This is a genomic window from Cupriavidus sp. 05T313, from assembly GCF_056396665.1.
On record NZ_JBFTLX010000169.1, the window covers coordinates 1 to 51796 of the forward strand.

Annotated in this window: 40 protein-coding genes and 1 pseudogene; 13 read left to right on the forward strand and 28 right to left on the reverse strand. The window is 62.0% G+C overall.

Going from position 1 to position 51796, the window contains the following annotated elements:
* The 4 genes from AC1DKD_RS28520 to AC1DKD_RS28535 all read left to right on the forward strand — a co-directional run.
* Positions 1 to 7411, forward strand: a 7411-nt coding sequence (locus AC1DKD_RS28520) for an SDR family NAD(P)-dependent oxidoreductase (protein WP_477143982.1), incomplete at its 5' end; no start/stop codon positions are given.
* A complete protein-coding gene (locus AC1DKD_RS28525; RefSeq protein ID WP_477111249.1) occupies positions 7408 to 8304 on the forward strand; it encodes a UDP-3-O-acyl N-acetylglycosamine deacetylase in 897 nt (298 codons plus the stop codon). The genes AC1DKD_RS28520 and AC1DKD_RS28525, both read left to right, overlap by 4 nt.
* A 17-nt stretch (positions 8305 to 8321) precedes the next feature.
* A complete protein-coding gene (locus AC1DKD_RS28530; protein WP_477111250.1) occupies positions 8322 to 9650 on the forward strand; it encodes an aminotransferase class I/II-fold pyridoxal phosphate-dependent enzyme in 1329 nt (442 codons plus the stop codon).
* Positions 9647 to 10327 (forward strand): N-acetyltransferase family protein, encoded by a 681-nt coding sequence (locus tag AC1DKD_RS28535; protein WP_477111251.1) that lies wholly within the window; start codon positions 9647 to 9649, stop codon positions 10325 to 10327. The genes AC1DKD_RS28530 and AC1DKD_RS28535 overlap by 4 nt, the downstream gene beginning before the upstream one ends.
* 18 nt (positions 10328 to 10345) lie before the next feature.
* Here AC1DKD_RS28535 and waaA read toward each other — a convergent pair whose 3' ends face one another.
* From waaA to AC1DKD_RS28550, 3 genes are read right to left on the reverse strand one after another with little or no spacing between them, the layout of a single operon-like run.
* Positions 10346 to 11665 carry a lipid IV(A) 3-deoxy-D-manno-octulosonic acid transferase gene (gene waaA, locus AC1DKD_RS28540; RefSeq protein WP_477143983.1) on the reverse strand — a complete coding sequence of 440 codons (1320 nt, stop codon included), beginning with the start codon at positions 11663 to 11665 and terminating at the stop codon, positions 10346 to 10348.
* The gene (waaC, locus tag AC1DKD_RS28545) at positions 11665 to 12705 is read right to left on the reverse strand and encodes a lipopolysaccharide heptosyltransferase I (RefSeq protein WP_441624901.1); all 1041 of its coding nucleotides are present in this window, start codon (positions 12703 to 12705) and stop codon (positions 11665 to 11667) included. Before waaC ends, waaA begins: the two co-directional genes overlap by 1 nt.
* Positions 12706 to 12754: 49 nt before the next feature.
* Positions 12755 to 13876, reverse strand: coding sequence for a phosphomannomutase/phosphoglucomutase (locus AC1DKD_RS28550; protein ID WP_477143984.1), 1122 nt, complete (start codon positions 13874 to 13876; stop codon positions 12755 to 12757).
* A 421-nt stretch (positions 13877 to 14297) separates the two neighbouring features.
* Between AC1DKD_RS28550 and AC1DKD_RS28555 the strand changes: the two genes are divergently transcribed.
* From AC1DKD_RS28555 to AC1DKD_RS28590, 8 genes and pseudogenes are all read left to right on the forward strand, one after another.
* Positions 14298 to 15464: a glycosyltransferase family 4 protein gene (locus AC1DKD_RS28555; RefSeq protein ID WP_477111254.1), complete on the forward strand. Its 1167-nt coding sequence runs from the start codon at positions 14298 to 14300 to the stop codon at positions 15462 to 15464.
* Entirely contained in the window at positions 15461 to 16777 is a 1317-nt protein-coding gene (locus AC1DKD_RS28560) for an exopolysaccharide biosynthesis polyprenyl glycosylphosphotransferase (protein WP_477111255.1), read from the forward strand. The genes AC1DKD_RS28555 and AC1DKD_RS28560 overlap by 4 nt, the downstream gene beginning before the upstream one ends.
* A gap of 35 nt (positions 16778 to 16812) precedes the next feature.
* Entirely contained in the window at positions 16813 to 17937 is a 1125-nt protein-coding gene (locus AC1DKD_RS28565) for a glycosyltransferase (RefSeq protein ID WP_477111256.1), read from the forward strand.
* Positions 17937 to 19196: a lipopolysaccharide biosynthesis protein gene (locus AC1DKD_RS28570; RefSeq protein ID WP_477111257.1), complete on the forward strand. Its 1260-nt coding sequence runs from the start codon at positions 17937 to 17939 to the stop codon at positions 19194 to 19196. Before AC1DKD_RS28565 ends, AC1DKD_RS28570 begins: the two co-directional genes overlap by 1 nt.
* The gene (locus AC1DKD_RS28575; RefSeq protein ID WP_477111258.1) at positions 19193 to 20296 is read left to right on the forward strand and encodes a glycosyltransferase family 4 protein; all 1104 of its coding nucleotides are present in this window, start codon (positions 19193 to 19195) and stop codon (positions 20294 to 20296) included. The genes AC1DKD_RS28570 and AC1DKD_RS28575 overlap by 4 nt, the downstream gene beginning before the upstream one ends.
* A 128-nt stretch (positions 20297 to 20424) precedes the next feature.
* A pseudogene (locus AC1DKD_RS28580) lies at positions 20425 to 21433 on the forward strand (IS110 family RNA-guided transposase).
* An 854-nt stretch (positions 21434 to 22287) separates the two neighbouring features.
* Positions 22288 to 22722, forward strand: coding sequence for a hypothetical protein (locus tag AC1DKD_RS28585; RefSeq protein ID WP_477111259.1), 435 nt, complete (start codon positions 22288 to 22290; stop codon positions 22720 to 22722).
* Positions 22723 to 23311: 589 nt separating this feature from the next.
* The gene (locus AC1DKD_RS28590; protein WP_477111260.1) at positions 23312 to 24136 is read left to right on the forward strand and encodes a class I SAM-dependent methyltransferase; all 825 of its coding nucleotides are present in this window, start codon (positions 23312 to 23314) and stop codon (positions 24134 to 24136) included.
* A 69-nt stretch (positions 24137 to 24205) separates the two neighbouring features.
* On the opposite strand, the gene AC1DKD_RS28595 is transcribed toward AC1DKD_RS28590, so the two are convergent.
* The 19 genes from AC1DKD_RS28595 to rfbB form a co-directional block, all read right to left on the reverse strand.
* Entirely contained in the window at positions 24206 to 25171 is a 966-nt protein-coding gene (locus tag AC1DKD_RS28595; RefSeq protein ID WP_477111261.1) for a glycosyltransferase family 2 protein, read from the reverse strand.
* 3 nt (positions 25172 to 25174) lie between these two features.
* The gene (locus tag AC1DKD_RS28600) at positions 25175 to 25513 is read right to left on the reverse strand and encodes a hypothetical protein (protein WP_477111262.1); all 339 of its coding nucleotides are present in this window, start codon (positions 25511 to 25513) and stop codon (positions 25175 to 25177) included.
* 110 nt (positions 25514 to 25623) lie between these two features.
* A complete protein-coding gene (locus AC1DKD_RS28605) occupies positions 25624 to 27651 on the reverse strand; it encodes a hypothetical protein (protein ID WP_477111263.1) in 2028 nt (675 codons plus the stop codon).
* Positions 27652 to 27875: 224 nt separating this feature from the next.
* Positions 27876 to 28409, reverse strand: coding sequence for a PIG-L deacetylase family protein (locus AC1DKD_RS28610; protein ID WP_477143985.1), 534 nt, complete (start codon positions 28407 to 28409; stop codon positions 27876 to 27878).
* Positions 28410 to 28428: 19 nt separating this feature from the next.
* On the reverse strand, positions 28429 to 29289 hold the full coding sequence (locus AC1DKD_RS28615; RefSeq protein ID WP_477111265.1) for a GNAT family N-acetyltransferase: 861 nt from the start codon (positions 29287 to 29289) through the stop codon (positions 28429 to 28431).
* A 2-nt stretch (positions 29290 to 29291) separates the two neighbouring features.
* Positions 29292 to 30317 (reverse strand): glycosyltransferase family 2 protein, encoded by a 1026-nt coding sequence (locus AC1DKD_RS28620; protein WP_477111266.1) that lies wholly within the window; start codon positions 30315 to 30317, stop codon positions 29292 to 29294.
* 28 nt (positions 30318 to 30345) lie between these two features.
* Complete coding sequence (locus AC1DKD_RS28625) at positions 30346 to 30729, reverse strand: GtrA family protein (protein ID WP_477111267.1); 384 nt, start codon at positions 30727 to 30729, stop codon at positions 30346 to 30348.
* A gap of 133 nt (positions 30730 to 30862) precedes the next feature.
* Positions 30863 to 31951: an MraY family glycosyltransferase gene (locus tag AC1DKD_RS28630; RefSeq protein WP_477111268.1), complete on the reverse strand. Its 1089-nt coding sequence runs from the start codon at positions 31949 to 31951 to the stop codon at positions 30863 to 30865.
* Positions 31952 to 31957: 6 nt separating this feature from the next.
* Complete coding sequence (locus AC1DKD_RS28635) at positions 31958 to 32728, reverse strand: glycosyltransferase family protein (protein WP_477111269.1); 771 nt, start codon at positions 32726 to 32728, stop codon at positions 31958 to 31960.
* The gene (locus AC1DKD_RS28640; RefSeq protein ID WP_477111270.1) at positions 32725 to 33870 is read right to left on the reverse strand and encodes a glycosyltransferase family protein; all 1146 of its coding nucleotides are present in this window, start codon (positions 33868 to 33870) and stop codon (positions 32725 to 32727) included. Before AC1DKD_RS28640 ends, AC1DKD_RS28635 begins: the two co-directional genes overlap by 4 nt.
* Positions 33867 to 34967: a non-hydrolyzing UDP-N-acetylglucosamine 2-epimerase gene (gene wecB, locus AC1DKD_RS28645; RefSeq protein ID WP_477111271.1), complete on the reverse strand. Its 1101-nt coding sequence runs from the start codon at positions 34965 to 34967 to the stop codon at positions 33867 to 33869. Before wecB ends, AC1DKD_RS28640 begins: the two co-directional genes overlap by 4 nt.
* Before the next feature lie 37 nt (positions 34968 to 35004).
* Positions 35005 to 37245 (reverse strand): hypothetical protein, encoded by a 2241-nt coding sequence (locus tag AC1DKD_RS28650; protein ID WP_477143986.1) that lies wholly within the window; start codon positions 37243 to 37245, stop codon positions 35005 to 35007.
* Between the two features lie 256 nt (positions 37246 to 37501).
* Positions 37502 to 40540: a glycosyltransferase gene (locus AC1DKD_RS28655; protein WP_477143987.1), complete on the reverse strand. Its 3039-nt coding sequence runs from the start codon at positions 40538 to 40540 to the stop codon at positions 37502 to 37504.
* Positions 40540 to 41511 (reverse strand): ABC transporter ATP-binding protein, encoded by a 972-nt coding sequence (locus AC1DKD_RS28660; protein ID WP_477143988.1) that lies wholly within the window; start codon positions 41509 to 41511, stop codon positions 40540 to 40542. The genes AC1DKD_RS28655 and AC1DKD_RS28660 overlap by 1 nt, the downstream gene beginning before the upstream one ends.
* Positions 41512 to 41660: 149 nt before the next feature.
* A complete protein-coding gene (locus AC1DKD_RS28665) occupies positions 41661 to 42455 on the reverse strand; it encodes an ABC transporter permease (protein WP_477111299.1) in 795 nt (264 codons plus the stop codon).
* Between the two features lie 32 nt (positions 42456 to 42487).
* Positions 42488 to 43039 (reverse strand): dTDP-4-dehydrorhamnose 3,5-epimerase, encoded by a 552-nt coding sequence (gene rfbC / locus AC1DKD_RS28670; RefSeq protein WP_477111275.1) that lies wholly within the window; start codon positions 43037 to 43039, stop codon positions 42488 to 42490.
* A gap of 8 nt (positions 43040 to 43047) precedes the next feature.
* A complete protein-coding gene (gene rfbA, locus AC1DKD_RS28675; protein ID WP_477111276.1) occupies positions 43048 to 43926 on the reverse strand; it encodes a glucose-1-phosphate thymidylyltransferase RfbA in 879 nt (292 codons plus the stop codon).
* A 10-nt stretch (positions 43927 to 43936) separates the two neighbouring features.
* A complete protein-coding gene (gene rfbD / locus AC1DKD_RS28680; protein ID WP_477111277.1) occupies positions 43937 to 44854 on the reverse strand; it encodes a dTDP-4-dehydrorhamnose reductase in 918 nt (305 codons plus the stop codon).
* Positions 44844 to 45908 carry a dTDP-glucose 4,6-dehydratase gene (gene rfbB, locus AC1DKD_RS28685; RefSeq protein ID WP_477111300.1) on the reverse strand — a complete coding sequence of 355 codons (1065 nt, stop codon included), beginning with the start codon at positions 45906 to 45908 and terminating at the stop codon, positions 44844 to 44846. The genes rfbD and rfbB overlap by 11 nt, the downstream gene beginning before the upstream one ends.
* A gap of 245 nt (positions 45909 to 46153) precedes the next feature.
* On the opposite strand from rfbB, the gene AC1DKD_RS28690 reads away from it, so the two are divergent.
* Positions 46154 to 46996 (forward strand): symmetrical bis(5'-nucleosyl)-tetraphosphatase, encoded by an 843-nt coding sequence (locus AC1DKD_RS28690; protein ID WP_477143991.1) that lies wholly within the window; start codon positions 46154 to 46156, stop codon positions 46994 to 46996.
* Positions 46997 to 47020: 24 nt separating this feature from the next.
* On the opposite strand, the gene AC1DKD_RS28695 is transcribed toward AC1DKD_RS28690, so the two are convergent.
* The 6 genes from AC1DKD_RS28695 to AC1DKD_RS28720 form a co-directional block, all read right to left on the reverse strand.
* Positions 47021 to 47869, reverse strand: coding sequence for a lysophospholipid acyltransferase family protein (locus tag AC1DKD_RS28695; RefSeq protein WP_477111279.1), 849 nt, complete (start codon positions 47867 to 47869; stop codon positions 47021 to 47023).
* Positions 47870 to 47933: 64 nt separating this feature from the next.
* The gene (locus AC1DKD_RS28700) at positions 47934 to 49208 is read right to left on the reverse strand and encodes a dihydroorotase (RefSeq protein WP_035863798.1); all 1275 of its coding nucleotides are present in this window, start codon (positions 49206 to 49208) and stop codon (positions 47934 to 47936) included.
* 86 nt (positions 49209 to 49294) lie between these two features.
* Positions 49295 to 50266, reverse strand: coding sequence for an aspartate carbamoyltransferase catalytic subunit (locus AC1DKD_RS28705; RefSeq protein WP_477143989.1), 972 nt, complete (start codon positions 50264 to 50266; stop codon positions 49295 to 49297).
* A 101-nt stretch (positions 50267 to 50367) separates the two neighbouring features.
* Positions 50368 to 50895 carry a bifunctional pyr operon transcriptional regulator/uracil phosphoribosyltransferase PyrR gene (pyrR, locus tag AC1DKD_RS28710; protein WP_441624969.1) on the reverse strand — a complete coding sequence of 176 codons (528 nt, stop codon included), beginning with the start codon at positions 50893 to 50895 and terminating at the stop codon, positions 50368 to 50370.
* Complete coding sequence (gene ruvX / locus AC1DKD_RS28715) at positions 50892 to 51329, reverse strand: Holliday junction resolvase RuvX (protein WP_441624971.1); 438 nt, start codon at positions 51327 to 51329, stop codon at positions 50892 to 50894. The genes pyrR and ruvX overlap by 4 nt, the downstream gene beginning before the upstream one ends.
* A partial coding sequence (locus tag AC1DKD_RS28720) for a YqgE/AlgH family protein (RefSeq protein WP_477143990.1) occupies positions 51322 to 51796 on the reverse strand: 475 nt, incomplete at its 5' end. The genes AC1DKD_RS28720 and ruvX, both read right to left, overlap by 8 nt.

Genomic DNA, 51796 nt, shown 5'->3' on the forward strand with positions numbered 1-51796 from the left:
CTATACGTTCTCTGCCGGCGTGCTTGGCGACATTGCGGGCTTCGATGCCGATTTCTTCGGCATTTCGCCGCGCGAGGCCAGGCAAATGGACCCGCAGCAACGCTTGCTGCTGGAACTCGCCTGGGAAGCGTTCGAGAATGCCGGCCAGCGGCCTGCCGAGATGGCGGGCACTAATTGCGCCGTCTTTATCGGCGTGGCTAGCAAAGACTACGGCGATCGCAGCGTGGATGACCTGAGCGTAGCCGACGCCTACTCCGCGACCGGCAATACGCTGAGCATCGCTTCGAACCGGATTTCCTACCTGTTCGACCTGCGCGGCCCCAGCATGTCGATCGATACGGCATGCTCGTCGTCGCTGGTCGCACTGCACCAGGCCTGCAATGCCATTCATGCTGGCGAAGCCGATTCGGCGCTGGCCGGTGGCGTCAACCTGCTGCTGCACCCATTCCCGTTCGTCAGTTTCGCGAAGGCGTCGATGCTGTCGCCCACCGGGCGCTGCCTGGCTTTCGATGCTGCCGGCGACGGCTATGTGCGTTCCGAGGGCGGTGCCCTGGTGCTGCTCAAGCCACTCGACAAGGCTCAGGCCGATGGCGATACCGTCCATGCGGTCATCGTCTCGTCCGGCGTGAACTCGGATGGGCACTCGCAAGGCGGCATCAATGTGCCTGGCGCGGCCACGCAAGCCGCGTTGCTTGAGGATGTCTATGCCCGTGCGGGCGTCGATCCGCTGGATATCGCCTATGTGGAGGCGCACGGCACCGGCACTGCGGTGGGCGACCCCATCGAAGCGCGTGCCTTGACGGATGTGCTCGGCAAACGCCGCGCACCGGACCAGCCCTTGCTGATCGGCTCGGCCAAGACCAATGTCGGTCACCTTGAGACTGCTTCCGGCATGGCCGGGCTGCTGAAGGCGGTGCTGTGCCTGAAGCACAAGGCAGTGCCGCCTACGGTCCATTTCAAGAACCCGAACCCGAATATCGACTTTGCCGGCGGCGGCTTGCGCGTGGTCGACCAGTATCTGCCGCTCGACACGGGCGGCAAGCCGCTGCTGATGGGCGTGAATTCCTTCGGCTTTGGCGGTACCAACGCCCACGTGCTGCTGGGCGAGGCCGAAACCCGGCACGACGCCGTGGCGAAGGCGGCGCCCGCGGCGGCACCTTCGGCCCTGGTCTTTAGCGCGCGCAGCCCCGATGCGCTGTGCGCCCTGGCGGGCCAGTATCACGCGCGCCTGGAGGCTGGCGCGTCGTGGGAGGCGCTGGCCAGCGCTGCCGCGCGCAAGCGCCAATGGCTGAACCACCGGGCAGTAATCACGCCCGCCAGCCAGGAGGCGGGCATGGCATCGCTAGACCTGCTGGCACGCGGCGAGAGCGCGCCGGGCGTCACCACCGGCGAAGTGCCGACCGGCGCGGAGAGCAAGCTTGCGCTGGTCTTCTCCGGCAATGGTTCACAGTGGGCGGGCATGGGCCAGCGGATGCTGGTCGAGGATGCCGTTTTCCGCGAAACCATGGACGAAATCGATGTCCTGTGGCAAGCGGATGGCAGCGACTCGCTGGCCGGCGTGATGCGCGCAGGCGCCACGGCCACCTGGCTCGAAGGTACGGAGAACGCGCAGCCTTTGCTGTTTGCGCTACAAGTTGGCGTGGTGCGCTCGCTGCAGGCACGCGGCTTGCGATACGACGCATGCTTTGGCCACAGCGTGGGCGAAGTGGCTGCGGCCTGGGCGTCCGGTGCGCTGACGCTGGCGCAAGCCGTGCATGTGATCAAGGAGCGCAGCCGTGCGCAGGCCACGACGGCGGGCACCGGCAAGATGGCTGCAGTCGGCGTTAGCGCGGAAGCCGCGCAACAAGTCATCGACCGCCTCGGACTTGGCGAGGAGCTGGAGGTGGCGGGCATCAACAGCCCCGAAGCCGTCACCGTGGCCGGTTCGCCCCAGGCCATTGCCACCATGCTGGAGCATCTGGCCGACAGTGGAAAGTTCTTCCAGGCGTTGGATCTCGACTACGCATTCCATAGCAAGTGCATGGATCCGATCCGCGATCCGGTGCTGACGAAACTGGCCGACCTGCAGCCGCAGGAGGCGCACACGCCATTCATTTCGACGGTAGCTGGCGCGCAACTGCCCGGCACGGCGCTCGACGCGCAATACTGGTGGCGCAATATCCGCGAACCAGTTCAATTCGAGGCGGCCGCGCGCCACCTGGTGGATGCGGGCGTGCGCGTTTTCCTTGAGATCGGCCCGCACTCGATCTTGCGCAACTATATTGTACAAACCCTCGGGCACGCCAAGGCGAGCGGCCACGCCCTGCCCACGCTCAAGCGCAATCACGACAGCGCCGCTCAGTTGCAGCACGCGTTCTGCGCAGCGCTGGCGCAAGGCGCCAGCCTCGATGCGGACAAGGCTTATCCCCCAGCCGATCCGGACCTGGTGCTACCGACCTATCCGTGGCAGCGCAGCCGGCACTGGCTCGCCCCCACCGCCGAGGGCTATGACCTGGTCAACCGGCGCCGCGAACACCCGCTGCTGGGCTACCGCCTGAAAGACAGCGCCGTGGCCTGGGAAAACCAGGTCGACCCGGTCAAGCTGCCGCTGCTGGCCGACCACGTAGTGGATGGCGATGTCATCTTCCCCGGCGCTGGCTATGCGGAAATGGCGCTGGCCGCCGCGGGCCTGCATTTCGGCACCGAGTCCTCTGCCGTGGAGAACCTGGAGATTCGCTCGCCCGTGGTGTTCCAGCCGCAGCAGGGCAAGCTGTTCCGTTTTACCGTGGATGCACGCACGGGCGGCTTCGTCATCGAGACCCGCCCGCGCATGAGCACCGATCCGTGGACCATCGGCGTGGTTGGGCGGCTGCTGCCCGGCGGCCCTGCCTCGGTACCCAGCGAAGCCCTCGATGCCGGGGAACTGGCGGCGCTTGAGACCGCATATGCGATCAATGGCGATCAGCTTTACAGCAAGGCTGCCGAGATCGGGCTGAACTTCGGCCCTGCATTCAAGTGGGTGAAGTCCGTGCGGATTGCCGGCGATACGGCAATCGCGGAACTAGCGCAGCCTGATGTGCTGCAAGGCGCGCTGTCTGCCTATGCGATGCACCCTGCCGCCATCGACGGCGGATTCCATCCGTTGCTCGCCTTGATGGGCGCGGCGGCGAACGAGGAAGACGTGGCAGCCGACGCCGCCTATGTGCCGGTACAGATGGGCCGTATCGACTACTACGGCGGAGGGGAGCGCGTGCGCCGCGTGGTGGCGCGCATCGAGCGCCGCAGCCCGCATTCGCTGGTGGCGTCCTTTACTTACCTGGATGAGTTCGACCAGATCATCATGCGCGTGGGCGCATGCCGCTTCCGGCGGGTCGACCTGCAAGCGCGGCGCCAGGTGACGCCGAGCCGCTTCGCGTTTGTCGCCGAAGCCAGGCCCTATGCCGCCAACCTCAGCGCGGCCGCCCTGCCCTCGCCTGAGACGCTGATCGCGTCGGCCACCGCCGCGTTGGTGGCGCACGAAGACGCTGCCCACCGCCGCACCCACCTGACCGAGGTCATGCCGCTGCTCGACGTGCTGGCGGCGGCTTATGCCTTGCGCGCGGTCGAGGCGCTGGAAGTGCTGGGGCAACCGCAGCTGCCGGCAAGCGCCAATCCGGCGTTGTTCGAGCGGCTGGTCGGCATGCTGTTGGAAGACGGCGTGCTGGGCATGCGCGACGGTCTACTGGTGCGCGGCGACGAGACGCTGCCTGCCATTGAGGATCTCTGGCGCAGCCTGGTCTCCGCCTCGCCGGGCCATGTCGCTGAACTCACACTGCTGGCGCATTGCGGCGCCGCGCTGCCGGCGTTGCTCGGCGGCAAGCTCAGCCCCCAGGCCGTGCTGCCGAACGGGCGCAGCAGCCTGGTGGACCACCTCTACGAGGCCTCGCCCACCTGGAACCACGTCAACGGGCTGGCCAGCGCCTGCCTGGACAGCGCGGTCGCGGCGTGGAACGAGCAACGCCCCTTGCGCGTGCTCGAAGTGATCGCCCCCGGCACCAACCTGTTCCAGCCGTTTGGCTCGCATCTGCAATCGCGCTGCGACTATGCCATTGCCGGCAGTGCGGAACAGCTTGGCGCGTTCGATGCGACCGAGCATCCGCTGATCCGCACCGTCCAGATCGAATTGGGCGAAGCGCCCACGCTCGCGGCCGAACCCGGGCGCTCCGGCAAATATGACGTCCTGATCATCAACAACCTGCTGCGCGCAAGCGCGCATCCGGAGCGGCTGATCCAGGCCGCTCGCGAATGGATGACGCCCGGCGCGCTGCTGATCGTCGCCGAGAGCCAGCCGAGCCGCTTCACGGACATCGTATTCGGGCTGTCTGCCGAATGGTGGAAGCTGGGCCGCGGGGAACTGCTACCGGCCAATGCCATCGCAGCATTGCTGCAGGAACATGGTTTCGACGTCCCTGCCCGGCACACGGAAGCGGAACTGGAGATCGAAGGCACGCCGGCGTTCCTGGTCGCGCGCCGCGGCATGGATGCCGCCGCCGCAAGCCAGCCGGAAGCACCGGCGGCCAGCTGGCTGCTGGTAAATCCGGCTGCGCACGGCCGGCTGATGGCCGCCGTGGCCGATACGTTGCAGGGACACGCCCCGCATGGCGAGGTCGCCGTGCTCGATTCGGTGCAGGCGCTGCTCGCCCACCCGTCCCTCACTGCCGCGCCCATGTCGTGCCACGTGGTCTTCCTCGCGGCCGACATCGACGGCCTGGACGTGGAGGCCAGCGGCACCGACATGATGCATGCGCAGCAGAGCACCTCGATTGCGCTGGCGCAACTGGTGCGCGGGCTCGCCAACGCGGCTTCGCCGGTGCGCCTGTGGGTAGTGAGCCGTGGTGGTGCGCCGCTGGCAGTTCCCGGCGCGCAGCCATCCGCCTTCAGGCCGGAGCAGGCGACGCTATGGGGGCTTGGCCGCGTCCTGATGAACGAGTACGCCGAGCTGTCCAGCCACCTGATCGATATCGATCCCGCCTGCGAGCGACCGGCGTCCCGGCTGGTTCACGAACTGCTGTCGGACGAACGCGAGGAAGAAGTGCTGCTCACGCGCACGGGTCGTTTCGTGCCGCGCATGCTGCCGGCCTCGACCGTCGAGCTGCGCGAGCAAGGCGCCGGCTCGGACCGGCAAAGTCAGCACAGTGTGCTCGCCTTCGCGTCGCCGGGTTCGCTGCGCCACCTGCAATGGTTCTCCCTGGCCGACCGCGAGCTTGACGCGGACGAGGTGGAGATCGAACCCGCCGCGACCGGCCTCAATTTCCGTGACGTGATGTACGCCATGGGCTTGCTATCCGACGAGGCTGTGGAGAACGGCTTTGCAGGACCGACCATCGGCATGGAGCTCTCGGGCCGCATAACGCGCGTCGGCAAGGATGTGCAGGGCTTCCAGCCGGGCGACGCCGTGCTGGGCTTCGCACCGGCCTGCTTCGCCAGCCGCGTGCGCACGCGCTCTGGCGCCGTGGCGCTCAAACCCGAACGGCTGAGCTTCGAGGAAGCCGCGACGATCCCCACCACGTTCTTCACGGCGTTCTACGCGCTGTGCGAGCTAGCGCGGCTGCGCAAGGGCGAGCGGGTATTGGTACACGGCGCTGCGGGCGGCGTCGGTATTGCGGCCATCCAGTTGGCCCGCCATCTTGGCGCGGAAGTGTTCGCCACCGCGAGCACCAACGAGAAGCGCGAGTTTGTGCGGCTGCTGGGTGCCGACCATGTGTTCGATTCGCGCAGCCTGGCGTTCGCCGACGACATCCTGCATTGCACCGGCGGCCAGGGCGTGGACATTGTGCTCAATTCGCTGGCCGGCGAAGCGATGGTGCGCAGCATCGATGTGCTGCGCCCGTTCGGCCGCTTCCTGGAACTGGGCAAGCGCGACTTCTACGAGAACAGCCGGATCGGCCTGCGCCCCTTCCGTAACAACATCAGCTATTTCGGCATCGATGCGGACCAGCTGATGCATGCGCAGCCGGGGCTGACCGCTCGCATCTTCGCCGAGGTCATGGAGCTGCTGGCCAGCGGCGCGCTCGATCCGCTGCCGTATCGCACGTTCCCCGCGCATCGCGTGGAAGAAGCCTTCCGCTACATGCAGCAGGCACGCCAGATCGGCAAAATCGTGATCACCTTCCCGACCGGCGCCCCGGCACCGCAAATCCCGAAGCCGACGCATTTGGCGCTGGACCCGCGAGCGGCCTACCTGGTGGCGGGCGGCACGGGCGGCCTTGGCTTTGCCACGGCGCGCTGGCTGGTGGCAAAGGGTGCCCGGCACGTGGTGCTGGCGAGCCGCGGCGGCGCCTTGTCCGAAGAGCTCGCCGTGCAGGCACAGCAGTGGCATGAGGAATTGGGCGTCGTCGTCACCGTGAATTCGTGCGACCTGACGGATGGCGCTGCCGTTGCCGCGCTGGTGGAGCAGATCGAACGCAGCGGAACCCCGCTCAAGGGCGTGGTGCATTCGGCCATGACCATCGCCGACGGCCTTATCGCCAATCTCGACGACGAACGCTTCGGCAGCGTGCTGGCACCCAAGGTGGCTGGCGCGTGGAACCTGCATCGCGCCACGCAAGGGCGCGCGCTGGACTTCTTCGTCGTCTACTCGTCGGCTACCACCTTACTCGGCAGCCCCGGCCAGTCGAGCTACGTGGCCGCCAATACCTTCCTGGAATCGCTGGTCTACCTGCGCCGCTCCAACGGACTGCCAGGCTGCTTCATGGCCTGGGGACCGCTGGAGGATGTTGGCTTCCTGGCACGCAATGCGCAAACGCGTGAGGCGCTGCAGGTGCGCATCGGCGGGCGCTCGATCACTTCGGCCGAAGCCATGGCGGCGCTGGAGCAGGCCCTGCTGGCAAACCGTGCCGGCGAAGCCGTGCTCTGGCTCGACTGGCAGGCCGTGGCGCGGGTGATGCCCGCCGCACGCTCGCTGCGCTACGTGGAAATGCAGGGCAGCGAGGGCCAGGACGCGCAGCGCACGGCAGGCGCCAGCCTGGGTGGCGAGGTGCGCGCGCTGCCGCCAGCCCAGGCCCTGCAACTGGTGATCGAGACCATGCAGGCGCAGATCGCGCGCATCCTCCACCTGTCGGCCAAAAAGGTCGATATCGACCGCTCGGTGGTCGATCTGGGCATGGATTCGCTGATGGGGATGGAGCTGGGCATGGCCGTGGAGGAGTCCTTCAAGGTCAAGCTGTCGGTGATGCTGCTGGCGGATGGTGCCACGGTGCGCTCGCTGGCGCAGAAGATCGTCGATTCGATCCGCACGGACAGTGCGGCCGCTGAGGAAGACGCACCGTCCGAGACGCAGCAGCAGATCGAAGCGATGATCGCGCGGCATGCGCTCGACATAAATCCCGAGGACATCCGCGTGCTGGCCGACAAAGTCGAACCCAACGTGTCCGCTACTCCGACGCGTCAATGAACGGCGTTTGGGGCTGGCATGCAAACCAGGGAACGTTGGCCCAGGACTTGGTGCTGGCGGGTCACGGCCTGCACACCGGGCGGCGTGTCCATATACGGATACGGCCGGCCGGTTCGGGCCATGGCATCGTCTTCCGGCGCGTGCTGGACGGCCAAGTCCTGGCTGAGTTGCCCGCATCGCCCGGCCTGCGGCTGGCGCAGCCGCTATGCACCGCGCTGGAGGCCGGCAATGGCCTGCGCGTGCGTACCGTTGAACATCTGCTGGCCGCGTTGCTGGCCTGCGAGATCGATCATGCCATGGTGGAACTCGATGCCGAAGAGGTGCCGATACTCGATGGCAGCGCCTTGCCCTGGGTGGAGGCCATACAAGCGTGCGGCCGCACCGCCCTGTCGGAGCCCAAGCGGTTCCTGCGGGTGCTGCGCCGCTTGGCGGTCGCCGACGACGAGATGCGCCAACTGGTCATCGAGCCGGCCGAGCGCTATGAGCTGCACGTCACCAACGATCTCAAGGGCTTCGGCGTGTTGTCCTGGCAAGGCGAGATCAACCCGGCCAGCTTCCGCAGCGAGATCGCGCCCTCGCGCTCGTACGGCCGCCTGAAATGGGCGATCCCCACGATCGCCTTCGGCTACCTGCGCGGCAGGCCGATCCTGCGCGGCGCGCGGCCATCGTGCACGGCGACCATCGTCGGCGGCTCCGTCATTGGCGGCATGCGCCTGCCCGCGGAGTTCGTGCGCCATCGCGCGCTGGACCTGGTCGGCGACCTGGCGTTGCTGGGTGCGCCTTTGCTGGCACGCGTGACCGCCCTGCGCCCCAGCCATGAAATGAACTATCGCCTGTGTTCGGCACTGCTCGCGCAACCCGATGCGTGGGAATGGGCCGGACCGGCCATCTGATTGAACAAGGATTACGTATGGGATTGGGCGACAACCTGAGGCAACAGCTCGCCGCGAAGGCGCTGCAGCGCCAGCTTGAACGGGTGACCGGGGAGATCGAGGCGGTCCCGGCGGCCATGGCCAAGCCGGCCGCGCCTTCCGAACTGGCCCAGCTATGCCGGTTCGACACGCTGCCCGCCTACCAACAGGTCGCGATCGGGCGCCAGATGAGCGAGCAGCTGCGGATCGAGTCGCCCTTCTTCCGGGTGCACGAAGGCGTGGCCGGCGCCACCACGCAGATTGGCGGTAAAAGCTATATCAACTTTGCCAACTACAACTACCTCGGCCTGGCCGGCGATCCGGCAGTGTCGGCAAGCGCAAAGGCTGCCGTCGACCAGTACGGCACCTCCGCTTCCGCCAGCCGCATGGTCGCCGGCGAGCGCCCGGTGCAGCGCGAACTGGAGCATGCGCTGGCCGGGCTGTATGAAGTGGATGACTGCGTCGCGTTTGTCAGCGGCCACGCCACCAATGTCACGGTCATTGGCTCGCTGTTCGGGCCGTCGGACCTGATTCTCCACGATGCGCTCGCGCACAACAGTATTGTCCAGGGCGCGCAGCTCAGCGGCGCCAAGCGGCTGAGCTTTCCGCATAACGACTGGAAAGCGTTGGATGAACTGCTTACGCGCGTGCGCCGCCAGTACCGGCGCGTACTGATCGCGGTGGAAGGCCTCTACAGCATGGACGGGGACCTGCCGGAGCTGAAGCGCTTTATCGACATCAAGCGCCGGCATGCGGCCTTCCTGATGGTGGATGAAGCGCATTCGCTGGGCGTGCTGGGCGCCAACGGCAAAGGTATTCGCGAGCACTACGGCGTGGCGGGGCGCGACGTGGATATCTGGATGGGCACCTTCAGCAAGACGCTGGCGGGGTGCGGCGGGTTTATCGCGGGCGAACAGGCGTTGACGGATATCCTGCGGCACTTGGCGCCCGGCTTCTTGTATAGCGTGGGCATCGCACCCATGCTGGCGGCGGCATCGCTCACCGCGTTGCAAAGAATGCTAGAAGAGCCGGAACGGGTCGCCACCCTGCGCGAGCGGGGGCAATTGTTCCTGGAGCTTGCACGCAAGGCTGGCCTGAACACCGGGACCAGCGCCGGCTACTCGGTGATCCCTGTCATCACTGGGAGTTCGATGAAGGCGGCGCAATGGGCAAACGCGCTGTTCGACGAAGGCATCAACACCCAGCCGATTTTCTATCCGGCGGTGGAAGAGAAGGCCGCCCGGCTGCGCTTCTTTATCTGTTCCACGCACATGCCGGAGCAGATTCGCACTGCCGTCGACGTTGTTGCCCGCCTGTCGCGCAAATGAACCGGACTGGCGAGCCGCGCAAATCGCTGCTGGCGGCGATGGTGTGCCGCCCGGCCACCGCGCACGACGCGACGGCGCTGGCGCCGCTGGTGCTCGCATCGGGGGGGCTTGAATTTTCCTATCTGCTTGGCGGTACGCGGGAAGAGCGCGAAAGCTTCCTGCGGAAGGTAATCGCAGCGGATAACGGGCGGTTCTCCTGGCGCCGCCATCGCGTGGCGGCGCTCGGGAACGAACCGGTCGCGGTGCTGGGGATCCAGGATGGCCGGACCAACCTGCTCGACGGTCCGCGTGTTGCGCTGGATTTCCTGCGTGTCTTCGGTGCCCGGCGAACCGGCGGCATCATCGGTCGCGGCCTCATCCTGGAACGGGAAATTCCGGCCCCCAAGCGCCGGCAGACGCTCCTCGCGCATTGCGCCACGCGTGCCGACATGCGCGGCCAGGGCATCTTCCAGGCGCTGTTTGCCGAGACGATGCGCGCCGGCTTGCTACCGGCTGGTCCGGGACAAGCGCTCGTCCTCGACGTGCTGGGCAGCAATGCGCGGGCCGCCGCGCTTTACCGCAAACTGGGCTTCGTCGCAATGGATGCGCCGCCGGAGCGGGCCGGCAGGCTGCCGCCGGCGCTGCGGGCCGCCAGGATGCAGTTTCAGCCGTCGCCAACCAAGGCAAACGCCGCATAACGAGTCAGTGGCCAGGGGTCAGGCCGGCAGCACTTGCGCCAGCGCCGCCACGGTCCGCGCCGTAGCCCCCCGATGCAGCACCGAGAATGCCCGCGCATGATCCCGCATGGCCGCCAGGCGCGGCGCATCGCCCAGCACCGCTGCTGCCGAGCGCATCAGCGCATCCGCATCCGCCACGCGCTCGCAGGCGCCCGCGGCAATCGCGTCCTCGGTGGCCTGCGCAAAGTTGAAGGTATGCGGCCCGATCAGCACCGCCGTACCGGCGGCACAGGCTTCGATCAGGTTCTGGCCGCCCAGGGGCAGCAGGCTGCCGCCGATAAAAGCGATATCCGCTGCGGCAAAATACAGCGCCATCTCCCCCATCGAATCACCCAGCAACACATCCGCCGTTACCGGCTCCGGCAGTCCCGATTGCTCCCATGCGGCGGCATCGCCGAGCGCACTACGGCGCTGCACGGAGAAGYCAGCACGCGTCACCAGCCCAGCGACTTCGTCGAACCGCTGCGGATGGCGGGGCACCAGCAGCAAGACCGGGCGCGGCACAGCGCCGTGGACGCCCGCCGCCAGCGCCTGCCAGTGCGCGAACGCCTCGAGCAAGAGCGCCTCCTCGCCTTCGCGGGTGCTGGTGGCAGCGAACACGGCGCGCGCGCCGAATCCCTGGCGCAACACGCGGCCACGGCGCAAGCCATCCTCTGGCGGCCGCATATCGAACTTGAGGTTGCCGGTTACCTGCACCGAAGGCAAACCCAGGGCACGAAAGCGTTCGGCATCCCCCTGGGTCTGCGCCAGCACCGCCGTGAAGTCGCGATACATCGCCGTTGCGGCCCGCCCAAAGCGCGCAGTGCGGCGGAAGCTGCGCGGCGACAGCCTGGCATTGACCAGCAACAGCGGCACGCCCGCCACGCGGGCGCCTCGCACAAGGCTGGGCCACACCTCGGTTTCCATCAGCATGCCCGCCACTGGACGGAAATATCGCAAGAAACGCCGCACCAGCCAGGGCAAGTCATAGGGCAGATAGCATTGCATCACGCGCGGCTGCCCGCCATACAACTGGGCGCCGGTCTGGCGCCCGGTGGGCGTCATATGCGTGAGCAGGATGCGATGGGACGGATAGTGCGCCAGCAGCGCGTCGATCAGCGGCTGCGCGGCGCGGGTCTCGCCCACCGACACCGCGTGGACCCACAGCCAGGGCCCGGCGGCCGGCAGCTTGCCGTAGGCGCCAAGACGCTCGCCCACGTGCTGCACATAGCCGGGCTCCTTGCGCGCGCGCCACACCAGGCGCAGCAGCGCCACTGGCAGCGCCAGCAGCCATAGCAGGTTATACAAGACGCGCAGCATCAGATCCCCTGCCCGCGCACACGCCGCGCGGCGGCGTGGACTTCATCGACCGTCGGCACCACGCCGTCGTCGCCCACATTGGCGATGCAATCGGACCAGTACCCTTCGGTCTTCCAGCGCCAGGTGGCGGTATAGATCTCCACGGTCGGCCGGCACAGCGCCGCGGCGATGTGGACCAGGCCCGTATCGACCCCGATCACCACTTCCGCGCGGTTGATCAGGCCGAATCCCTGCATGACGGAGAAACGTGGCAGCACCTGCGCCTGCGGCACGCCGGCGGCGATCTCTTGCGCCGCGCGGCGCTCCGCTTCGTTGCCCCAGGGCAGCAGCATGGTCTGGCCTTCGTCAGCCAGCCGCCGGCCGAGCTCGTGCCAGCTGGCCAGCGGCCACTTCTTCTTCGCGCCCGCAGTGGCGTGGAAACACACCGCGTAACGCGCCGGCAGGCCGGCCCATAGCGGATCGCCGACATGCAACGTGCGTGCGCCGGAACCGAAAAACCGCGGCGGCTCCGGCGGAGCGAGTCCCGTCAGGGCCGCGCCCAACAGGCGCGAGCGCCGTACCGAATGGGTCTGGCGCGGCACCGTCACCGAATCGGTATAGAAGAGCCGCGCGGCCGGCTCATAGCCGGAGCCCTGGGTGGCATTGGCCAGCCCGATCACCGGCGCACCGGCGCGGCGGCTTGCCACGCGGGCCACCACGGCGGTCTTGAGCAAGCCCTGGGTCTCGATCACGGCGTCGTAGGCATCCTCGCGCAGAGCCCGCCTGAACGCACCGATCTCCCGCCAGGTAGCGGCCTGGTAGAAGCGCTTGCGCCAGCGGCGCAAGGCGAACGGGATCACCCGCCGCACTTCCGGCAGCAAGCGCACGAGATCGACGTAGCCTTCTTCGACCACCCAGTCGATCTCGCAGTCCGGCCAGCGCGCGCGCAGGTCGTGGATCAACGGCATGTTATGCACCACGTCACCCAGCGACGAGACCTTGACCACCAGGATGCGCGGTCGCGCAGGCAGCGCATCCTGCGTCAAGGATTGGCCCGGCATGCCCCATTTTCCCGATTTGCCCTCCTGGGGCCCATTCAACGGCATCCGCTCAGAACGGGAGTTGCGCGTCCGGCTTTTCCGCCAGGATCACGCGTTTGAACTCGGCCTGGATGCGTGCCAGCGCAGCGTCGTTGTCGGCCTCGAAACGCATCACCACCACCGGGGTGGTGTTGGACGGACGYGCCAGGCCRAAGCCATCGGSGTAYTCCACGCGCACGCCGTCGATSGTGATGACYTCGCGCGCRCCRTCGAACTTYGCRTTGGCGCGGATCTTGTCGAGCARCGTGAAGGCTTCGCCCTCGGCGCACTTGAGCTGCAGCTCGGGCGTGCAGTGGGAGTTCGGCAAGGCATTGAGCAATGCGCTCGGGTCGGCGTGCTTCGACAGGATCTCCAGCAGGCGCGCGCCCGTGTACAGGCCATCGTCGAAACCGTACCAGCGATCCTTGAAGAATACGTGGCCACTCATCTCGCCGGCCAGCGGCGCGCCGGTTTCCTTGAGCTTGGCCTTGACCAGCGAATGGCCGGTCTTCCACATCAGCGGCTCGCCGCCGTGCTGGCGGATCCATGGCGCCAGCTTGCCGGTGCACTTGACGTCATAGATGATCTGCTGGCCGGGATTGCGCGACAGGATCTCCTCGGCAAACAGCATCAACTGGCGGTCGGGAAAGATCACCTGTCCGTCCTTGGTCACCACGCCCAGGCGCTGCTGGCGGATGTCGACCTGCTGGCAGCCGCCGGCACCGCTGGCGAACTGGCCGGCCTCGATCCGCTGGCGCAGCGCCTGGATCTGCTCGCCGTAGATCGCCTTGCCGGCCAGCACCATCTTGAAGCCGTTGTAGTCGGGCGGATTGTGGCTGCCCGTCACCATGATGCCGGAAGTGGCTCGGCGCCCCGCCAGGTCGACGTTGGTGCCGAAATAGACCATCGGCGTAGCAACCATGCCAAGATCGATCACATCCATGCCAGCGGCGCGCAGGCCTTCGACCAGCCCGCCCAGCAGGTCCGGGCCCGACAGGCGTCCGTCGCGCCCCACTACCACTGCGCGCTCGCCTTGCTCGGCGGCGGCCGTGCCAAAGGACAGGCCAATCGCGCGCGCCACGTCGCGCGTCAGGGTCTTGCCGACGATGCCGCGGATATCGTAGGCCTTGAAAATGGAAGGATCAATTTGCATGGGTCATCCTGAATATTTGCGGTTGAACCGATCGACTTTGCCGGCCACCCGTTCCGGCCTGAGCCAGCGCGGCGGGCAAATGCGTCAAAGGCCGTATTTTGCCGGATTGCGGAGGGCACGCCAGTTATAATCGTTCGGCTACGCACGAAAGGGTGCGGCCAGCCGGCCTGCATGGCCCCAGGAACACCCGCCGCGCGGGGACCGGCCAGACCTGCCGCAAACTGCGTCAGTTGGCCGTTGGCGGGTTCGCGTCACTCGTCCAGGATTCGGCCCACCGGCACCTCCGGGCCGTGTTTGAGTGCATTTTTCGGATTTTTTGCCCTTTTTTCATCCTGGGCCCCTGATGGAACCTTCTGCCGGAGCGACGGCCCTACCGATCAATCCCAGCTCCATTCCCCTAGCCCCCTTTGCGATTTGCCCAGTGCCTTCGCCCCTGCCCAACCACCACCCGCTCCGCCCGCGCATCGCCTACCTGATCACGAACTCCGAGATCGGCGGGGCGCAGACGCACGTCGCCGATCTGCTTCAGGCGCTGCGCGACAGAACCGAGCCCGTGCTGCTGGCCGGGGGGGATGGCCCCCTGCTGGACATCGCACGGGCCGCCGGCGCCCGCACCGTACGCCTGTCTCTGCTTGACAATGCCCTGTCGCCGTTGCGCGCGCTGGCCACGCTGAGGCAACTGCTGGCGGCGCTGCGTGTCGCGCGGCCCGACCTGATCCACGCCCACAGCGCAAAGGCCGGCGCGCTGGGCCGGGTGGCCGGCTGGCTACTCGGCATCCCGGTGGTCTATACGGTGCACGGCTTCGCCTTCAAGGCCGCGGCCCCGATCCGCCAGCGCCTTGTCTCGCGCGTGATGGAATGGCTGCTGGCACCGCTGACGACCCGCCTGATCTGTGTAGCTCAGGCTGAACGGTCGCTGGCCGCGGCACTGCCAATTCCCGCCGCGCGGATCAGCGTGATCCGCAACGGCATTGCCGACAGCAGCGCGCACGCCACGCCCGGGGCGCCGCTGCGGCGCATCGTCATGGTGGCGCGCCTGGCCGCACCGAAGCGCGCCGACCTGCTGATCCGCGCCTTCGCGCGCGCCGCGCTGCCCGATTGCGAACTGGTGCTGGCCGGCGGAGGCCCCCAAATGGCCGCCTTGCGGACCCTCGCCGACACCATGGCACCAGGGCGCGTACGGTTTGCCGGCCCGGTCGCAGACGTTCCCGCCCTGCTGGCCTCGGCCCAGGCCTTCGCGCTCGCATCGGACCACGAAGGCTTCCCGTTGTCGATCCTGGAGGCCATGCGGGCCGGGCTGCCGGTCATCGCCAGCGACCTGCCGGGCGTCCGCGAGCAGCTCGACGACGGCGCCTGCGGCCTGCTGGTCGCCGGCAACGACGAACATGCGTGGTCAGGCGCGCTGGAACGCCTGGCAGGCGACACCGCCTTGCGCGAGAATCTGGGGCACGCTGCTCGGACCCGATGGGCGAGGGAGTTTGGCCTGGCGCCGATGGCCGAGGCGACCTGGGCGATCTACCTGCAAGCGCTGGCGGGCGGGCTCGCCGCCGCCCGTGCGGCGGCCTGCACTGGAGCAAGCGAACAATGAACAAGATACACATCGTCGGCCGCCCCGCCCAGCTGACCCGCGCCCAAGGCTCGGAAACCATCCGCCGCGCCAGCCGCATGCTGGCCTGGGCGCTGCTCGGCCTGCTCTTGTTCGGCCTCAATATCGTACTGGCCGAATTCGCGCATCACGCCGGACTTGTCACCTACGTCTTCACCCGCACGCTGCTGTGGTCGGCACTACCCTACCTGTTCTCCTTCGTGTTGCTGCACCGCTCGCTGCACCTGCCCGCCATGGAAGGCAACAGCCTCGTCGGACTGGCCGCCACCCTGCCCTTCGCCGCGCTGCTCTTCGCCTTTGCCGCCTTCCACCTCGAATATTCGCGCGGCGCGCTGCTGCTCAGCTACCTCACCACGCTTGGCTGGATCTGGTTCGGCTACCGGCACTTCGTGCGCAATTACGTACCGGTATTTGGCTACACCGATGCCGCCACGCTGACACAACTAGAGAAGATCCTCGCCATGCCAGGCGCGGCGCCCGCCAGCCCCACCCGCTTCCAGGCCATCAGCTCGCTCGAGGAAGCGGTGCATTGCGACGGCCTGATGCTGGACCGCAACGCCACCGCCGATCCCGAGCGCACCCGTGTGCTCGCCCAGTTCAAGCTCAGCCACGTGCGCATGTATTCGGTGGACCGGATCGGCGAGATGCTGACCGGCCGCGTCGGCCTGGCACACATCGACGAAAACTTCCTCGACGACTATGCCGCGCACTATTTCTATAGCTTCGCCAAGCGCCTGATCGATCTCGCCGCGGTGGTTTGCCTGGCGCCGCTCGCGCTGCCGTTGGGCGTGGCGGTGGCCATCGCGATCCGCCTCGAATCGCCCGGGCCCGCGCTGTTCCGCCAGGCGCGGGTGGGACTCTTCGGCAAATCCTTCACCATGTTCAAGTTCCGCAGCATGGGATTCGACGCCGCCGCGCCCGCGCAATTCGCCGCCCGCCGCGACCCGCGCGTCACCCGCGTAGGCCGCGTGATCCGCAAATACCGCCTCGACGAAATCCCTCAGCTATGGAACGTGCTGGCAGGCGATATGAGCCTGATCGGCCCGCGCCCCGAACAGGTACCCATGGTCAAGGAATTCGCCCATACCATCCCCTACTATCCCTACCGCCACCTGGTGCGGCCTGGCTTGTCGGGCTGGGCGCAGGTGCAGCAAGGCTACGTCGGCACGCATGAAGAAACGGTGACCAAGCTCAGTTACGACCTGTATTACGTGAAGCACTGTTCGTTTGCGCTGGACCTGCTGATCGCGGTAAAGACCCTGCGAACATTGTTGACGGGATACGGGGCTCGGTGAACACGCCATCGCTCTCCCAGGGCGCCACGGCCCCCATGCGCATCCTGTTGCTGAGCACCGGCCTGCAGCTTGGCGGCGCGGAGCAGCAAGTATCGGCGCTGGCGCGGCAATTTGTCGCACTGGGGCATGCCGTAGCGGTGGTCAGCCTGACACCGGGATGCGCGGTGGACCTGCCTGCCACGGTCAGACTGCTGGCGCTCGACATGCGCAAGACACCCCTTTCGATGGCTCGGGCATTTTGGCACCTGCGCAGTTTTGTGCGAGAGTGGCGTCCGGAAATCATTCACGCCCATATGGTGCACGCCAACCTGATCGCTCGGGTCCTTGCCGCAGTGTCGCCCTGCCCGCCCGTCATCTGTACCGCGCACAGCGCGCGCGAAGGCGGCAGGATGCGCATGCTCGCCTACCGGCTCACGGACCGCTGGGCGAGCCTCACTACGCATGTCAGCCCGGAAGGCCGTCTAGCGATGGTGAAATCGGGTGCCGTACCCGCCGCACGCATCACCGTGGTGCCGAATGGCATCGATACCACCCAGTTCCGCCCCGACCCGGTGGCGAGGAACATTGCGCGGACGGGACTTGGTTTGGATAACGACATGCGCCTGCTGATCAATGTCGGGCGTCTTGTACCTGAAAAGGCGCAGGGCGTATTGATCGACGCATTTGCCCTTTTCCGGGCCAGCACCGAGGTCAAGGCGCGCCTGCTTATCGTCGGCGAGGGGCCTGAACGCGCCGCCCTGGAGCAACGTATTCGCCAACAGGAGCTAACCGGCAGCGTCATGCTGGCGGGCACCCGCCGCGACGTCCCGGCTTTGCTCAACGCGGCCGACCTGTTCGTACTTTCCTCGGAAATCGAAGGCATGCCACTAGTTGTGGGCGAAGCGCTTGCCTGCGGGTGTCCGGTGGTCGCCACCGACGCCGCCGGCGTCGCGGCATTGCTCGGCGACAGCGGAACGATCGTGCCCAGGGGCGACGCCCCAGCTCTCGCCAGCGCTATCGGCCAAGCGATTGGAACCGGCCGCGGCGCGGCGGCCGAGCAGGCCACACGGCACGATCGCATCGTGTCGCGCTTCAGCCTCGAAGCCGTGGCCCGCCAGTGGCTGGCCTGCTACGCGGGCGTGGCCCGGATGGCCCCCGCGGCCTGTGCGGAGCCCGTCTGATGCAACGCAAGGTTGCCAGTAACCTTGTATGGATGCTGGTCGAACGGGGCCTGCAGGTGGGCGCCGGTATCGGCATCGTGGCCATGCTGGCTCGCGGGCTGGGGCCGGAGGGCTTTGCGCACTTCCAGTATGCGCAGGCCGTGGTCTACATTGCCTCATCGATTGCGCTGATCTGCGGTGGAGAAGTCGTTATCCCGCGTTTGGTGGCCAACCAGGATCCGCTTGCGCAGCATCGGCTGGTGATCCATGCATTCCGGCTGAGGCTGGCGGCCGGTGTACTCGGCTACCTGCTGATGTGCGCTTTCCTGGTCATCACCGGACAGACCGTCGAATTCTGGCTACCGGCGCTGATCATTGGCCTGGCCGTGGTGCTCCGAGAACCCTTCGGCATCGTCACGGCGTGGTTGCAGGCGCGTACGAGGACCCGGCCGAACACGCTATTCAACTTGGTCTCGCTGTCGGTAAAGGCCACTGTTGTGGGCCTGCTGTTTGCTTTAGGCATTAACTATGTGCCCGCCTACGCGCTGGCTTTTTCCCTAGAACCAGTCGTAGTGGCCATATTGCTGACCGCCTATTATTTGGCGCGCGCCCCACGCGCCCGCATCACTTACGACCCTGCCCTGGTCCGGGAGCTATTCAGCAACGGACTGCTGTTCTGGGCCAGCTTCATGCTGATGATGGGCTCACGCCGGATTGACCAGTTGCTGCTCAAGCCACTAGTTCCGCTCGGCGAGCTGGGCGCCTACGCGGCCGCCATGCAGATCCTCGACAACTTTGTCATGGTCGCCACCATCCTCTCGGCTGGCATCGCGCCCATCTACGTCTACGCGCAGCCCACGCTGGCCCAGGCGCGCCGCAACATCCTCAAGATCGCCGGCGGCATGATGGCCGTCGGCGTTGCCGGCGGCGTGCTGATCGCGCTGAGCGCGCACTGGATCATCCATCTGCTCTATGGCGCCGCCTTCGCCTCCGCGGCCAGCCTGCTGCAGCTCTCCGCGCTGGCTTCGACGCTGATCTTTGCCGATGTCGGACTGACCTTGCTGCCGATCTACCTGCGGCGTCCACGCCTGGTCGCGATCAAATGGGGCCTGGTGTTTGCCGTAACGATCGCCATCGACATTGTCGCGATCCCGCGTCTCGGCACGTACGGTGCCATCCTGAGCTACGCTGTCGCCAACCTGCTCTCCGTGCTGTTTGGCATCGTTATCTGGATGCGAAGCGCAAGAGCGCATCCAGCCACGCAAGAGGCGCGCGCATGACGAGCGTGCTGCCCCGTCTCTGCTTTCTCACCGGGACACTGAATGCGATGGCCGGCGCGGAGCGTATGACCGCCACCATCGCCAATGCGCTGGCCGAGCAAGGCTACGCGGTCAGCATCCTGAGCCTTTGGGACCACGCGAGCTGCTTCACCTTGCATCCGGATGTCAGCCATGAGGCCCTGTTTGCGCAACGTCCATCATTCAAACACGCATACGCCGCCACGGTGGCGGGCATACGGCGTCACGTCAGGACACAAAAGATAGATGTGCTCGTGCAGGTCGACACCATGCTCGCCCTCTTTGCCTTGCCGGCGACGCTTGGCCTGGGCGTACGCCACATTGCCTGGGAGCATTGCCACTTTGACGAAGACCTCGGAAAGCCGGCGCGCAGGCTTGCGCGTCGCCTGGCTGCGCGTTATTGCGAGGCCATCGTGGTGCTTACAAAACGGGATCGCGGCCGATGGATCGAAGCCTTGCGCCCCCGCAGCACAGTGGTCTGCATCCCGAACTCCCTGCCCTTTGCGATGCCCGCCCAACCCGTCCCCAGAAACACCAAGATCGTGCTTGCGGTAGGCAGGCTCGTCGTCGCCAAAGGTTTCGACGTTTTGCTACGGGCCTGGTCTGAGGTGACGCCGCTAGCGCCGGACTGGCGGCTGATGATTGTGGGCGAGGGTGAAGAGCGTGCGAGGCTGGAGGACCTGCGAAATCAGCTCGGGCTCGAGGACAGCGTCACACTGCCCGGCGTCTATGTGAATGTAACGACGGCTTACCAGCAAGCCTCGATTTTTTGCCTCAGTTCGCGTTATGAAGGCTTCGGACTAGTACTGATCGAGGCGATGGCATTCGGTTTGCCAATCGTGTCGACAGACTGCGAAACTGGCCCGCGGGAGTTGCTGGAGAACGGCCGGGATGCCGTGGTGGTGCCGGTAGATGAGCCAAGATCACTTTCYCAGGCAATTATGCGGCTGGTCAACGATCGGGACGAAGCGACGGCTCTCGGCAATGCGGCAAGGCAGAAAGCGCAGGCATATTCCCAGGAGCGACTTGCCCAGCGGTGGGGAGCCCTCCTTGGGCACTCCGCGGCACAAAGCAGAAGATAACAAATGGTATGGACGCCGCCTCTCGGACAGGAGGGGAAAACGGACTCCTGCGCCGACGGCATCGATGTGCCACAGTGGAAGCGTTGACCAACCATCTAAAGCGAGGAGTCCGCCATGGATATTACGAGATCGGCGTAGACTTGGCAAAGCGCGTGTTTGCCGTGCATGGAGTGGATGTGCGCGGTAATCCTGTCTTGCGCAAGACGTTGCGACGGGAACAGATGGTGCCGTTCTTTACGCGTCTACAGCCGTGCGTGGTGGCGATGGAAGCATGCGCCAGCGCACACTTTTGGGCGCGCAAGCTGGAATCCCTGGGGCACACGGTGAAGCTAATTGCGCCGCAATTTGTGAAGCCGTATGTCAAGGGCAACAAGCATGACGCTGCCGATGCGGCGGCTATTTGCGAAGCGGCAAGTCGGCCGAGCATGCGGTTCGTAGCGGTCAAGACTCCACGAGCCCAGACGGTCCTGGCACTGCACCGCTTCCGGGACGGGTTCGTCAAGACGCGGACCGTTGCGCAGCTTGCTGGCGGAATTTGGCTTGATTCTCCCGCAAGGGATGCAGGAGGTGAAAGGGATAATCGCCGACGAGAGGAACGAGCTACCGACCCTGATGCGCGCTCTCGCGCAACGACTGCTGTCGCATTTGCTGGAACTAGACCGGCAGGTGCAGGAGCTCGACAATCAGGTGCGGACGTTGTCCAGGCAATCGAGCGTATGCCGCCGACTGGAGAAGGTGCCGGGAATCGGACCGATTACGGCGACGGCACTGGAAGCGACGATAGGCAATAACATCACGACCTTCAAGAATGGTCGACAGTTGGCGGCCTTCCTGGGCTTGGTACCAAAGCAGCATTCCAGTGGTGGCAAGGAACGGCTGCAAGGCATCAGCAAACGAGGTGATGGCTATCTATGCCGATTGCTGGTGCAAGGTGCGCGAACGGTGTTGCATCACACGATGCGCAGGACGGAGCACAGTGGTTGGCTGGCACGGCTGGCGGTCCGACGAAACGCGAATGTCGCCTGTGTGGCCCAAGCCAACAAGACCGCGCGGATCGTCTGGGCGCTGCTGGCACATGGCAGGGAATTCCGCTCTGATTTCCCTGCCGTTACCGGCAGTCAAACCAGAGCGACTTGATCACGACAGGGAAGCAAGGCACATCACCAGGTTGCGCAGGTAAGGAACGAAGGATGGCAAACAGGTAAGACCGGGATGGCATCAACCCGATAAGAGCCATGAGCAACAAGCTCGGCAAACAAATAGGGCTGCCGTCAGCGAATTCCATAGAGGCCAGCGGTGAAAGCCGCAATCAAAGGCCGGATGTAAGTTCGCAATCTTTATTCTGTTTGAATCACACGTTCTCTACTTGGCAAACGGCGGCGTCCATGTAAGGGCTCTTGGACTGAAGTTCCGTTGTAGCAGGATTAAATAAGATGTGATATTTGGCCTTTATTCCGGCTTGATCGGTACCTAGGGTAGGGGTATAAAACGTCCAAAATTACTACGTAGCGCATCAACAAGCCCGCGATGGTGCTGCGCTTACCTCCCCCAACTTCCATGACACATCGGACACCCAATTCGAGAGCGACCTGCCACGATCGCGCCTCTCGCCAATGCAGACTGTCCAAAGCCACCCGCGATCAGACCTATCGCGGCGACGGCCGCCTGCGGTCGCGCGCTCGCGCCCAATATGCCTAGCTTCTAATATTCAAACTAGTGGCGCTCAGCCTCACAAGATCAGACCTGTCACCAAAGAAAATGAATGAAACGTCAGCAGTCAAAAAGATCATCCCGCTCAACATAAAATTCGCGACGGCGCAAGTCGCTACCGAGGAGAGTCTCGTGTCGAAATTCATGACAACAAACAGCGATTAACYGGGGATGCCAAGGACCTGCTGGAAGCCTACGCGACCGGATCTCGGGATGCAGTTCGGAGCTTTAACACCGTTGTAAATAACTTAAAAACATCAGATCGAAAGGCCATCGTCGTCATGTTCGGCGATCACTTACCATTCCTGGGGGATAGGTTTCTCGTTTACACACAGTCCGGACTTATCAAAAGCCCTGACCAAAAGGAATGGTCGCATGCCGAACGAGAAGCCATGCATGCCGTTCCCGTCGTGATGTGGACGAATCTGCCAAGAAAGGTCAGCCTCCCGAAAATCATCAGCCCAATCTTTCTTGGCTCAATCGTGAAGCGAGCCAGCGGGCTTGATGAGAATAAGCTGGACAAACTGCTTAACCGTATTCAAAACATAAATCCAATAATCAGCCAATTTTACAGCAAGACTATTAATGGAACCGTAGCCGAAGGACCACCGCAGACCGGCGAACTGTTCTCGCTATACGAGATGATCGAATACGACCAGCTATTCGGAAGGAAATATGCAACGCAGTTGATCTCCAGGGTGAAGACCACTCAATAGCAACCGAATATTTGACCTTAAAAATTACCCAGGTGGGGGCAAGCGCGGTCCTTGAGGATCCCGCGGGTCTGGCTCACCACCACGCGGATCCTGGCCTGCGTATCCGACACATCAATGAGGAGCGAAAGGCACAGAAATGGACCCGACTGAGGGTTGGGGCGCGGCCTAGTGCAACTGGCGTAAGGCACTTGCCACCGGTCGGCTTCCATGTGGAAGTAGCGGGTCGGAACAGGGAAATGCATAGCTGCGGACAGGTGCTGTCGTCGTGCGACAACGATGCGAGCTTACGCGGGCACATGCCGTCAGCAGCGTACGAGGCGCACTCAAAACTTCAGCACGAAGTGGCCTGCATTACCCGAGCGCTACTTCGCACATAATCATCTGGACAACCGGGACAGATCCGATTAATCTGCAGCAATATGCCACTGACCTAGCGCCCTTTACTCCCTCTGCCAAGAGAAATCACGGCAACAACTGTGATTCGTGGAAATTGCCCGGCACCACCCTCCGCCCAATGGCTATTCCCTCCGGGGCATCCAAGTGGCTACCAAACAAGTCTGATTGCGAACAAGGAATGGAGATGCCGCATATGGCACCAGAAAACAATGCTCCGCATAATTTTCAGTGCAATATTTGCAACGCAAATAATATAGTCCCCCCGGAAAAACTGACGCGTGAAGAACCGACTTGCACCTGCGGCTCTACCGTAAGAATGCGATCAATCATCCATGCGCTAACCATGGAATTATTTGGCAAAAGCCTGAACATCTCCGATATCGATCCACCGCGCCCGGACATCGTTGGCATTGGAATGAGCTGCTGGGATGGCTATGCAATACCCTTGGCGCATCGAGTTGCATATAAAAATACTTATTATCACCAAGAACCGTTTCTTGATATTACAAACATCGACCCCGCCATGGAGGGTTCGCTAGACTTCATTATATCAACCGACGTTTATGAGCACGTTGCACCGCCAGTTTCCATTGCTTTCGAAAATACGCTACGCCTGCTAAAACCAAACGGCGTCTTCATCTTCACTGTGCCGTATTTCCACACCGGAGAGAAACGAGTCCAGACCACTGAACACTTTCCCGATCTGCACAACTATGATCTTCAGGAAAGCGAGAACGGATACCGCCTCGTCAACACCACGCGCAAGGGAGAAACGCAGATATATGAAGACCTCGTATTCCATGGTGGTCCAGGAACAACACTGGAGATGCGGGTCTTTTCTGAATGGTCCGTCTTACGCGAGCTGAAGAGGGCTGGCTTCAATGATCTAACGATATATGGAGCCCCAGAGCCAAAGCATGGGATTCTTTGGCCACTGAAGCACTCCATGCCAATTGCCGCAAGGGTGAAGAGGGATAAGAAATTCTGGCAATTTGGCGCGCAAATCAAGCATCGATAGCCCTGGTCGGCTGCGGGCTGTCTTGCCTCACCAGCCAGGCAAACTCAAAACAGCTTCAAAAACCCAGGGTCAAACCTGATCCTCATTTTTGTCGCTGTTCTGGTGAATTTCCCTAATGATATAGGTGGGCCGCCGCTTTGACTCCATATATATTCGTCCCACATACTCCCCCAACATCCCTATGCCGATAAGCTGGACACTACCAAAAAACAGGACAGCAACCAGTAACGAAGCATAGCCGGGAACATCCACCCCGCGAATCAGTGTCCGAAAGACAATATACGCCGCATACAGGGAAGTGACTAGGGCACCAACACCTCCCACGTAGGTCCAAAGCTTGAGCGGTGCAGCACTGAAACTTGTAATACCCTCGAGCGCAAAATTCCAAAGTTTCCATCCGGAAAACTTGGTGCTTCCCATCACCCTTGGATTGCGAGTGTAGTCGATCGTGGTGGTCCGGAATCCCACCCAGGCAAAGAGTCCCTTCATAAAGCGTTGCTGCTCCGGCAACTTCCGAAGTGCATCAACGGCAATCCGATCCATCAACCGAAAATCCCCCACATTCTCGGGAATCTTGATGTGGGAAAGCTTGTTGTGAGCCTGGTAGAACAGTTCGGCAGTTTTACGCTTGAGGAATGAATCCGAACTCCGGTCCACTCGTCTCGCGAGGACAACTTCGCTCCCACGCTGCCATTCCGCTATCAATGCCGGAATAAGCTCGGGGGGATCCTGCAAATCCGCGTCGATGGGTATCACAGCATGGCCCCGCGCGGCATCAATGCCGGCAGTCAGCGCCGCTTCCTTGCCGAAGTTCCGCGACAGCTCCAGCACTCGGTAACGAGAATCACGCCTTGCCAAGGCAACCAACCGCCTCAGCGTATCGTCCTGGCTACCGTCATCGATGCATACCACCTCGAAGTCGAGTTTCGCAACTTGCGCCAGGACCGGACTCATCTTCTCGTAAAAATTGTCCACGCCCCCGCCCTCGTTATAGAACGGGACAATTATTGAAATCAGCTTTTTTTGATCACCCATAAACTAGAAACGCGCCTTATCGGCACAAAGAATATCTTTCGAATTCGCCGAGGCGAGCAGCTTCCCGGTCGCCCCGTCCATCAGAAGAAAGAGCGTCCGCCCGGAGATCCAACGGCCCGTATCTTTCTGGCCACGTGCGTCCGCTCCGGCATGCCAAAGAGCGGGATCGCCACTCTCGGGAAGGAGCCATATCTGCACCCAGCCAACGCTTGCGGAATCAACCAGCCAGCTCGCCCGAAACGCTACGGGCTCCTTCGACTCACACGAATAGGGCTGCAGCGGCACCAGCTGTATGCTGGCGCCGGGGACGGATCGATCAACAGCTGAAGCAATCAACGCCATGCCAGGTACGCGACCCAAGTGGGGATGCATGCGCTGCTTTGCACTCCACGTGACCAAGACGAACAGGAGGCAAAACGCCCCAAGGATAACGTAACCAAGCCTGCTTTTAGTCATTGCGCACCATGCTGGAAGCGCAGCCAGCCCGGCCAAAGCTGCTGTCGCGCATAATCTCTCGTGTTCGCCAGGGTAGGCCGCACCGTCACCGCGCCCGATTGCACAGCCCAGAGGGTCACATCGGTTATCTGTAACACCGGAACCGCTCCTAATGTCTTGAAGGCGGCGCTGAGTGCCTGGCTCTCTGGCGCTCCCTTGCTGATCACGTACCCAATGCCGGCGTAGTTGATCAGTCGCACCCAAAGCTCACCGCGCGTGTCCTCATTAGCCTTATTCACCGCATCCAGCATTGTCGGGTCGTACCAGATCGGTGAAATTGCCTTCCCGGAAAACGCGGTCATGTAGGGACGACCGGGTTCGGCCAGCAATACGCCGCCACCATTGCCATGGTACCGCAGGTATCTGGCCATTTCCTTCTCCGGTGCGAATTCGACATCGATACGCTTGGCCTGCTGCTTAAAACTGAACAAATCCCAAAACAAGCTATTCTGATAGCGATAAAAAGAATTAGGATAAAATCCCAGGTTGGCAATAATCAGCACCCCGAGAACCAAGACCAGCTCACGCTGCCGCCTCAGGAAGAAATAGCACCCCGCCACCGACAAGGGAATAATCAATGTCAATGCCGGAAACACATACCGGAGATACTGGATACTATAAAGCGTGCCCAGCATGGAAATGCCAATCACCACGATCGCGGGTGCGGCGCGCCTGGTATTGAGCGCCAGAAGGCATCCTCCCAGCAACCCGAGAAATAGAAAGCCAGCGCTCCCGTCATACGATTCCATATAACGATCGGTATCGAAAGTCAGTTGCCAAGGCAGCGACCATGTCAGGCCTGCGTGCCAATGCGCATCATTGAAACGATGGATCGAGTAGTATGGCGACCGGAAGATGTCGTTAAATATAGGAAGTACCGGATTGCCGGTAATGAGAGCAGCATAGAAATAGCTCGACCCCGTGATCAGCAAAACAATCGGAAGGAACTTCACGAAGACCATCAGTTCCCTGCCGATACGGCGCCCCCAAAGAGCCCAGACGGCAACTGGCAAGACCAGCAACACCTGCGTCGCCTTGACTGCCAGCAATCCCGCGCAAATCAGAATCACGGGAGCAAGCGGCAGTGAATTCCCCTTCCTCTTTGTATGGAGAACCACCGAGATCACCGCAGCCGATAGTGCCGTCAGTACGATTTCAACCTGCATGCCTCCCAGCAATGCAAGCACAAGCGGTTGGCTCGCAAAGGCTGCCGCCACCAGCCATCTAAGCGCTCGCGGCAATTCGAGGCTGCGGCAAATATCCCATAGAAAATACGCCCCTAGCGCGTACCAGATACCATTCACTGGACCACGTGCGTCCGACCCCGCCAGGACTCCGACAATCGCCTGGAGCACATCGGGAGTCCAGGGCGTCATCGCCCACACCTGGGACGCCGCATCCAGGCGATAGTATCCGAGCTCGCGCAACTGGAACGGAATTGCCAGATGGCCCGCCAAATCGTCAAACTGTACGGTAGGAACCCACAGCGCCATAGAGCCCAGCAGCAACACAGTGGCACAGAAGAAGGCCGCCCGCGGCTCACTGCGTACCGCCTCCCGCCACCCTGCTACGAGCCGGCGTACCGCCTCGCGGATAACCTGGAACCGGAATACCCAGATACTCCCAAACAGCAATCCGTAGACCAGTTGATCGTGAATCGGATATGGCAGCAGCCATCCGAGTACGCCAGAAATCAGCAGCATGCCGACGACGAGCGCCAGCGCCCAGCGTCGGTAACCCATGCCGGAAACAAAGGGCATACCAATCCCGACAGCGGCACCGGCAAAAATGATGGCGGCAGCCACGGGGGCTGTTCCCGCATGGCGCCATAGCAGGACTGCCCCAAGGATAGCCAGCGTCGTACTTGCCGACCAGCGAACAACGAAGACGCCGACCAATGCCACCGCGGCTAGAATGGCGGCAATAAGCGCCAGCTCCGAAACACGCTCTCCCGGAACCGTCTCCCAAATTCTGGTCGCGAACAAGCCGCCACCAACCGATACGCAACCAATAAAAAGCAGCGCGCGGGCGGCCCATGTGAATGCGCACCCAAATCTATTTGTCAGCACAAAAAAAGCCCATATTATTCAGTTTCAGAGTGTGGCATGTTKACTGACATTCTTTATCGCCATCGGCACTCCCTATTAGTGAGCTTGCTGGTCGATATCACGCAAAAAGGCACGCATTTCCGTCTCGAACGCACCCCATGTCAGCCAGCCGCGACGCTCATAAAGGAGCGCACCTTCATGTGGACGCCGCCAAATTCGCGTTTCGTCTGCCCTTTGCAAACTATAGGCACCGCCGACCATGAGTTTCGGCAAAACGAAAGGTAGCAAGCCCACCCAGGTCTTCCATTGCGAAGGATAAAAGGTGGCACAAAACCCCACGTATCGAAATCGCTCACGCCATGGAATGTGCAAGTACACGCCGGAAAACAAATGGCGTCAATGCCCGGGTGTGCCTGGCAGAAGTCCACGCACGCATCCCAGGCCCGACGCAGATGGCGATACAAGCCGCCGTCCGGCAGGCGCTGTGCTGCGCCCACGAAATGCAGGTCGCGCGCCGACACGCCCAGCGCGGCCAGCACGCGCCGGCTTTCCGCCGAGCGCCGAGACGAGACCGCCTCGCTAGCGCCGCCATCCGTTAGATACACGACTCTCGCCCGGCCTCCGCCCGCCACAACCCGGCGGATCAACTCAAAGCAGCCAAACTCGTCATCGGGATGCGCAAGCAGAAACAGCATCTCTTTGCRACTAGATGTGTCAATAGGCATCGAAATCCAGGAAGTTTAGGCTGATCTCTTCCGTCGGTACGCTGGCATGCTCGTCGTCAAGAGATCGATAGATCAAATTGAGCGGTGACGGTCGCAGGGCATCCGGCACGCTGATCGACAGGCCTCGCCGAAACGTACCCGCTGGCAGCAAGCCCAGGAAAAGACGCGGCAACGGTGGCACCGCTTCAAGCTTCGACGACGTTGGCTGTTGAGATACCGGCACTTCTCCGCAGACTACGATCCCTGGATAACCGGTGCGAGCGTGGGCAGCGAAAACGCCCTCCTCCACGCGAGCAATCCGTATCTGATTACGCGGGCTGGCGGCACGCCACGCGAGCCGCGTCCCAGTCCAGTCGCCCCGAATCGAGGCCTGCTGGCACGCCGCAGGCCAGTCTACCTTCGCAAGCCGGCCCATTGAGATCTTGGCCTCCAACGGGCTCACCAGTTGGAATCCCAGCTTGCGCGTGAACCCCGGCGTGCTGTTCGCATTGGCGACGCCGTAGACGAAACTGAAACCCTTCTCAGCACCCAGTGCATACGTACGGCGAGCCAATTCCGTGAATAGACCGCGCCCCTGGAATTCCGGGTGCGTCGCGGTATTCAGGGACAGCATTGCCCGACGTCGTTGGCCGAAGAGAAACATGTCCGCCGGAACGCAGACATAGTGACCGGCCAGCCGCTCCCCGACGAAGGCGTCATAGCCAATGACCGGACCGGACGGATTCTCACGGTACAGCCAGCGAAGATACCCCTCCCGCAGGTGATCGGCCCCGGGAAAACACACGCGAAAGAGCTCGGAATATTGGGCTAGCGCGGCATCATCCGTCCGCGTCGGGGCAAACTCAAACATGCTCAACCTGCATCGTTATGCTCTGTGATTAAACTCTTCCGCGCTGCGAAGAGCCGGTGGACCGGACGAATAGGCACACTTGCGATATCACTTCCGATGAACGCCAGCAACAATTGCAAACCCGTCAGGAACGATAGCGCCGCTACCATTACGGTCCCTACCGGCGTGCTGATATCGAGCCTGCTGGAGTCGTACCAATGGTAGCCGCCAAAAATAATGCCAAAAGACATCACCAGAAGACCGACCACCAATTCAATGCTGGCCAATGAAACATCGCGAAGAAAATAATTATAGAAAATTCTCTTCCCAAAGTTCCTGATGTGCTTCGTAAGAAACTCGCCCATGATCTTCGAAATCTTCAGATTGCTGACCTCCTCACCGTAGACTGCATCCATTGGGATATCGACAACCACGGCCCGGAACGTACCCAGACGAAACAGCATGTCGGTTTCAAAGAAATAGCGTTCGCTTATGCGCTCCAATGGGAGCCTGCGAACCACATCGGCGTGAATTGCCGTATAACCGTTGGTCGGGTCGAAAATATCCCAATAGCCGGTAGAGAGCTTCGACATCAAGGAAAGCACTGCATTCCCGAAGATACGTACGGCCGGCATGCGCCCAATATTCCCGAGATCGTAGAAGCGATTCCCCTTGGTGTAGTCCGCGTCACCCGAAATAATCGGCATGACGAACTCCGGGATCAAGGAAGGATCCATCTGCCCGTCACCGTCGACCTTGACAATCACGGTGGCTCCGTCCTCGACAGCTGCGCGGTAGCCAGTCATTACTGCCCCGCCAACCCCTTTGTTCCTCTCGTGGCGGATCACGCTTACGCGCGGATCGGTGCATTGCTGCTCCACAAGCGCGCCGCTACCCTCGGGACATGCGTCGTCTATGACGTAGATTCGCCAAACCAGTCCGCAGATCTCATCAATCACTGACAGAATATGATTGACAACTTTGTAGCTGGGGATGATCACCGCGACGCGCTGCTCACCTACATTCCACCTTTCAGCGTACGGCTTCATTACCAATACTCTCTTCCCAGTATATTGTTCAACGATATATCCAATATTTCGAAACCGTAAAGCCAAGCAAGGCCAGAACGGCATCTGCCACCGGCTTGACTAGCCACGTGAAATGCAGTCCCTTCGCATGATCCATGTAACCGATGACGATAGTGCTCGCAACGGTCATGACACCCCAGGACAAAGAAAACCTGAGCAGATGCCGCAAGCTCAAGCCGCCATCCAGCGCCAGCGAGAACGTCGCTTTTCCATTCAACCAGAAGCCCACCAGGGCGCCGATAATTCTGCCCGTAATATTGGCAGGAACAACCCCGATGCCTAGAGCGGACAAGAGCACGAAGCACCCCCAATCGACCCCAAGTTGAAGTACTCCCACGATTCCGTAGGAAACACCTTCCCTGAGAATTCCCATATTCTACCTATATCGTCGATAGCAAACCGCATTGCCATCACCCAAAGCAATAAAGCTGCCACATATGCAATGACGCACCCCCGAGCAGCCTCGGCTTACTGGCAGCCCGGCCGGCGCGCGCCTACGCAGGAATCTAATCTGTTCTCTTCTGCTGCCTGCGCGAAAGAAGTCGGCGCCCCTTCCTCAGAAAACGAGCCGCATTATGCATAATGGCCAGATGCACAGCAGTCACCAGCAGGAAAGCCAGGAATATCCAGTATTCCGGCACCCCCCTTTTCCACGCTAACACCCCGATCGCGCCAAAAAGCGCATTGCTCACAAGAATGATCCACACGACTTTGTCGGTAGGGATATCGATTCTTGCCAGCACATGATGGAGGTGTGTGCGATCCGCGGACAGCGGGTTCCGGCCCGCCATGGCGCGCCTGGCAGTCACAGCGGTGAGGTCCATCAATAGCACACCGGTTATCCACAACATGACAGCAGGAGGAACATGCTTTCCCGCGTTATACGATGGTTGCGATAGCTCAACCGCAAACCACACCACCGCGAAGCCGAGCATCAGACTACCCGCATCGCCTAGAAAGACACGCTTCTTCCCCCTAAGCGGATTGGGAATATTGAAAATCAAGAATCCTACCAACGCGCCAAACAGGATCACGCAATATCGCTGGGCGGTGAAATTGCCTACCTCGCCAGCAAGATAGGAGAACCAGCCAAAAACCGTGAGCGCCAGGCCGCCTGCCAGACCGTCCAGGCCGTCCATCATATTCATCGCGTTGATCACCGCGACCACCGCAAACAGCGTCAGTGGTATCCCCCAGTTCGTCAGTTCAATTTCGCGTTTGCCGAACAGATCGCCGAGTGACATGAGGAATACCCCTCCCCAGGAGGTCATCAGGATCGCTGCAAACAGCTGAGCGCACAATTTCGCCAACGGCGTCATGCCGCGCAAGTCATCAATCACACCGACCGCCGCCAGCAAGGTCACTCCCGCCAACAGGGCAACGTGATAGTCCGAAACCCTGACGAACGCGGCAGACCCCGCCCACACGGCTAACGTGATGGCAATTCCGCCAACCAGCGGCACTTCCCCGCTATGGCGCTTGCGCCCACCCGGCTTGTCGAGCAATTCACCGCGCAACGCCAGCGGCCGCAGCATTAGCACGGCGGCCACGGCACTCAGAGCCACAAAGAGAGGAACCCAAAAGAAATCGTACATGTTGATCTAGTCCGAACCGGAACCCTGCGCAATATATCGCCAGTAGGCCGAAGACGTCATCAAACGCCAGAGACTCGCTAGATGCCACCGGAAATGAAGACTGCTGACTGTAGTTTGGCGCCTGGCATCATGAACAACGGAAGCCCCCTGCACCCAACTCACACTTTTTCCCGCCAGATGAAGGCGCAGGCAAACATCGACGTCCTCACAGTACAAATGGTATCTCTCGTCGAAGCCATCGATCGCGGCGAAGGACGCCCGGTCAAACACCAGGCACATCCCTGCCAGCCAATCGACGGGCTGGACGGGTAAATTCGCATCATAGTCGGCCTGTCTCCTTCCCAGGAGCACACGCGATGCYAGGCGCAGGACCGATGGGTTCCGGCGCGCGCTATCCTCTATGCCACCGCCGGGCGCGAGGACCTTCGGGCCAGCGACGCCCGGATGCAGCCTCACCTGTTCCGCAAGGATTGCCAGGGGATTACCGGTCGTCATCCTGAGATCCGGATTCAGGACAGCGAAGAACTCCCCGGTGCTTAGCGCGAACGCGGCGTTATGATTTGCGCCAAATCCGCGCGGCTCGCTGTTCTTTATCAGCCGATAGGGAACACCCGAGCTACGCGCTATCGACTCCAGACGGCCAGGTATATTCTCGGTCAGGATCAATTCGAGCGATATCGACGATGCAAATCCGGCAAGATCGTCGAGCAATGGCGCAATCAAGTCATCGTGTCCGTGGCTGACGATCGACACGGACATCCGGATCGGCCCGTTCACAGAACGCCTCCATCAATCAGCAGCCTGCCCACGGGACTTTGCTGGAATCGCCTGAACCAGGTCTGCTCTCCCCGGAAAGCCATTGCCGCGCCGGGCGAATCCCTGAAGTCCAGCGCAACTGCCGCCGCCTTCGCCATCTCGTCCGCCGTGTTCGCGAGAAATACGCCGCGCTCTCCCTCTCGTTGGCGCATCTCCCCAAACCGAGTCGAGATAACTGGTATGCCGAGCGCACGATACTCGTAATACTTGATGGGATCGACAGAGTCCGTCAATTCACTCCGCTTGAACGGTATCAGGCCGACGTCAAACTCCGTGACCGCGTCCATCGCCTTCTCATGCGTGCACGGCGGCAGCATTTCCACGTTGCCCGGCAGGCCTGCTGGCACAGGGACAAAGACCGGGCCGATCACGCGAACCGTGGCTTGCGGCTGCGCCCGCGCGAGCGCCGCTACCGCATCCCAGTCAAACCACCGCCCGATAGTGCCGATATAGCCAAACACGCGGCGTGAACCGTGCTGGGACAAAGGCGCACGGGGCGCCGGCAGGACGGCCGGATCACAGGCATTGCGAACCAGGCTCACATCATTACGGATCAGGCGCCACTGGTCCAGCAGGCAGGTCGAAGAGGCAAGCACCATCTGAGCCTTCGCCACCACGGCTGCTTCTCGCCGCGACATGACGAAGCGAGACACCCCACTATAGAACGCGGAGAAATGGTCCATCGAATCATAGACGGAGCCCTTGAACCACCGCTTTGACAGCAGCAGCAAAGCGAGGAGCGACGGCTTGCCAATAGCGAGGAAGGTATCTCCTTCTTTAGCGAACGATTCGATGGCATGGAGCGCATTACGCCACAGCGTTACGTTGGCCCAAGCCAACAGCGGCAGCGGCTCCACCGGCAATGCCCTTGGCCTCACTAGCTTAAGCCACGCCGGGGGCTCGCCCTGTTGCGCGATGCTCTTGCCCTCATGCGACCCCAAGCGTAGCCGCCGGAAGTCGCCTATGTTGGGCAAGCGGGTGGGATAAGGCTCCACCCAGACCACGTCTCCCCCGCTTTGCGCATGAAACCATTCGACGAATTTATGCGGCCTCTGCGAAAAGGAAGACCATGGAACCGGCGACAGGTAAACCAATCGGATCATGCAAAATACTCGCGCAGAACCTTCACGATGCGTTCCGATGCGTGTCCATCCCCGTATGGCGAAACGCCTCGGGCCATGCTGCGATAGGCCTCGGGATCATCCAGGAGCCGCTGCGCTTCGGACACGATGCGTTCGTAGTCCGGGCCCACGAGCTTGACCACGCCGGCGTCCACCGCTTCCGGCCGCTCCGTCTCACGACGCAGCACCAGCACGGGCTTGCCCAGCGCCGGCGCCTCTTCCTGTACACCGCCCGAATCGCTGAGGATCAGGTACGCGCGCTTCATGGCCGCAACGAATGGCAGGTAGTCGAGCGGCTCCGTCAAGGTTACGCGCGGTAAGGTCCCTAGCATGCGATGCGCGATGTCGCGCACGTTGGGGTTGGGATGTACGGGATAAAGAACCTCGATGTCCTCGTTCGTCTCCACCAAGTGCCTGATAGCCCGGCAGATCTCCTCAAACGGCTTGCCAAAGTTCTCCCTACGATGCGAGGTGACCAGCACCAGGCGCTTGCCCGCTTGCACTGCCGGCATCAGATGGTCGCAGCGCTCGACCACATCGAGCAGTGCGTCGATCACCGTATTGCCCGTCTGCGAGATTTCGCTATCGGCAATGCCTTCGCGCAGCAGATTCTCACGGGATGAGGCGGTGGGCGCGAAGTGCCAGCGTGCAATGCGCCCTGCGATCACGCGATTCATCTCTTCCGGAAAGGGATTTTGCATGTCCCAGGTCCGCAGGCCAGCTTCGACGTGCCCAAAGGGAATGCGACGGTAAAAGCAGGCCAGGGCCACCGTCATCACGGTAGTGGTATCTCCCTGGGCTACCACGGCGTCAGGCCGCTCCGCGTCAAGGACCTGGTCCACCTCGACGAGGAGACGCGACGTCAATTCCACCAGCGACTGATTCGGCCGCATGATATTCAGATCAATATCAGGCTCGATGCCAAACAAGCCGAGTACTTGATCCAGCATCTGGCGATGTTGCGCGGTGGCGAGTACCCTGCAATCCGCCCAAGGCTCGCCCTTCAGCGCGTTGATCAGGGGCGCCATCTTGATCGCCTCCGGGCGCGTTCCCACGACGCATATAATCTTCCTTTTCATCTTCAGAGCAACCTTCTATTAATGCGAAATTGATTGGTCAGAGATCCATAAAATGGAAATCCATAGACAAAACACCCTTGCCTGCGGGAACGCATACCGCGCGAAATGCCTGATTCGCTCGAAACAATGGCACCCTCTCCCCATTCACACTTGCCCGCCACCACGGGTGATAAACATCCGATAAAACAAACCAAGCTGGAGCATCTGCCACATACTCAACTTCCAGCCTGTTGTTTCGATACTCTCGCAAGGTATAGCTTAGCGACCCCTTGCAGGACTTCATGGCCTGGATCTGCGCCTCTGTCAGCGCCCCGTCATCCGTAATCTCAACGCTCCGCTCTGGCTGGAAATCCTTCATGCCTTCGCCAGGCGCCACCACCACGAATTGCTTGGGATTCAACACACGAGGCAGCGGTTCCTTTACTTCCCAGATCTGCGTATTATCGAACTCAGCCACCGGTCCGCGCAGTGCCTTCAAATACTCCGGGTCAAGCTGATCCAATGACGCGCTACTGACGACATATTTGACGCCTAGCGCCCGGAACCTCGGCGAGCCATAACTGGAAGCCACACCCTCGATCCGTTGACTCGCCGACGATTCGGGCGCCCCGTAAAACCGCTTATAGGCGGCCTCGACCAGCGGATTGTAGCCCAACGTGGACTGGAACCGCTCGATCGACGGGACGTTGCGCCACATTCGCCAGGCATCGATCTGTTCGATACGCGAGTCGATCCCACCTTGATTGGCTACGCGCGGCTTTAACCATTCCGTCACTGGATTATCGCCAGGTTTCGGGAAAAAGTTGGAGACATAACCTTTCCCCACCGCATTGAACGGCTTCCCCACACCCGCGAACGCCAAATCCGCCGCCACGGCAAGCACAAGAATTGTGGTTAATATGCGTGTTTTCCTAAATATTACCCAGAGCAATATATAGACCAGACATGGCAGCAGGAAGCGCCCAGCCACATTATAAAATGGCACGCTACCAGCATAAAGAAACCACGCCATCCACAAGACCACCGCAACTCCCGCGATAATCAGGCCGGCAAGCCGCACGGGTTGTCGCGCGACGTAAAGGCGCAAGCGGGAAATCGAATCGTCGTCAAGATTCAACAACAAAAATGCAAATATCGCATTTACCAGAAACATTGCGTCATTGGGGCGACGAAAGAGCTTGACGCCAGGAATCAATTCATAGTAGGCGCGATAAACATGCCAGTTCGGCCCAAGAGCATATGTTATAAAGAAAACCAGCCCAAGCAAAAATGCCGCTTTCTCGCGGCGTTGAAATTCGTCTTTCGGCTTTGAAAGTATTGATGCACCTACGAGAACCAGTGGAACCAGGCCTATATAGAAATAGTTGGACGTGAGCTCTCCCAACCAGGGCTTACCCATCGTGGATCCAGAATAGGCGGAAAGAAGAAACGTGAAGAACGCTAGGAATTCCGCTCCGCCAGGATTCGCAGCCAGATAATCATAGAAAATTTCGGGCCTATTCGAAATGCCGAGAAACACCTTTACCGCATAGAGAAACGGGAACGACAGCGACAGCGCCACCAGCATCGCAAGGACCAGCGCGGTCCACCGCCGTGCGTTCCCCAGCGAGCGCCAGTTCGTGAGCAGGTACAGCACTAGGAATAACGTAGCCAGATAGGTCACTTGCGTGCCATGCAGCAGCAATAGCCCACCCGCGATCCCTGCCATCAAACCCGCCTTCCAAGCTCCCGACCGTATGACACGGCTAAGATATAGAAAGCAAAAGGGCAGGATTGCATAGCCGACAATCATCGGCGTGTGCTGCAGACGGGCAATGGCCACCCCGCCAAACATGTAGACCAGCGCCGCGATGACGGCGATTGCGACGGGCGTACCGCGGTCCCGTGCGCACAGCACGATCCCTACGCCGCCAAGCAGCACGTGCAAGAGTACGGCGATACTGAACGCGAGGAGGTAGTGCGGAGCCAACACCACCATGATCAGATTCATCAGCGGCGAAAATACCATGCCCTGCGGGTCGGCCACATTCGCAAAACCAGCGAAGAGGTACGGGTTCCATAGCGGCAACTCGCCATCAATATACGAGCGCGCATTGAACAGCATTTGCGGATAGAACTCGTCCATCGCATCAAATGGGATATAGATCCCACCCGACAGCCAGCGCCAGGAAAGCAGGCACCAGATCAATGCGACCGCCACCAGCGCTCCGCGATAGGAAACCTTGTTCTGGTGACATTCACCGCCATATGCGTACGAGCTTATCTTGCCATCACTCAAGCTCTCCACCGTCCCCTCCGCTGCATAACTCACCACTCCCGGCGGCCAGATAGCCTGGTGCCTCAGCCCAGTGCACCCCCTCGGCCACACTCGCGTGAAGGACGAGCGCGTCTCTTGCCACCAAAATCAACGACTTCTGGACATCGGTAGCCTCGCTCACTGCCGCCACCAATCCACCTGTCAGGCATCCGGCTTGGGATACGAAAGGGATGCAGCCAATCGATCCCGCCTTCCTAAATGCCGGTAGTGCGCCGGATTACTGTCTGTAGCGATGGGGCACCCATGGCCCCCACTTCGCCTCATAGATGGCCCGATTCTTCTCCATTAGCGCCTTGCGCCGTTCATCCCCCAGCTTGTTGAAAGATGCCGACAAATGGTGATGCACAAAAACGTCCTCCGCGCATACGCATCGCAAGTTTTCCTGCTGCAACCGGCGACAATAGTCGTCATCCTCGAAAAAGCCCAGGCCAAACGCTTCATCCAGGCCGCCGACCTTCTCATAGACCGTTCGCGGGATCATCACGCAGAAGAAGGCAGCTGTATGAATATCAAATGTGCGCCCCATCTGCGCCACCGTGTATTTGCGCGCCAGTGCCGGCATCTCCTCCGTACTGTCGTACGTAATCGAGATCTTTGCTTCGTTGCCAATATTATTGGTCACTGGCCCGATCAATCCGATCGATTCGTCCGCACGAAGGTGCCGCACCAGACCAGAGGCCCAGCCCGGCGTCACGACAGTGTCGTTATTCAAGATAACCAGATACTCGCCGGAAGCCGCCGCCAGACCCAGATTATTTCCGGCCGCAAAGCCCGTGTTCTCGTCGCTCAGCAATAGCTTGACGTCGCTGCGTCCATTGGCATAGGCGCGAAGATAGTCGGGGCTGCCATCCGACGACGCATTGTCAACGATGACGATTTCATGACGTACGTCTGCCGTGCACGCGTCGATACTGGCCAGGCATTTCTTGGTCAGGTCAAGATTGTTATAGGTCAGCACCACAATGCTTACCAACGGCCGGACCGCGTTCGCCAGCGCATCCTCCAACTCCTCGGCTCGATGCTTCCAGGTCTGTTGCGAGGCAAACGCGATTCGCCTGCGCACGATATCGCTCTCCCGGCTTTCCGACAGGGCCTGGTGGCATTCGGCAACAAAGGCTTCGTGCCCCTCGGCGGTATAGACCAGTTCGCCGAACTGCTTCATTTCCGGCAAGCTCACAGATACGACGGGCTTACCGGAGCAGAGGTACTCGTAGACCTTTACCGGATTTGTCGCCAGCGTAAGATCGATTACGCGGAACGGCAGTACGCAAATATCGAATGCATATAGATAGTGCGGCAGTTCCGCATAGGGAATCTCGCCAAAGAATTCGATGTTGGGGAGGTCGGCCAGTTGTGTACTTGCGTTGCAGGTGTCCGCACCGATCATCATCACTAGATGATCGGGAAATGCAAGCGCGACCTTACGCACCAGTTCCACATCGAACCATTCCGCGATAGCCCCGTAGTAGCCAATAATGCGCCGCTTCTTCGGGTCCTGGAAAACTCGCTCTGGCTGCGTACTGAAATGCTTGAAGTCGCAAGCATTGCGAACCGTGAAGACGTTGGCATTCTTGCCCTCGCATGCATTCCGAAGCCAGTCGGAGGTGACGACCAGGACATCGCTTTCCGCCATCAAGCTCTTTTCGGCAACAATCATTTCCACCGATACGTTGCCAAACCCCTCGTGGTGGTCCATGCAGTCATAGACCATCCGGCTCCTTGGGACGCTGTGCGCAAAGCCCAGCCAGAATGGATGCTGGACGACTGAAATATAGGCTTCCGCACCCGCCCAGCGGACAAAGGCCGCCAACCCACTTCGGATTTGCTCGTGAATCAGTTCAGGCGCCAGTTCATTGTAGATAGGGGGTGCGCCCAGAGCATGGAAGCGGACTTGATAGACGCCGGGCTGCCCGCCAATCGACTCGATGCTAAAACCAGGTTCCGGCCGGTCGAGCAATTGGGCACTGACATAGAAGACGCGATGGCCGCGTGCTGCGAAGCCCAATGCCAGTTGCTGGGGCCGCTGGAAACGGAAGTGCCAATCGATCACGCCCCAGAAAATGACGTCCTCGCCCTCTCCATGGGGTTCGGCCGGCGGCAATACGATGTCAGCCTTGACGATCGGCGACGCGTGAAGATTCGAACCGACCTTGCGCCGCACCGTGGCGATGACCGCATCAGCGCCCTCGCGCCGATAGAACTCGAGCAGCTTGCGCGACGTCTTAACGATGCCACCCTGCCGCGCGATGAACCGCTTCAGGCGGCCCAACGAACGCCGCGTCTTTACAAACGGGCTCCAGATCATGCGTAGCGGTGCAGTCACCCGCCACGACAAGGAACCGTAAACAAGTGCAAGGTCCTTGTCGCGTTGCTCAAGCACAGTCACAGCATCATTGCACCGACTCTCGGCCGCCGCACTGCGGCGCTCAGCCGACGCACTTTGCCGTAGAGCCTCCTCGCTCCGGAACTCTGCCAGCGCACGCGCACGCTCTGCATGGTCGAGTTGCTCCGAAAAAAGCTTGCGCTCAGCGGTTGCCTTTTTCAGTTGCGCATTAGCCGCCTGAAAGCGCTGGAAATGGCCAGCCGCAATGACTTCTACCTGCCCCAGGGTCAATCCTTGCGCAAGGATCGCGTCTGGCCGCCCGTAGATCAGCAACATCTGTTCGCCCGGCCAGTAGCATGGATGATGCTGTCTCGTATCCATCAATTCAGCATGGACCAGCGCCATGCCGTTGCGCAACTGCACGGGTGTATTACCGAAATCGAACGTGAACTCGTGCTCGGGTATGCGTTCGAACTCGCGGTAAGGAACCAGCACCACCAACCATTGGCCGATGTATGGATCCAGCTTTTCCAGCACATCGAAAGGCTGGTCGAAATGTTCGAGCGTATTTGAACTGAATATGACGTCAAACGGCTTCGCAGCAATGACGCCTTGCTCGAGCAGGTTGACGGCGCGAAACGGCAGCCCTGGATAATTCTGGGTTGCTTTATGTATTGCAGCGTCCGAAAAGTCGATTCCGACCACTTCGGCAGGCGCCAGTGCATCCGTGAGCACCCTTGTCCCGTCGCCCTCGGCACAACCCCAGTCGCATACGGTCAGCGCGCCTGTGCGAATCGCGTCGCCTAGCCAATCCGGAAGATGCCTCATTGCGAGTTGGCAGAAATATTGCGTCTGCTCGCGACCAGAGGCTTCTGACCAATCCTGTTCGAAGCGATTMTCCCAGTAGCTCTTGCTGTTGATATTAGAGTCCATCACAGAGGTGCAACCTTTTGCGAGATAATAGAAACCGCCTGGTCGATGCTAGGCACAAACATACCGTGTACGGTTCCGGGCCAGATTGAAGAAAAATATAGACCGCCTTCGATATATTCGAGATACCGCACCGTTGCGCCCGACCGGTCCTCCACAGCGAGGGCCATCATGTAGTTGCCAGGCGCCAACTGATTGGTCATGCGAAACTCGACAAGCACGTCACCGCCGGCGTCGCGCTGAAACCGGTAGCCACTATCCCAAGTGGTCGAAACGATCAGGTCCGATCCAGCAATATTCTTGATCGACAGAGCAATGCCAAGAGACGACACATCCGAAGAATCCGGCAGGCCGCACTTGATCCTGACGACGAAACTCGCCTCGCCTTTGATGACGGAGACTGGCTCCATATTGCTGGCATCAAGGAGGTCAATCTCCTCGATGCAGCCCATCGCTTCTCCCCAGTGACTGATCGCGCGCCGATGGTGCTCTGGCTTTTGCAAGTCGCCCGCTTCCGCTGTGGCGAGGCAACCTTCCTCGTCGTCATCGAACAGGAATTTCATATATCGAGCGGTCACGCTCAATACATCCCCTTCCAGGCGCATGACGCCCTTGTCCAGCCAGATCGCTCTGTCGCACAAAGTACGCACAGCGCCAACATCGTGGCTCACAAAGAGGATAGTGGCACCCCCATCCTTAAGTGCCTTGATGCGGTCCAGGCATTTCGACTGGAAACGAGCATCCCCCACCGCCAGCGCTTCATCCACGACAAGTAGCTTTGGGTCCACATGTACGGCCACGGAGAAAGCCAGCCGCACGAACATGCCGCTCGAATAGGTCTTGACCGGCTGATCGATAAAATCACCAATCTCAGCGAACGCTTCGATCTGAGGAAAGACCGCATCGATCTCCGCTCTCGTGAGGCCAAGGATGGCAGCATTCAGATAGACATTCTCTCGCCCACTGAACTCCATATTGAAGCCTGCGCCGCTCGCGATAGAGTGGCGCCTGAGCAAAGCCGGTCAGGCTTGCGATACGGCCGCGCACCGCTTGCAGCAGACGATCACGCGGCTTGTCGTAAATGCGAAAGCACTTCCCCAGATGCGCGGCGCGAATCACAACATCAGAGGACATCGGCAAACCCCCTGCGCAAATGCTGGAAGAGCGTGAAACCACACCACGCCACAACGACTGCGCCCAATGAATAGATAGCAAGCCCGGACCAATTCGGCATGCCACCACCAATCATCACGGTCCTGAGCTGCTCCATTGGGAACGTCAGCGGATTTAGACGCATGAAGGGCTGCAGGCGTGCTGGAAGCGCCGATACCGGATAAAACATGGGCGACATAAACATCGTTACCGTAACCATGACCCCAATAATCTGACCGAGGTCTCGCAAATAGACCCCTAGCGATGCAAGCGCCCAGATCAATCCGACCACGAAGCACGCGAACGGCAACAGGATCAAGGGGAACAGCACAATAGTCGGGCTGAGCGTGTGGCCAAGCAGGAGGCTAAATGCCATTAGCACGCAAAGTCCGATCAGGGCATGAAAAAAACCGGCAAATAGGGTTACCCAGGCAAGTAATTCGAGGGGAAACACCACTCGCTTGACGAAGTTCGCATTGCCGATGATCAGACTCGGCGCACGCGAGACGCACTCTGCAAACAAGCCATGAACAATCATCCCCGCGAAAGCCATCAAGGCAAAGTCAGAGGAATTCTCGAAACCGCTGCCCCAACGCGACTTGAAAACATGGCCAAACACGAAGGTGTAGACCGACAGCATCAACACTGGGTAGAACAATGACCATAGCAGACCGAAAATCGATCCGCGGTACCGACCAACGACCTCGCGCCTGGTAAGCTGGTACACCAGGCTCCGGTGGCGAAATAACGCGCCGAACGGACCCATCACGATATGGCTGGCGGGGAGAATGGCCCTGCTCACTTTTGCTCCAGAGACTGCGCCAGCGACAATCCTCGCTGGTCCTTCGCGGCGAGAATGGGCTCGCCGTCGAGCGGCCAGTCGATCCCGAGCGCCGGATCGTTCCAGGCCAGGCTGCGTTCGTGTTCCGGATACCAGTAGTCAGTGGTCTTGTAGAGGAACTCGGCGGACTCGGACGTCACCATGAAACCGTGGGCAAACCCTTCGGGCACCCACAGTTGGCGCTTGTTCTCCGCGGAAAGTGTCAGGCCGGTCCATTTGCCAAAAGTGGGCGAGCCGCGGCGCAGGTCAACCACCACATCAAACACTTCGCCCGAAGTCACCCGCACCAACTTACCCTGCGGACGCTGAATCTGGTAATGCAGCCCACGCAGCACATTGCGCGCGGAGCGCGAGTGATTGTCCTGCACGAACTCGCGCTTGAGCCCGGTCGCGGCTTCAAACGCCTTGGCATTGAAGCTTTCAAAAAAGAATCCTCGGTCGTCGCCGAACACTTTGGGTTCGAGGATGAGCACCTCAGGGATATCTGTAGGGATGACTGTCAGGTTCATGGTCTTGCTTACTTGATCGTTTCCGAGACAATGCGCTGCAGGTACTGTCCATAAGCGTTTTTGGACAGTGGCTTGGCCAGCGCCGCCACCTGCTCGGCATCGATCCATTTGCTGCGATACGCGATTTCTTCCGGACAAGCGACCATCAGGCCCTGCCGGTTTTGCAGCGTGGCGATAAAACTGGCCGCTTCCAGCAGCGAGTCATGCGTGCCGGTATCGAGCCACGCATAGCCGCGCCCCATGATCTCCACGTCGAGCTGCGCCATCTCGAGATAGCGCTTGTTGACGTCAGTGATCTCGAGCTCACCCCGGGCTGACGGCTTGATATCGGCCGCGATGTCGCAGACCTGCCGATCATAAAAGTAAAGCCCGGTAACGGCATAGTTTGAACGCGGCTTCAGCGGCTTTTCTTCGAGCGATAGCGCACGGAAGTTGTCGTCGAATTCGACTACGCCGTACCGCTCCGGATCGTGCACGTGATAAGCGAACACTGTGGCGCGCGCGTCCTGGCTGCCGGCACGGCCAAGCTGGCCCACCAGGTCGTGGCCATGGAAGATGTTATCGCCCAGGATCAGTGTGGAGGAATCGTTGCCGATAAAGTCGCGGCCGATGATAAAGGCCTGCGCCAGGCCGTCCGGCGACGGCTGGACCGCGTACTGGAGGTTGATGCCCCATTTGCTGCCGTCGCCGAGCATGTCGGCGAAGCGTGGCGTATCGTCCGGCGTGGAGATCACAAGGATGTCACGAATCCCTGCCAGCATGAGCGTGGACAAGGGATAGTAGATCATCGGCTTGTCGTACACCGGCAGCAATTGCTTGGAGACCGAGCGTGTGATCGGATAAAGCCGCGTGCCGGAACCCCCGGCCAGGATGATGCCTTTGCGCATGGTGCTGAGATCAGGAAAGGATCTGGTCGAGCAGGAAATGTATTCCCTGCTGCCAATCCGGAAGATGGATGTCGAAGGTTTCGCGCAGCTTGCTCGTATCAAGACGCGAATTGGCGGGCCGAGGAGCTGGTAGTGGATACTCGCTAGCCGGAATCGGCACAATGCTCTCGGGATCCGCCTTTAATGCTACGCCCTTGGACGCCGTATAGCGCAACACTTCAGTAGCATAGGCGTGCCAGGTGGTCTCGCCGCAGGCCGCCAGGTGATAGATGCCGGCCGGGAAGGCGGCGCGATCGCCCGCCAGCCAGTGGCGGGCGATGATCTGCGCGGTCACGTCGGCAATCAGCGCTGCCGTGGTCGGCGCGCCGAACTGGTCGGCAATCACACGCAGGCTATCGCGCTCGCGGCCCAGCTTGAGCATGGTCTTGGCGAAGTTGCCGCCATGGGCGCCCGCCACCCAGCAGGTGCGGAGCACCAACGCAGTGGCACCGGACGCTGCGATAGCCTGCTCGCCGGCCAGCTTGCTCTTGCCGTAGATGGATTGCGGGTCGACCGCATCCAGTTCGACATAGGGGCCCGCCTTGCGGCCATCGAACACGTAGTCGGTGGAATAGTGCACCAGCAAGCTGCCAAGCGCCTTTGCCTCCTCGGCCAGCACGCCGGCCGCGACGCCATTGACAGCAAACGCGGCGTCGGCGTCCGTCTCGGCCTTGTCCACCGCGGTATAGGCGGCAGGATTGACGATCACATCGGGCCGGTACTGCCGAATCAGCTGGCGTAGCGTGTCCGGACGCGAGAGATCGCAAGCGGCACGATCCAGTGCGATCACATTGCCAAGCGGCGCAAGGCTCCGGCGGAGTTCGAATCCGACCTGGCCGTTGCTTCCTGTTACAAGAAGGGTAGGAATATTTTGCGCCTTATGCGGCATATTGTTTTGCCACCCAGTTCCGGTATTCACCGGACATCACATCTTGCACCCAGCCCTGATTGTCCAGATACCACTGCACGGTCTTGCGCATGCCGGTCTCAAAAGTCTCGACTGGCTTCCAGCCAAGCTCGCGCTCCAGTTTGCGCGCATCAATGGCGTAGCGGCGGTCATGACCAGGACGGTCCTTGACGAAGGTGATCTGATCCCGGTAGGAACCGGCCGCCTTCGGGCGCAGTTCGTCGAGCAGGTCGCAAAGGGTGTGGACCACGTCGAGATTGGTCTTCTCGTTCCAGCCGCCCACGTTGTACGTCTCGCCCAAGCGGCCTCGCGCCAGCACTTCGCGGATGGCAGCGCAGTGGTCGCCCACATACAGCCAGTCGCGCACGTTCAGGCCATCGCCATAAACCGGCAAGGGCTTGCCGCCGAGCGCATTGGCGATGATCAACGGGATCAACTTTTCGGGGAAATGATAGGGCCCGTAGTTGTTGGAGCAATTCGTGGTGAGAACCGGCAAGCCATACGTGTGGTGGTAGGCCCGTACCAGATGGTCGGATGCAGCCTTCGATGCCGAATAGGGGCTGTTGGGCGCGTAGGCCGTGGTCTCGGAGAATTGCGGATCGCCGGCTTCGAGGGAACCGAAGACCTCGTCGGTGGAGACGTGCAGGAAGCGGAAGGATGCCCTGGCTTCGTCATCGAGCGCGCTCCAGTAGGCGCGCACGGCTTCGAGCAGGGTGAAGGTGCCGACAATATTGGTCTGGATGAACTCGCCGGGACCATGGATGGAGCGGTCGACATGGCTCTCGGCGGCAAAATGCACCACGGCACGGGGCTTGTAGGTCGTCAGCAACTGGTCGAGCGCGGCGCGGTCGCAGATATCCGTCTGCGAGAATACATGGCGAGCGTCGCCATCCAGCGAGGCAAGCGTCTTGCGGTTGCCTGCGTAGGTGAGCTTGTCGACATTGACAATGCCGTCGGTAGCCCCGGTGCCGAACCAGTTCAGAACAAAGTTGGCACCGATGAACCCCGCACCGCCCGTAACAAGAATATGAGACAAAAGTTGTGCTCCCTGCCTATCGATATATTTCGAGGACCCGACCAATGCCGAGCGCCCGCCTTGGTCCATTGTGGGGACGGCGGGATCTTAAGTACCTGCAGAAGTGGCGGTATTCTATCCGACCGGGGGCAGGGCCTTACCCGGAACAGGCATCTTTTTGTAGCCTGTTGTAACGTCCCATCGAAAATTTCCGCACAATGTTGCCAATTCGGATCAGTTTACATGTGTGATCATTCAGGCAATTTATTTTTGTGAACAATACGCATTATTTTGCTGTAGGCGACCTCCAGGGTTGCGCGGGTTCGCTTGACGAACTCCTTTTTCAGCGCTTGCCGGCCGACAGCCAGCTCCGCTTCGTAGGCGACCTGGTCAACCGCGGCCCGGCCTCGGCGCGCACGCTGCGCCTGGTCCGTCAGCTTGGCGAGCGCGCCGAATCCGTGCTCGGCAATCATGATATCCACCTGCTGGCCGTGGCCGCCGGTGTACGCAAGCGCGGCCGCAGCGACACCCTGGATGACATTCTTGAAGCCCCGGATTGCGATGAATTGCTCACATGGCTAAGGCACCGCCCATTGGCCATCCGTGAAAACGGTTTCCTACTTGTGCACGCCGGCGTACTGCCGCAGTGGACGGCCGAGCAGACCATGGAGCTGGCGTCCGAAGTGGAGCAAGCGCTGCGCGGTCCCAACTGGAAGGCTTTCCTGGCCGACATCTTCGGGAACGCGGCAGTTCGATGGGATGCAGGCCTGCGCGGCATCGAACGTCACCGCGTCGTGGTCAATGCCCTCACCCGCCTGCGCTTCTGCAGCGCGGAAGGGGTGATGGACCTGAAGAGCAAGGAAGGTCCCGGCGGCACGCCCAGGGGCCATATGCCCTGGTTCGACGTCCCCGGCCGCCTGACCGAAGACACCACCGTGGTTTGCGGACACTGGTCCACGCTTGGGCTGGTGATGCGCCCCAACCTCATGGCGCTGGACACGGGCTGCGTCTGGGGCGGCAAGCTCACGGCGGCGCGGCTGGCGACGGATCCGGCGCAGCGCTCGCTGATCCAGGTGGACTGCCCGCAATACTGCGATCCGCTCGCCTAAGCCAGCGGCCAGGCACGGGCTGGCTTACGGCGTGGCAGCCGGCTCGGGTGAACCCGCCCCCGCACCCACTTCACCGAAGGCACGTTTGTTGCCAGCGCCGCCATTGACCTGCCCCGCCAGCTCGGCGGCATGTTGTTGCGCACCCTGACTCAGGTGGGTTACCACTTCCCGGGCGGCCTCGGCCAGCTCGCGCCGGCTGGCGCTGGTGGCGGTCAGGGCTGGCGCGAAGCACAGCCTGGCGATGATCGGCGGCGCCCGCAAGATGGCGTCAAGTGTCTGCAGCAGGGTCAGGTCGCCGATATATGCCGGTGCGGTGGTCGGCTGGCCGGTCGCGGCATCCAGGTAGGCCAACCCGACCGGCTGCACGGGCAGCCCACCCGAGATCGGCGCCTGCATCAGGTTGGCGTGGAAGGGCAGCACGCTGGCGCCATCCGTGGTCGTCCCCTCGGGAAACACGCAAACCAGGTCGCCCTGCAGCATCACGTCGGTAATCGCATGCAGTACGCGGTGCGCATCGCGCTTGCGCGCACGTTCGATAAAGATGGTGCCGGTCTGCGCGCACAGCCAGCCGATCACGGGCCAGTCGCGGATCTCCGATTTGGCCACGAAGCGCACGGGCTGCCAGCTGTTGATGACGTAGATGTCCAGCCACGAAATGTGGTTGCAAACCACCATGGCGCCATGCGGCGGCGCCTGCCCAGGCTGCAGCCCCTGCACCTCGACCGTGATCCCGCAGATCCCCAGCAGCCGGCGCGACCAGCGCCGGATATGCCACTGGCGCGACTCGACACCCAGCCACGGGAACAGCACGGCGCAGGTGACCAGGCCGCGCAGCAGGTGCAGGATCAAAGCGGTTTTCCGTAGCCAGATCATGCAATCCCCGCCGGCGGGCCTGCGTGAATCGTCTTGCCCGTGTCCACTCGGCCCGGCATGACGCTCAGTGCAGTTCGTAGACGACGTGGCCGCCGACCAGCGTGGCACGCACGCGGCCGCGCATCTCGTAGCCCAGCCACGGCGAATTCTTGCCCTGGCTCTTGAGAGCGCGCCGCTCGACCTTCCACTCCTGCTCGGGATGGAAGATGCAGATATCGGCAGCGCTGCCCGCGCTCAGCGTGCCGGCCGCCAGGCCCAGCACGCGGGCCGGTTCGGCGGTGATGCGGGCCAGCGCCTTGGACAGCGGGACCTTGTGTTCCTCGGCCCAGCGCAGCGTCAGTGGCAGCAGCAGCTCCAGCCCGGTGGCGCCGGGGGAGGCCTCGGCGAAGGGCAGCAGTTTTTCATCGTCGTCCACCGGGGTGTGGTCCGAGCACAGGGCGTCGATGGTGCCGTCGGCAAGACCTGCCACGATGGCGTCGCGATCACGCGCGCTGCGCAGCGGCGGCGAGAAGCGCATCTGCGAGTTGAAGTAGCCGATATCCATGTCGGTCAGCGACACGTGATGGATGTTGACGTCGCAACTCACCGCGAGGCCTTCGCGCTTGGCCTGGCGCACCAGTTCGATGCCGGCGGCCGAGGACAGCCGGCACAGGTGCACGCGCGCGCCACTGCTGCGCATCAGCTCGAAGATGGTGTGCAGGCGCACTGTCTCGGCAATCACCGACATGCCGGACAGGCCCAGGCGCGATGCCACCGCGCCGCTGGCGGCCACGCCGCCCCCGAGGTAGGGATCTTCCGGGCGCAGCCATACCGTGAAGCCGAAGGTCTGCGCGTACTGCAGCGCGCGCAGCAGCACCTGGGTATTCCGGATCGGCGCCTCGGCCTGCGAGAAGCCGATGCAGCCGGCCTCGGTCAGTTGCGACATCTCGGTCAGCGTCTCGCCCTTCAGGCCCAGCGTCAGCGCGCCCAGCGGGTAGACGTGGGTCTGGTTGAGCGTGCGGGCGCGGTACTTGAGCATTTCGACCAGGCCRGGCTCGTCSAGCACSGGGTCGGTRTCGGGCGGGCAGACCAGGCTGGTCACGCCGCCGGCGGTGGCKGCCGCCACTTCGGATTCCAGCGTGGCCTTGTATTCATAGCCGGGCTCGCGCAGGCGCGCGGAGAGGTCGACCAAGCCGGGGCAGACGATCAGCCCGGTCGCGTCGATGGTCTTGTTGGCATGGAAATCCGCCGGCGCGCTGCCCACGCCGACGACCTTGCCGGCGGCGATGTAAAGGTCTTGCTGCGCATCGACGTTCGCGGCCGGGTCGATCAGGCGGCCGCCCTTGATGTGGATCTTCATATCGTGTCGCTTGCTTGGCTTGTATTCGGTTGTTCTGGCTTGCCTGGACCTTGTCGGCCGGGCGCTCGCTATCAGTCGCGGCGATATCAGTCGTGGTTTCCGGCCACGATGCCCATCACGGCCATGCGTACCGCAATGCCGAAGGTCACCTGATTGAGAATCACGGATTGCGGGCCGTCCGCCACGGCGGAGTCGATCTCCACGCCGCGGTTCATCGGGCCCGGGTGCATCACGATGGCGTCGGGCTTCGCCCGCGCCAGGCGCTCCGGCGTCAGGCCGTAGGCCTTGAAGTACTCCTGCGCCGACGGCAGCAGCGCCCCGCTCATGCGCTCGTTCTGCAGGCGCAGCATGATCACCACGTCCACGCCCTTGAGCCCCTCTTCCATATTGTGGAAGACGCGCACACCCATCTGCTCCAGCCCCGAGGGCAGCAGCGTGCGCGGGCCGATGGCGCGCACTTCAGGCACGCCCAGCGTGGTCAGCGCATGGATGTCGGAGCGCGCCACGCGGGAGTGCAGGATGTCTCCCACGATCGCGACCGTCAGGTTGGTGAAGTCCTTCTTGTAATGGCGGATGGTGTACATGTCGRGCAGCCCCTGCGTGGGGTGCGCGTGACGGCCGTCGCCGGCGTTGATGACATGCACATGCGGCGCGACATGCTCGGCGATCAGGTAGGGTGCGCCGGAACTGGCGTGGCGCACCACGAACATGTCGGCCGACATCGCCGACAGGTTGTTGATGGTGTCGAGCAGCGATTCGCCCTTGCTGGTGGACGAGGCGTTGATGTTCAGGTTCAGCACGTCCGCCGATAGCCGCTTGGCGGCGATCTCGAAGGTGGTGCGGGTGCGTGTGGAGTTCTCGAAGAACAGGTTGAACACGCTTTTGCCGCGCAACAGCGGCACCTTCTTCACATCGCGGTCCGAGTCGGACAGCGAGACGAACTGGCTGGCAGTGTCGAGGATGTGCGCGACCATCTCGCGCGACAAGCCCTCGATCGAAAGCAAATGCTTGAGCTCGCCGTTCTTGGTCAGTTGCGGGTTGCGGAACGTCTTGATCATGGCAGGTAGAAAGGGCCGGGCGGTGGCGATTGACTGGTCTGGAGCGTGCGTTTCTGGCGCCCCGTTACCGGGGCGCCGGGCGCGTGTCTGGCTGGGCAGGCTTAGTTGCCGGTGGCCTCGTTGGCAAAGGCAAAGCGCATGTCCGCGCCGGTACCCTCGTGCGACAGGACCAGCGTGGTCCCGGGCGGCAGGTCGACGTGCGCGGCGACGAAATCGGCGGCCGCCGGCAGCTCGCGCCCGCCGCGATCGACCAGTACCGCCAGCGCCACGCGCGCGGGGCGGCCATAGTCGAACAATTCGTTGACGGCGGCGCGGATGGTGCGGCCGGTGGCCAGCACATCGTCGATCAGCAGGATCTTGCGGTCCTGCACGTCGAAGGGCAGCGTGGTCGGCTGGGCCTGGCTATGCAGGCCCTTCTTGGCATAGTCGTCGCGGTGGAAGGCGACGTTGATGACGCCGTGGGCCGCCAGTTGCAGGTCCGCGGCGAGCCGCTCGGCAATCCAGGCGCCGCCGGAGTAGATGCCGGCTACCGACCATTGCGCGCGTTCGGCGGCGGGCAGCGCGGCCTGCACCTGGTCACGCAGCGCATGGTAGAGCGCCTCGGCGTCGGGAGAGGAAGTCTGGGTCATAGCGGATGCTGGTCGAAGTACTGTTGCAGGATGATGCTGGCGGCTTCGGCGTCGAGCGCGCCCTTGCGGGCGCCGGCCATCTCGGCGGCGATCGACGTGTAGCGCTCGTCCACCCACTCCACCGGCAGCCCGAAGCGGCCGTGCAGCTGATTGCCAAAGCGGCGCGCGAGCCGCATCGATGGCTGCTCGGTGCCGTCCGGGTTGACCGGCATGCCCACCACCAGTTGCACCGGCGCCCATTCCTTGACGAGCGCGGTCACGGCCTCGAAGCGGCCTTCCACGGTGATGTTGGGGATGATGACAAGCGCACGGGCCTCGCGCGTGACAAAGTTGCCAAGCGCGACGCCGATCTTTTTTTCGCCGTAATCGAATGCCAGGACGGTGCCGTCGGTGGGCAGCGGGCGCGGCGCTGGCGCCGCCCCCGCCTCAGGCATGCCCGGCCTCGCCCGAGAGCATGGTGAAATCGATGCCCAGCAGGCGGATGGCGGCGGCAAAGCGTTCCTCGGGCGGCACGCTGAAGATGATTTCGGGATCGGCCTGGACAGTCAGCCAGCCGTTGCGGCTGAGTTCTTCCTCGAGCTGCCCYGCGCCCCAGCCGGCATAGCCGAGCGTGAGCAGGAAGCGGTGCGGGCCGCTGCCGTTGGYCACGGCCTCCAGCACGTCCTTTGAGGTGGTCATCTCCAGTCCGCCCGGCACGGCCAGGGACGAGACGTAGATGCCGACCGGATCGTGCAGCACGAAGCCCCGCTCGGTCTGCACCGGCCCGCCGAAGTAGACGGGCTGCTGCGCCACCGGCTGGATCTCCAGCTTGAGGTCGATCTTGTCGAACAAGGTGGCCATATCGATATCGATAGGCCGATTGATCACCAGGCCCAGCGCGCCGCGGTCATTGTGCTCGCAC

Bases quoted from the DNA above. Each gene is read 5' to 3' on its own strand.
- AC1DKD_RS28525 (WP_477111249.1), top strand. From the start codon at position 7,408: ATGAACGGCGTTTGGGGCTGGCATGCAAACCAGGGAACGTTGGCCCAG.
- AC1DKD_RS28530 (WP_477111250.1), top strand. From the start codon at position 8,322: ATGGGATTGGGCGACAACCTGAGGCAACAGCTCGCCGCGAAGGCGCTG.
- AC1DKD_RS28535 (WP_477111251.1), top strand. From the start codon at position 9,647: ATGAACCGGACTGGCGAGCCGCGCAAATCGCTGCTGGCGGCGATGGTG.
- waaC (WP_441624901.1), bottom strand. From the start codon at position 12,705: ATGCCGGGCCAATCCTTGACGCAGGATGCGCTGCCTGCGCGACCGCGC.
- AC1DKD_RS28560 (WP_477111255.1), top strand. From the start codon at position 15,461: ATGAACAAGATACACATCGTCGGCCGCCCCGCCCAGCTGACCCGCGCC.
- AC1DKD_RS28565 (WP_477111256.1), top strand. From the start codon at position 16,813: ATGCGCATCCTGTTGCTGAGCACCGGCCTGCAGCTTGGCGGCGCGGAG.
- AC1DKD_RS28570 (WP_477111257.1), top strand. From the start codon at position 17,937: ATGCAACGCAAGGTTGCCAGTAACCTTGTATGGATGCTGGTCGAACGG.
- AC1DKD_RS28585 (WP_477111259.1), top strand. From the start codon at position 22,288: ATGTTCGGCGATCACTTACCATTCCTGGGGGATAGGTTTCTCGTTTAC.
- AC1DKD_RS28590 (WP_477111260.1), top strand. From the start codon at position 23,312: ATGGCACCAGAAAACAATGCTCCGCATAATTTTCAGTGCAATATTTGC.
- AC1DKD_RS28595 (WP_477111261.1), bottom strand. From the start codon at position 25,171: ATGGGTGATCAAAAAAAGCTGATTTCAATAATTGTCCCGTTCTATAAC.
- AC1DKD_RS28600 (WP_477111262.1), bottom strand. From the start codon at position 25,513: ATGGCGTTGATTGCTTCAGCTGTTGATCGATCCGTCCCCGGCGCCAGC.
- AC1DKD_RS28610 (WP_477143985.1), bottom strand. From the start codon at position 28,409: ATGCTGTTTCTGCTTGCGCATCCCGATGACGAGTTTGGCTGCTTTGAG.
- AC1DKD_RS28615 (WP_477111265.1), bottom strand. From the start codon at position 29,289: ATGTTTGAGTTTGCCCCGACGCGGACGGATGATGCCGCGCTAGCCCAA.
- AC1DKD_RS28620 (WP_477111266.1), bottom strand. From the start codon at position 30,317: ATGAAGCCGTACGCTGAAAGGTGGAATGTAGGTGAGCAGCGCGTCGCG.
- AC1DKD_RS28625 (WP_477111267.1), bottom strand. From the start codon at position 30,729: ATGGGAATTCTCAGGGAAGGTGTTTCCTACGGAATCGTGGGAGTACTT.
- AC1DKD_RS28630 (WP_477111268.1), bottom strand. From the start codon at position 31,951: ATGTACGATTTCTTTTGGGTTCCTCTCTTTGTGGCTCTGAGTGCCGTG.
- AC1DKD_RS28640 (WP_477111270.1), bottom strand. From the start codon at position 33,870: ATGATCCGATTGGTTTACCTGTCGCCGGTTCCATGGTCTTCCTTTTCG.
- wecB (WP_477111271.1), bottom strand. From the start codon at position 34,967: ATGAAAAGGAAGATTATATGCGTCGTGGGAACGCGCCCGGAGGCGATC.
- AC1DKD_RS28660 (WP_477143988.1), bottom strand. From the start codon at position 41,511: ATGGAGTTCAGTGGGCGAGAGAATGTCTATCTGAATGCTGCCATCCTT.
- AC1DKD_RS28665 (WP_477111299.1), bottom strand. From the start codon at position 42,455: ATGGGTCCGTTCGGCGCGTTATTTCGCCACCGGAGCCTGGTGTACCAG.
- rfbC (WP_477111275.1), bottom strand. From the start codon at position 43,039: ATGAACCTGACAGTCATCCCTACAGATATCCCTGAGGTGCTCATCCTC.
- rfbA (WP_477111276.1), bottom strand. From the start codon at position 43,926: ATGCGCAAAGGCATCATCCTGGCCGGGGGTTCCGGCACGCGGCTTTAT.
- rfbD (WP_477111277.1), bottom strand. From the start codon at position 44,854: ATGCCGCATAAGGCGCAAAATATTCCTACCCTTCTTGTAACAGGAAGC.
- AC1DKD_RS28695 (WP_477111279.1), bottom strand. From the start codon at position 47,869: ATGATCTGGCTACGGAAAACCGCTTTGATCCTGCACCTGCTGCGCGGC.
- pyrR (WP_441624969.1), bottom strand. From the start codon at position 50,895: ATGACCCAGACTTCCTCTCCCGACGCCGAGGCGCTCTACCATGCGCTG.
- ruvX (WP_441624971.1), bottom strand. From the start codon at position 51,329: ATGCCTGAGGCGGGGGCGGCGCCAGCGCCGCGCCCGCTGCCCACCGAC.